46 protein-coding genes, 1 pseudogene and 1 riboswitch (1 of these 48 running past the window's edge) are annotated in these 57,671 nt (G+C 69.9%); of the genes and pseudogenes, 19 read left to right on the top strand and 28 right to left on the bottom strand.

What is annotated here, in order from left to right:
- A protein-coding gene (locus ACFVYE_RS31765) for an ABC transporter substrate-binding protein (RefSeq protein WP_383976651.1) crosses the window boundary here: on the bottom strand, positions 1 to 217 show its 5' end (the start). It extends 803 nt beyond the left edge of the window; the window shows 217 of its 1,020 coding nt (coding positions 1-217); it begins with the start codon at positions 215 to 217; its stop codon lies off the left edge, out of view.
- A 38-nt stretch (positions 218 to 255) separates the two neighbouring features.
- Positions 256 to 1,119, bottom strand: coding sequence for an ABC transporter permease (locus tag ACFVYE_RS31760; protein WP_383976649.1), 864 nt, complete (start codon positions 1,117 to 1,119; stop codon positions 256 to 258).
- A 246-nt stretch (positions 1,120 to 1,365) separates the two neighbouring features.
- Here ACFVYE_RS31760 and ACFVYE_RS31755 point away from each other — a divergent pair, with 246 nt between their 5' ends.
- Positions 1,366 to 2,388 (top strand): LacI family DNA-binding transcriptional regulator, encoded by a 1,023-nt coding sequence (locus ACFVYE_RS31755; protein WP_389607838.1) that lies wholly within the window; start codon positions 1,366 to 1,368, stop codon positions 2,386 to 2,388.
- Positions 2,389 to 2,452: 64 nt separating this feature from the next.
- Here the strand turns inward: ACFVYE_RS31755 and ACFVYE_RS31750 are convergent, their stop codons facing one another.
- The 5 genes from ACFVYE_RS31750 to ACFVYE_RS31730 all read right to left on the bottom strand — a co-directional run bounded on the left by ACFVYE_RS31750 (position 2,453) and on the right by ACFVYE_RS31730 (position 9,811).
- On the bottom strand, positions 2,453 to 4,669 hold the full coding sequence (locus ACFVYE_RS31750) for a right-handed parallel beta-helix repeat-containing protein (protein ID WP_389607822.1): 2,217 nt from the start codon (positions 4,667 to 4,669) through the stop codon (positions 2,453 to 2,455).
- Complete coding sequence (locus tag ACFVYE_RS31745; protein WP_389607821.1) at positions 4,666 to 6,132, bottom strand: M1 family metallopeptidase; 1,467 nt, start codon at positions 6,130 to 6,132, stop codon at positions 4,666 to 4,668. The genes ACFVYE_RS31750 and ACFVYE_RS31745 overlap by 4 nt, the downstream gene beginning before the upstream one ends.
- On the bottom strand, positions 6,129 to 7,802 hold the full coding sequence (locus tag ACFVYE_RS31740) for an extracellular solute-binding protein (RefSeq protein ID WP_383973702.1): 1,674 nt from the start codon (positions 7,800 to 7,802) through the stop codon (positions 6,129 to 6,131). The genes ACFVYE_RS31745 and ACFVYE_RS31740 overlap by 4 nt, the downstream gene beginning before the upstream one ends.
- Before the next feature lie 52 nt (positions 7,803 to 7,854).
- Positions 7,855 to 8,715 carry a carbohydrate ABC transporter permease gene (locus tag ACFVYE_RS31735; protein ID WP_383973711.1) on the bottom strand — a complete coding sequence of 287 codons (861 nt, stop codon included), beginning with the start codon at positions 8,713 to 8,715 and terminating at the stop codon, positions 7,855 to 7,857.
- 82 nt (positions 8,716 to 8,797) lie between these two features.
- Positions 8,798 to 9,811 carry an ABC transporter permease gene (locus tag ACFVYE_RS31730; protein ID WP_383973700.1) on the bottom strand — a complete coding sequence of 338 codons (1,014 nt, stop codon included), beginning with the start codon at positions 9,809 to 9,811 and terminating at the stop codon, positions 8,798 to 8,800.
- A 339-nt stretch (positions 9,812 to 10,150) separates the two neighbouring features.
- Between ACFVYE_RS31730 and ACFVYE_RS31725 the strand changes: the two genes are divergently transcribed.
- From ACFVYE_RS31725 to ACFVYE_RS31705, 5 genes are all read left to right on the top strand, one after another.
- On the top strand, positions 10,151 to 11,137 hold the full coding sequence (locus tag ACFVYE_RS31725; RefSeq protein ID WP_383973698.1) for a hydroxyacid dehydrogenase: 987 nt from the start codon (positions 10,151 to 10,153) through the stop codon (positions 11,135 to 11,137).
- Between the two features lie 62 nt (positions 11,138 to 11,199).
- Entirely contained in the window at positions 11,200 to 12,294 is a 1,095-nt protein-coding gene (locus ACFVYE_RS31720; protein ID WP_383973709.1) for a LacI family DNA-binding transcriptional regulator, read from the top strand.
- 163 nt (positions 12,295 to 12,457) lie between these two features.
- Positions 12,458 to 13,843: a M60 family metallopeptidase gene (locus ACFVYE_RS31715; protein WP_389607837.1), complete on the top strand. Its 1,386-nt coding sequence runs from the start codon at positions 12,458 to 12,460 to the stop codon at positions 13,841 to 13,843.
- 22 nt (positions 13,844 to 13,865) lie between these two features.
- Complete coding sequence (locus ACFVYE_RS31710) at positions 13,866 to 16,298, top strand: polysaccharide lyase 8 family protein (RefSeq protein WP_389607820.1); 2,433 nt, start codon at positions 13,866 to 13,868, stop codon at positions 16,296 to 16,298.
- 38 nt (positions 16,299 to 16,336) lie between these two features.
- Complete coding sequence (locus ACFVYE_RS31705) at positions 16,337 to 18,247, top strand: DUF2264 domain-containing protein (protein WP_389607819.1); 1,911 nt, start codon at positions 16,337 to 16,339, stop codon at positions 18,245 to 18,247.
- A gap of 81 nt (positions 18,248 to 18,328) precedes the next feature.
- Here ACFVYE_RS31705 and ACFVYE_RS31700 read toward each other — a convergent pair whose 3' ends face one another.
- The 8 genes from ACFVYE_RS31700 to ACFVYE_RS31665 all read right to left on the bottom strand — a co-directional run bounded on the left by ACFVYE_RS31700 (position 18,329) and on the right by ACFVYE_RS31665 (position 25,902).
- Positions 18,329 to 18,916: a GAF domain-containing protein gene (locus ACFVYE_RS31700; RefSeq protein WP_383973691.1), complete on the bottom strand. Its 588-nt coding sequence runs from the start codon at positions 18,914 to 18,916 to the stop codon at positions 18,329 to 18,331.
- Entirely contained in the window at positions 18,913 to 19,473 is a 561-nt protein-coding gene (locus tag ACFVYE_RS31695) for an ATP/GTP-binding protein (RefSeq protein WP_383973707.1), read from the bottom strand. The genes ACFVYE_RS31700 and ACFVYE_RS31695 overlap by 4 nt, the downstream gene beginning before the upstream one ends.
- A 229-nt stretch (positions 19,474 to 19,702) precedes the next feature.
- A complete protein-coding gene (locus tag ACFVYE_RS31690) occupies positions 19,703 to 20,074 on the bottom strand; it encodes a DUF742 domain-containing protein (protein ID WP_383072168.1) in 372 nt (123 codons plus the stop codon).
- Positions 20,075 to 20,076: 2 nt separating this feature from the next.
- The gene (locus tag ACFVYE_RS31685) at positions 20,077 to 20,511 is read right to left on the bottom strand and encodes a roadblock/LC7 domain-containing protein (protein ID WP_383973689.1); all 435 of its coding nucleotides are present in this window, start codon (positions 20,509 to 20,511) and stop codon (positions 20,077 to 20,079) included.
- Positions 20,512 to 20,518: 7 nt separating this feature from the next.
- Positions 20,519 to 22,495 carry an ATP-binding protein gene (locus ACFVYE_RS31680; RefSeq protein ID WP_383973687.1) on the bottom strand — a complete coding sequence of 659 codons (1,977 nt, stop codon included), beginning with the start codon at positions 22,493 to 22,495 and terminating at the stop codon, positions 20,519 to 20,521.
- Between the two features lie 501 nt (positions 22,496 to 22,996).
- Positions 22,997 to 23,584: a hypothetical protein gene (locus ACFVYE_RS31675; protein ID WP_389607818.1), complete on the bottom strand. Its 588-nt coding sequence runs from the start codon at positions 23,582 to 23,584 to the stop codon at positions 22,997 to 22,999.
- A 578-nt stretch (positions 23,585 to 24,162) separates the two neighbouring features.
- Entirely contained in the window at positions 24,163 to 25,362 is a 1,200-nt protein-coding gene (locus tag ACFVYE_RS31670; protein WP_383971718.1) for an MBL fold metallo-hydrolase, read from the bottom strand.
- Positions 25,363 to 25,461: 99 nt separating this feature from the next.
- Positions 25,462 to 25,902, bottom strand: a complete 441-nt coding sequence (locus ACFVYE_RS31665; RefSeq protein ID WP_383971721.1) for a PPOX class F420-dependent oxidoreductase — start codon at positions 25,900 to 25,902, stop codon at positions 25,462 to 25,464.
- 480 nt (positions 25,903 to 26,382) lie between these two features.
- On the opposite strand from ACFVYE_RS31665, the gene ACFVYE_RS31660 reads away from it, so the two are divergent.
- The 4 genes from ACFVYE_RS31660 (at position 26,383) to ACFVYE_RS31645 (ending at position 33,830) form a co-directional block, all read left to right on the top strand.
- Positions 26,383 to 28,005, top strand: coding sequence for a 5-guanidino-2-oxopentanoate decarboxylase (locus tag ACFVYE_RS31660; RefSeq protein WP_383971724.1), 1,623 nt, complete (start codon positions 26,383 to 26,385; stop codon positions 28,003 to 28,005).
- Positions 28,002 to 29,222 carry a Glu/Leu/Phe/Val dehydrogenase dimerization domain-containing protein gene (locus ACFVYE_RS31655; protein ID WP_389607817.1) on the top strand — a complete coding sequence of 407 codons (1,221 nt, stop codon included), beginning with the start codon at positions 28,002 to 28,004 and terminating at the stop codon, positions 29,220 to 29,222. Before ACFVYE_RS31660 ends, ACFVYE_RS31655 begins: the two co-directional genes overlap by 4 nt.
- A 165-nt stretch (positions 29,223 to 29,387) precedes the next feature.
- On the top strand, positions 29,388 to 33,116 hold the full coding sequence (locus ACFVYE_RS31650; protein ID WP_389607816.1) for a S8 family serine peptidase: 3,729 nt from the start codon (positions 29,388 to 29,390) through the stop codon (positions 33,114 to 33,116).
- A gap of 102 nt (positions 33,117 to 33,218) precedes the next feature.
- Positions 33,219 to 33,830 (top strand): TetR/AcrR family transcriptional regulator, encoded by a 612-nt coding sequence (locus tag ACFVYE_RS31645; protein WP_383971732.1) that lies wholly within the window; start codon positions 33,219 to 33,221, stop codon positions 33,828 to 33,830.
- Between the two features lie 20 nt (positions 33,831 to 33,850).
- On the opposite strand, the gene ACFVYE_RS31640 is transcribed toward ACFVYE_RS31645, so the two are convergent.
- From ACFVYE_RS31640 to ACFVYE_RS31630, 3 genes and pseudogenes are all read right to left on the bottom strand, one after another.
- Positions 33,851 to 35,224 carry an MFS transporter gene (locus ACFVYE_RS31640; RefSeq protein ID WP_383971735.1) on the bottom strand — a complete coding sequence of 458 codons (1,374 nt, stop codon included), beginning with the start codon at positions 35,222 to 35,224 and terminating at the stop codon, positions 33,851 to 33,853.
- A gap of 137 nt (positions 35,225 to 35,361) precedes the next feature.
- Positions 35,362 to 35,724 (bottom strand): annotated as a pseudogene (locus ACFVYE_RS31635) (acyl-CoA dehydrogenase family protein); the annotation flags it as partial.
- Positions 35,725 to 35,916: 192 nt separating this feature from the next.
- A complete protein-coding gene (locus ACFVYE_RS31630) occupies positions 35,917 to 37,473 on the bottom strand; it encodes a long-chain fatty acid--CoA ligase (protein ID WP_383971738.1) in 1,557 nt (518 codons plus the stop codon).
- Positions 37,474 to 37,584: 111 nt separating this feature from the next.
- Here ACFVYE_RS31630 and ACFVYE_RS31625 point away from each other — a divergent pair, with 111 nt between their 5' ends.
- Together ACFVYE_RS31625 and ACFVYE_RS31620 are read left to right on the top strand one after the other, a co-directional pair.
- A complete protein-coding gene (locus ACFVYE_RS31625) occupies positions 37,585 to 38,226 on the top strand; it encodes a TetR/AcrR family transcriptional regulator (protein WP_383971740.1) in 642 nt (213 codons plus the stop codon).
- An 85-nt stretch (positions 38,227 to 38,311) separates the two neighbouring features.
- Positions 38,312 to 39,502, top strand: a complete 1,191-nt coding sequence (locus ACFVYE_RS31620) for a serine hydrolase domain-containing protein (RefSeq protein WP_389607815.1) — start codon at positions 38,312 to 38,314, stop codon at positions 39,500 to 39,502.
- Between the two features lie 30 nt (positions 39,503 to 39,532).
- Here ACFVYE_RS31620 and ACFVYE_RS31615 read toward each other — a convergent pair whose 3' ends face one another.
- Both ACFVYE_RS31615 and ACFVYE_RS31610 read right to left on the bottom strand, forming a co-directional pair.
- Positions 39,533 to 40,534 carry a DUF6745 domain-containing protein gene (locus ACFVYE_RS31615; protein ID WP_389607814.1) on the bottom strand — a complete coding sequence of 334 codons (1,002 nt, stop codon included), beginning with the start codon at positions 40,532 to 40,534 and terminating at the stop codon, positions 39,533 to 39,535.
- A gap of 109 nt (positions 40,535 to 40,643) precedes the next feature.
- Entirely contained in the window at positions 40,644 to 40,970 is a 327-nt protein-coding gene (locus tag ACFVYE_RS31610; RefSeq protein ID WP_266355770.1) for a hypothetical protein, read from the bottom strand.
- A gap of 200 nt (positions 40,971 to 41,170) precedes the next feature.
- On the opposite strand from ACFVYE_RS31610, the gene ACFVYE_RS31605 reads away from it, so the two are divergent.
- Genes ACFVYE_RS31605 through ACFVYE_RS31580 form a run of 6 tightly spaced genes read left to right on the top strand, consistent with a single transcriptional unit; the run spans position 41,171 to position 47,350 of the window.
- Complete coding sequence (locus ACFVYE_RS31605; protein WP_383971749.1) at positions 41,171 to 42,127, top strand: STM4015 family protein; 957 nt, start codon at positions 41,171 to 41,173, stop codon at positions 42,125 to 42,127.
- A 6-nt stretch (positions 42,128 to 42,133) separates the two neighbouring features.
- A complete protein-coding gene (locus tag ACFVYE_RS31600; RefSeq protein ID WP_383971752.1) occupies positions 42,134 to 43,105 on the top strand; it encodes an STM4015 family protein in 972 nt (323 codons plus the stop codon).
- Complete coding sequence (locus ACFVYE_RS31595) at positions 43,086 to 44,240, top strand: STM4014 family protein (protein ID WP_389607813.1); 1,155 nt, start codon at positions 43,086 to 43,088, stop codon at positions 44,238 to 44,240. Before ACFVYE_RS31600 ends, ACFVYE_RS31595 begins: the two co-directional genes overlap by 20 nt.
- 37 nt (positions 44,241 to 44,277) lie before the next feature.
- Complete coding sequence (locus ACFVYE_RS31590; protein WP_389607812.1) at positions 44,278 to 45,093, top strand: STM4013/SEN3800 family hydrolase; 816 nt, start codon at positions 44,278 to 44,280, stop codon at positions 45,091 to 45,093.
- Positions 45,090 to 46,463 carry an STM4012 family radical SAM protein gene (locus ACFVYE_RS31585; protein WP_383971761.1) on the top strand — a complete coding sequence of 458 codons (1,374 nt, stop codon included), beginning with the start codon at positions 45,090 to 45,092 and terminating at the stop codon, positions 46,461 to 46,463. The genes ACFVYE_RS31590 and ACFVYE_RS31585 overlap by 4 nt, the downstream gene beginning before the upstream one ends.
- Positions 46,464 to 46,471: 8 nt before the next feature.
- Positions 46,472 to 47,350: an STM4011 family radical SAM protein gene (locus ACFVYE_RS31580; protein WP_383971763.1), complete on the top strand. Its 879-nt coding sequence runs from the start codon at positions 46,472 to 46,474 to the stop codon at positions 47,348 to 47,350.
- A 48-nt stretch (positions 47,351 to 47,398) separates the two neighbouring features.
- Here the strand turns inward: ACFVYE_RS31580 and ACFVYE_RS31575 are convergent, their stop codons facing one another.
- The 3 genes from ACFVYE_RS31575 to ACFVYE_RS31565 all read right to left on the bottom strand — a co-directional run bounded on the left by ACFVYE_RS31575 (position 47,399) and on the right by ACFVYE_RS31565 (position 51,943).
- Positions 47,399 to 48,244 carry an SGNH/GDSL hydrolase family protein gene (locus tag ACFVYE_RS31575; RefSeq protein ID WP_327271572.1) on the bottom strand — a complete coding sequence of 282 codons (846 nt, stop codon included), beginning with the start codon at positions 48,242 to 48,244 and terminating at the stop codon, positions 47,399 to 47,401.
- Between the two features lie 189 nt (positions 48,245 to 48,433).
- Positions 48,434 to 49,390: a peptidoglycan DD-metalloendopeptidase family protein gene (locus tag ACFVYE_RS31570; protein ID WP_383977329.1), complete on the bottom strand. Its 957-nt coding sequence runs from the start codon at positions 49,388 to 49,390 to the stop codon at positions 48,434 to 48,436.
- A gap of 5 nt (positions 49,391 to 49,395) precedes the next feature.
- A riboswitch (cyclic di-AMP (ydaO/yuaA leader) is annotated at positions 49,396 to 49,550 on the bottom strand.
- Positions 49,551 to 49,843: 293 nt separating this feature from the next.
- Positions 49,844 to 51,943 (bottom strand): alpha-galactosidase, encoded by a 2,100-nt coding sequence (locus ACFVYE_RS31565; RefSeq protein WP_383977332.1) that lies wholly within the window; start codon positions 51,941 to 51,943, stop codon positions 49,844 to 49,846.
- A gap of 225 nt (positions 51,944 to 52,168) precedes the next feature.
- Between ACFVYE_RS31565 and ACFVYE_RS31560 the strand changes: the two genes are divergently transcribed.
- Positions 52,169 to 52,981 (top strand): tyrosine-protein phosphatase, encoded by an 813-nt coding sequence (locus tag ACFVYE_RS31560; RefSeq protein WP_383977335.1) that lies wholly within the window; start codon positions 52,169 to 52,171, stop codon positions 52,979 to 52,981.
- A gap of 22 nt (positions 52,982 to 53,003) precedes the next feature.
- Here ACFVYE_RS31560 and ACFVYE_RS31555 read toward each other — a convergent pair whose 3' ends face one another.
- From ACFVYE_RS31555 to ACFVYE_RS31535, 5 genes are all read right to left on the bottom strand, one after another.
- The gene (locus ACFVYE_RS31555) at positions 53,004 to 53,171 is read right to left on the bottom strand and encodes a DUF6126 family protein (protein WP_383977338.1); all 168 of its coding nucleotides are present in this window, start codon (positions 53,169 to 53,171) and stop codon (positions 53,004 to 53,006) included.
- A 33-nt stretch (positions 53,172 to 53,204) separates the two neighbouring features.
- Positions 53,205 to 53,813 carry a helix-turn-helix domain-containing protein gene (locus tag ACFVYE_RS31550; RefSeq protein ID WP_383977341.1) on the bottom strand — a complete coding sequence of 203 codons (609 nt, stop codon included), beginning with the start codon at positions 53,811 to 53,813 and terminating at the stop codon, positions 53,205 to 53,207.
- 87 nt (positions 53,814 to 53,900) lie between these two features.
- Positions 53,901 to 55,298, bottom strand: coding sequence for an aspartate aminotransferase family protein (locus ACFVYE_RS31545; RefSeq protein WP_383977344.1), 1,398 nt, complete (start codon positions 55,296 to 55,298; stop codon positions 53,901 to 53,903).
- On the bottom strand, positions 55,295 to 57,196 hold the full coding sequence (dxs, locus tag ACFVYE_RS31540) for a 1-deoxy-D-xylulose-5-phosphate synthase (RefSeq protein ID WP_383977347.1): 1,902 nt from the start codon (positions 57,194 to 57,196) through the stop codon (positions 55,295 to 55,297). Before dxs ends, ACFVYE_RS31545 begins: the two co-directional genes overlap by 4 nt.
- A gap of 26 nt (positions 57,197 to 57,222) precedes the next feature.
- The coding region (locus tag ACFVYE_RS31535) for a flavodoxin-dependent (E)-4-hydroxy-3-methylbut-2-enyl-diphosphate synthase (protein ID WP_389607811.1) at positions 57,223 to 57,671 on the bottom strand (449 nt) is incomplete at its 5' end.

The raw sequence follows: 57,671 nt of genomic DNA, 5'->3' as shown, positions 1-57,671 counted from the left end.
GGATCTTCAGGTCGATGCCGTGCTTCTCGAAGATCTTCTGCTGCTTGCCGTAGTAGAACGGCGCGTGTTCGCCGTACGGATACCAGTTGAGCGTCAGCGTGACCTTGTCCAGCTTCTTGCCCGAGTCGCTCGTGGTGGACGACGCGTCGTTGCCACCGCAGGCCGTGGCCACCAGGACGAGGGGTACGACACCGATCAGGAGTCTGCGCGCATGCATGGGCTGGCCCTTCTCGCGACGAAGTCGGTACGACGGAGTCAGTACGTGGTGGTGGCGGAGGCGTCCCGGCGGCTGGCGTGCCACGGGAGCAGCAGCATTTCGGCGATCTCGACGGCGACGAAGAGCACGACACCGATGAGTGACATCACGAGCAGCCCGGCGAAGAGCATCGGGGTGTCGAGGTTGCCGTTGGCCTGGAGGATCACATAGCCCAGGCCCTCGTTGGCGCCGACGAACTCGCCGACGACCGCACCGGTGACCGCCAGGGTGACCGCGACCTTGAGCCCGGAGAAGAGGTGCGGGAGCGAGGCCGGAAAACGGATCTTGAGGAAGGTCTGCCAGGGCCTCGCGCCCATGGTCGCCGACAGCTGGAGCATCTCCGGGTCGACCGCCTTGAGGCCGGTGACCATGGAGATCACGACGGGGAAGAAGGCTATGAGCACGGCGATGAGAATCTTCGGCTCGATACCGAAGCCGAGCCAGACGACGAACAGCGGCGCGATCGCGATCTTCGGTACGACCTGGGCGAACAGCAGAATGGGATAGAGCGTGCGCTCGACGGTCGAGGAGTACACCATGACGACTGCCGCCAGTACACCGACGGCCACGGCGATCAGGAAGCCGAGCAGCGTTTCGTATGTGGTCACCCAGGTGTGCTGCCAGAGATAGCCGGCCTTGCCGGTGAGGACATCGAGGGTCGCCGCGGGCGACGGTACGAGATACGGCTTCACCAGCTCCGCCGCCGAGATCACCCACCAGACGGCGAAACAGGCCAGCAGCAGGGCGACGGGCCGCCAGCTCTGCTCGGCCGCCCGCGCGAAGCGCTCCCCCGCCGAGGGTCCGGCCCGCCGGACAACTCCCTCCGCTTCGGGGGGACTTTTGGTCAACGCGCTCTGGCTCACTGTGAACTCCCTGCGCTTCGGGTGCAGTTGTGGAGAGCTGTGCGATCCTGCGATGACGAGAAGGCGCTTTCAGAAAGCGCTTTCTGATAAGGTTTTCGCCACGCTAATGACTGCCTGTACGCACGGTCAATAGGTCGTCGACAAGTTTCGGGGCCTTCCACCACCGCGCCCTTGGGGGTCGAGTTGAGGGAACGGGGAACACCGCACCACCCGCAGCCGCGCGGCGGCCTTCCCGCAGCGGCGCATGTGACGCTCGACGCCGTGGCCCGGGAGGCCGGGGTATCCCCCGCCACCGCCTCGCGCGCCCTCAACGGCACGGTCCGGGTACGCGACGATCTGCGGGAGCGGGTACGGGCGGCGGCGGACCGGCTCGGTTACATCCCCAACGCCCATGCACAGGCACTCGCCAATTCGACCAACAACCGCACGGTGGGCGTCATCTGTCATGACGTCAGTGATCCGTACTTCGCCGCCGTGTCGAGTGGTGTGATGCGCGCCGCGGCCGAGCAGGATCTGCTGGTGATGCTGGCCTCCACCTTCCGGGAACCCGCCCGGGAGATCGCCTACGTCTCGATGCTGCGGGCTCAGCGCGCCCGGGCGATCCTGCTCATCGGCTCCGGCTTCCAGGACCGGGCGTGGGAGCGGTCCCTGCATGCCGAACTGGAGCCGTACGTACGGGGCGGGGGGCGAGTGGCCGTCGTCAGCAGGCACCGCAGCCTTCGGGTGGACACCGTACAGCCGGAGAACCGGGCGGGGGCGGCCGCGCTCGCCCGGACGCTGGTGGGGCTCGGGCACCGCACGTTCGCGGTGCTCACCGGCCCGCCCGCGCTGACCACTGTCTCCGACCGGCTCACGGGCTTCCGGGAAGGGCTCGCGGAGTCGGGAATCGGGCTCGCCCGGGTCGTGGAGGGCGCGTTCACTCGCGACGGCGGGTATGCGGCGGCCCAGCGGTTGCTGGCCTGCGGCCGGCCGCGGCCGACCTGTGTGTTCGCGGTCACCGATGTGATGGCGGTCGGTGCGCTCGCCGCGCTGCGGGAGGAGGGGCTGCGGGTACCCGAGGATGTCTCGCTCGCCGGGTTCGACGACATTCCGCTGGTACGGGAGTTGTCGCCGGCGCTCACCACGGTGGCGCTGCCGCTGACCTCGATGGGCGAGGACGTGATCGCACTGGCGCTGCGGGAGCGGTCCGCGGGGCGGCGGGCCCGGGTGGTGCGGGTGACGGGAGAGGTGGTGGTGCGGGCCAGCACGGGAACGCCGCCGGTCGGATGACCGGCGGCGTTCGGGTGCCGAGGTGTCCTCCATCGCGATTCGCCCGGCGACGGAAGGCTGACCACTACGGGTGGACGAGCACCTGGGAGAGTGCCACGCGTCCCGTGCCGGAGGTCACGATCTTCACCGTACGGGTCCGGCTGTCCAGGTTCAGGACCGTCGGGCGCAGCGCCTTCCCGCTGACGTGGACCGTCGCGTCGTCGGTGACGACATCGAAGTCGGCCGTCGTGGAGGAGGAGTTGTTCCAGATCTCGATCTGACGGATGCGCTGTTCGCTGCCCAGGTCGATCTGCCACCAGGCGCCCGCCTCGGACAGCGTGCGGGTGTCCGTGTTGGTGTCGGCGTCCACCGCGAGCGCCGCGGCCGCCGCGCCCTCGGTGGAGGACTGGGTCGCGGTGCCGGTACGGGCCAGGTCGGTCCGCAGCTGCTCGACCGGGCCGCCGTGGGCGCCTGCCCGGGCTGCGACGGCGAGGGCTTCGGCCGGCAGTCGGTCCAGACCGGTGAGGTTCTCCTTCATGACCGAGCCGTTGCCGGCGAGCGCCGGCGCCGCCGTGTCGGTCCAGTTGCCCCGTGCGGTGTTCTGGATGCCGTAATCCGCCCAGTTCGAGACCCACTTGTAGCCGATGCGGGTGATGACGTTCTTCTCGACGGCGATGTGCGAGGACTGTTCGTCGAGGTAGATGCCGTTGCCGTCGCGCTCGGTGTTGCCGAAGGCGGAGCGGTTGATGTAGTTGCCGGAGACGACCGTGCCCGGCTGCGCGCCCTGGGTGTAGATCGCGCCGCCGTCGTGCTGCGCCTGGGCGACTTCCATGACATTGGTGATGCGGTTGCCGGTCACCTTGTTGTCGCGCAGCACGGATTTCTGCGCCTCGGGCTGGTTCCAGCCCCAGCCGACCGAGATCCCGGAGTACGGGAGGTGGTCCAGACTGTTGTGGTCGACGGTCAGCTCGGCCTCGTAACCGGCCCAGATGCCCACCGAGTCGGTGTACTCGACGCCGGAGCGGGTGATGGTGTTGTACGCGATCGTGTTCCGCTCCCCCGCGAGCGCGGTCCCGGGCATCGGCTCGGTGTCGCCCACGTACACCGCGCCCGAGGACAGATCGGTGAAGGACGAGCGGGTCAGGGAGCTGTCCTTGGTGCCCGCTTCGAGGACGGCGCCCGCCCCGCCGAGCCGGCTGAACCGGGCGTTCTCGATGCTGATGTGCTGTCCGCCGCGGACGGTGACCGCGGCGGACGGCTTGGTGTAGAAGCGGCCCGCATGGTCGACGGGGCCGGTGGCTCCGGTCAGGGTGAGACCGGCCTGCATGCCCGCGTAGCCCTCCTCCGTGTCGGGCTGGCTGTAGGCCGCATACGCGAAGCCGATCCCGTCCACGGTGACGTCGTGGGCACCGTCGAGGACGAGCAACTGTTCGGTGTGCGGAGTGATGGCCTGCGCGCGGTGCATGTTCTCGCCCTTGCGCGGCAGGTACATCACTGTGCGGTTCTGCGAGTTCCATACGAACTCGCCCGGTTGGTCGAGGAGTTCGGGGGCGTTCTCGAAAAAGGCGACGCCGCTGTAGCGGGTGGAGTCGACCGCGGTGGAGTCCCAGGCGGGTCCGGTGCGGTCGGTGCCGCTCGCCGAGTTGGTCCAGCAGGGCTGGGCGAAGGTCATGACGTCGCCGCTGACGCCGGTGATCCGGCAGTGATAGTTGCGCCAGCGGACCCGGATGACGGCTTCGGCGTCGGTGGGGCGCTGCCACCGGTCGATCCCGGTGGCCGTGGCGCCGGTCAAGCCGGTCCTGGTGGCGTCGCAGGTGCTCGCCGCGCAGGCCGCACCTCGGGCGCGGGTCGCGCGTCTGCCGTCGATGAAGAGCTGGCGGGGGGTGACGCCGGCCGGTACGTCGGCGGTCCAGGTGCCGTCTGCGTTCTGCCGCCAGCCGGTGATGTCCTGTCCGCCGGAGAGGACGGGGTGGGCTCCGGGGGCGGCGGTCCAGGTGACCGTGTGGCCGTCCTTCCCGGAGTCGGCGGCGCCTAGCTCGATGGGTTCGTCGAGCTTGTACGTACCGTTCTTCAGGAGCACGCGCACGTCGCGGCCCCTCTCGGTGCGGGCCTGGTCGCGGGCGCCTTCCGGGGTACAGGGGCGGGCGGCCGTACAGGAGGTGCCGTGTCCGTCCGGGGCTGCGTACAGGGTGCGGGGACCGGGTGCGGCCTGGGCGGTCGGGGCGGCGAGGAGTGCGGCCAGGAAGGCGGCGGTGGCGGCAGCGGCGGATCCTCGTACGGCGTTCAGGGAGCGGCGGGTCACGCGGAGGCCTTCCAGTCGGGGTGGCCGGGCATGGGCGGGTTCACGGCTCCGAAGAGCCAGTCGCGCAGGAACGGGTCGAGGGACTTGTCGCCGGTGACGTCCACCGTGTGCCGGATGAAGGTCTCGCTGGTGTAGGTGGAGTCCTTGAAGCGCTTCACCCACTCACGCATGACCCGGTCGAACCGCCGCTGACCGATCTGAAGGCTGAGGGCGTACAGGACGAGAGCGCCACCGTCATAGATATTGGTGCCGCCGAGCGCCTTCGGAAGTCCGGGCGGGCCGTCGGCGGCGCGGATGGCGTCGAGCTTCGCGTACGTGGCCTTCATCTTGTCCTCGAAGACCGACCAGCCGCGCTCCTCGCCGTAAAGGCCGGCGTAGTACACGGCGGGGCCCTCGTTGAGCCAGGCCTGCTGCCAGTCGTTCGGGGTGACAGAGTCGCCGAACCACTGGTGGACGAGCTCGTGGACCATGGTGGTCTCGTAGCCGGGCTGCCCATTGGCGTTGAGCTTGAACCAGTTGGTGGAGAACAGGGAGAGAGTCTGGTTCTCCAGGGCGTCGGTGTAGCCGTCGTAGATGTGGACGCCGTAGACGGAGAACGGGTAGCGGCCGAACTTCGCCTCCAGCCAGGCCAGATGGTCCGCGGTACGGGCGACGACCGGACCGTACTTGTCCTCCTGCCCCTGCGGCACGATGTGCCGCAGGGGCAGTCCACGGTGACTGGTGCCGTACAGATAGGTGCCCTTGACGACGGCGATGCCGATGAGCTCGGTCGCCATGCGCTCGCGCAGGGCGAAGTGCCAGACGGTGGAACCGTCGGCGCGCGGGGTCTTGTGGAGCAGTTCGCCGTTGGCGGCGGCGACATAGCCCTGCGGGGCGCTGATGTGGAAGGTCCACGTCGCCTTGTCGGACGGGGTGTCGTTGCAGGGCAGGAAGGTGTCGGCACGGGAGGACTGGGCGGCGGAGGCGAAGCCGCCGTCGGTGCCGAACTTCCAGCCGGTCAGTCCGAGTCGGGGCGCCTTGCCGTTGCCCCGGTAGCGCACCTCGACGGTGAATGCCTGCCCTTTGTGGAGCGGGCGAGCAGGGGTGATGGTGAACTCCTGGCCGCTCTTGCCCGGCGAGAGCTCCCAGGTGGCGGGGCGGCCGGCGACGGTGACGGAGTCGACGGTGTGGCCGTCGGTGTCCAGGTTGAATGCGGACAGGTCCTGGGTGGCCTTGGCGTTGATCTTCACGACGGCGGTGAAGTCGTAGGTCACCGGGGTGAAGTCGAAGGTGAGGTCGTAGTGCACGACCTGGTAGCCGCCGTTGCCGAGGGTCGGGAAGAGCGGGTCGCCCACGCCGTCGGAGCCGGGCTTCGGGTCGAAGCCGTGCGGCTTTGCGACGGCGGTCGAGCCGAGGGCGGGTACGGCGACGGCCGCTGCCACCGCCGCGCCGCCGAGTCTGAGGGCCGAGCGTCGCGTCGTCACTTCTTCCCCTTCTGGAAGGCGTCCTCGAACTCGCCGCGGGCCTGCTCGCCGCCCTTGGCCAGGTAGTCCTTGACGAGCTGGTCATAGGCGGACATGGGCTTGCGGCCCGAGATGATGTCCTTGAGCGCGTCCTGCTTGAACGTGTAGAGGCTGCCGGAGCCCTTCGAGTCCCAGGTGGGCGAGGAGTACTGCAGGGTCGGGTCCTGCTCCATGATCGGAATCATCTTGGTGAAGGCGTCGTGGACGTGGCGGACGCCCTGTTCCGAGTCGGCGCTGAAGATGGCGGGGACGGCGGAGGCCATGAACTTCCACGGCACGGTGACGTCCTGGGTGCCCTGCTTGGTGAGGGCCGGGTTGCCCTTGGCGTCACGGGTGAAGTCCTTGCCTTCGACGCCGTAGTTGATCAGCGTGTACTCCTGGCTGCCGAACGGCGACGCGGCGAAGTCGGCGAGTGCCAGGATCTCCTTGACCCGGTCCCCGGACGCCTTCTTCACATGGGTGTTCTCCAGCTTGACGTTGTCCATCCAGGCGATGGCGTCCTTGCCGAACGGGACGAAGGGGCGCGGGTCGTACTTCTTGTCGATCGCCTGCATGGAGGCGATGTAGCCGACGCCGGGCGCCAGGTAGGTGGGCATGCCGTCGTAGACGTAGGCGCCCTTGCCGTTCTTGAACATGTCCGTGTACTGGGCCTTCTGCGCCCCGGACATCTGCAGGGTTCCCGGATAGAAACAGCCCGCCTTGTACAGCTCGCGCGCGGTCTCCACGGCCTTGCGGTACTCCGGGGTCTCCAGGTCGGTGGTGAACTTGCCGGTCTTGGCGTCGAGCCGCCAGTAGTAGGGCGCGCCCGCGGACATCGCAAGCATGGTGGTGGCACCCGCGATGATCGCGTACTGGTCCTTCTTGGGCCGGGTCAGCTCCTTGCAGACCTCGACGAACCTGTCGAGGTCCGAGATCTGGGCGAGGTCGGTGACGCCGACCTCCTCGAACAGGTCGTGGCGGTAGAAGCCGGCGCCGCCGGTGCCTGTGCGCGCGATCGGGATGCCGTACAGCTTCCCGCCGAAGATCGCGGCCTGCCAGGCGCCCTTCGGGACCGCGGCCAGGTTCGGGTAGTCCTTGATCTTGTCGCCGGCGAGGTACGGGGTCAGGTCGGCGCACTTGGCCTGGAGGAAGGCCGCCTTGTTGTCGACACCTCCGACCTCGGGGTACATGAAGAGATCGGGCAGGCTGTCGCTCGCGACCATCGTGGAGAACTTGGTGCCGTAGTCGTCGGCGGGGACGGCGGTGATGTTCACCTGACCGCCGAGGAGCTTCTCTATCTCCTGCCAGGCGGCGTTCTTGCCGCGGGCGGGCGGCGGCGGGGAGAAGGTCTCCATCGTCGCGCTGATCGGCTCGGCGCCCTTGAGCGGGGTGCCCTTCGTGGCCCGCAGCGGCTTGGCCGGGTAGCTGAAGTAGCCCTGCGGGACACCGGCCGCGGTACCCGCCAGGTCGGGCTTGAGGCCGATGTTGCGGACCGCGGTGTCGGGGAGCAGCGAGGCGCTCTTGGCCTCCGCCTTCGCGGTCGTGCCGCCGTCGCCGCAGGCGGCGAGCAGCGGGGCGGCGGCCAGTCCCAGACCGACGCCCGCACCCATGCGGAACAGTGCTCTGCGGTTGATGGGGGTGGAGCTCGACACCTGAATCTCCTTGGGAAGAGGGGAAGGAAGGAGTGGGGGGCGGTGGCTGCGCTCAGCCCTTGATGGCGCCTGTGAGCACGCCCTTGGTGAAGTAGCGCTGGAGGAACGGATAGACACAGAGGATCGGTACGACGGCGATCACCAGAACCGCCATCTGCACGGCCTGCTGCGGGGCGAGGACCTCGCCGGCCGACGCTGCGTTCAGGCTCTGGCCCTGCAGGACATAGGTGCGCAGCACCATCGGCAGGGGCCACTTGTCGGAGTCGTTGAGGTACAGGAGCGAGTTGAAGAAGGCGTTCCAGTACGTCACCGCGTAGAAGAGGCTGATCACGGCGAGGACGGCCTTGGACAGCGGCAGGACGATCCGCACCAGGATGCGGAAGTCTCCGGCGCCGTCGACCTTCGCGGCGTCGTACAGCTCCTCCGGCAGATTCATGAAGAAGGACCGCAGGACGACGAGATTGAAGGCGCTGACCAGGGTGGGCATGACGAGCGCCGCGTAGGTGTCGTACAGCCCGAGTCCCTTGACCAGCAGGAAGTTCGGGATGATGCCCGCGTTGAAGAGCATCGTGAACAGGGCCGTCATCAGGATGAAGCGGGAGCCCGTGACATCGCGGCGGGAGAGTCCGTACGCCATGCCGACGGTGACGAGCAGGCTGGCGAGGGTGCCGAATACGGTGATGCCGACGGAGACGATCAGGGCCCGGGTGACGACTCCGCCGGTGAAGACGGTGCGGTAGGCGTCCAGGGTGGGGTGGTCCGGCCACAGGACGAGGCCGGAGCTCTTGATGATGTCGGTCTGCGAGGCGAAACTCGTGCCGATGACGCCGACCAGCGGGTAGGCGACGGCGAGCACGACCACGACGACGGCGACCGCCTTGGCGATCTGCCCGATGCGGGTCGGCCGCTCCATCCACGGGGGCCGGCCGTCGGACTTCCGGGCGGTGGCGGTCCGGGGCGCCGGTGCGGTGGATTCCGATGTGGCGCGCTTCTTCTCAGCGGTCAGCACCGCGGTACACCCCTTCGTGGCCGAGTCGGTGGGCGAACTTGTTCGCGCCCAGGACGAGTGCGGTGCCGATGACCGCCTTGACGAGCCCGACGGCGGCGGCGACGCCCCAGTCGTTGTCCTTGATGCCGTGGTAGTAGACGTAGGTGTCGAGGACCTCGCCGGCGTCCGGGCCGACCGCGTCGCGCTGGAGCAGGATCTGCTCGAAGCCGACGGAGAGGATCTGCCCGAGGTTGAGGATGAGCAGCAGGATGAGTACGGGGGCGATGCCCGGCAGGGTCACGTGCCAGAGGCGGCGTCGCGGGCCCGCGCCGTCGATCGCGGCGGCCTCGTACTGCTGTCTGTCGATGTTCAGCAGCGCGGCGAGGATGATGATCGTGCCCCAGCCGGCGTCCTTCCAGGCCACCTGGAGGGTCAGCAGCCAGGGGAAGGCGTCGGGGTCGCTCATCATGTCGTAGCGCGGCAGCCCCAGACCGCCGAGTACGTCGGGCAGGAGCCCTGCGCCGCCCAGGATCTGCTGGAAGATCGAGACGATGATGACCCAGCCGATGAAGTGCGGCAGATAGACGACACTCTGCACGAAGCGCCTGATGCGGTCGCTGGCGATGCTGTTGAGCAGCAGGGCCAGGGCGACCGGGACCGGGAAGAAGAACACCAGCTGGACGAGGGCGATCTCCAGGGTGTTGAACGTCGCGGACCAGAAGGCCGGCTCACCGAACGCCGCGGAGAAGTTGGCGAACCCCACCCAGACGCTGTGCATGTAGCCGAGATACGGCTGGTAGTCCTGGAACGCCACGACATAGCCGAGCAGCGGTACGTAGTGGAAAACGACGAAGTACAGCAGGCCGGGCAGGGTGAGCAGCAGCATCACCCGGTCCCGCTTGATCCGCTGCCAGAGCGTCAGCCGGTGCTGTGCGACGAGGGCCTGGGCAGCGGGCGGGGAGGGTATTTCAGCCTTCTGCCGCCGCTTCTCCCGCGGCAACGGGGGTGCTGTTTCAGCCATGGTGCGTCCTGTTCGGCTGGGTGGCGCATGGTGAGCCTTCTGGGGCCGCAAGTTAGTAAGCGGTTAACCCAAGCGTCAAGAGATCCGGGCAAATGTCGTTGAGACGCGATGTTCTCACCATCGAATCCAGCTCAACGAATCAACAAAAATGCTTCTCAACTGGACAGTTGGGGCGGCTGTGAGCTTGACGGTCGGCCGTCGTGCTCCTTAGCGTTCCGGTCATTCCATAGAACGCGATTACTATCCGGAGGCAGGGTGCGAACCACCGAAGAGGCACCGGCTCATTCCGGTAGCGATGCTGCGGCACCGCCCCCGCGACGGCCGCGCACGGTCCTGGCCATGACCCCCGGACTGCTCGACGACGTCTTTCCGCCACCGGTGCGGGCCCGTCTCGAGGAGACCGCCGACCTCCTCAACCCGTTCGTGATCAGCGAGTTCGACTCCCCGGACGCCTCCGCGGCGCTGAATGCGGCCGAGGTCCTGCTCACCGGCTGGGGCTGCCCGCCCGTCGACGCCGCGCTGCTGGACCGGGCACCGGCGCTGCGTGCCGTGATCCATGCGGCCGGCACGGTGAAAACGTTTCTGTCCCCGGCCGCGTTCGACCGCGGGATCGTCGTGTCCTCGGCCGCCGCCGCCAATGCCGTACCGGTCGCCGAGTTCACCCTGGCGGCGATCATCATGGGCGCCAAACGAGTCTTTCCGCTGGCCGGGCTCTTCCGCACCCGGCGCACCCACCGCACCGGCGCCGACCTCGACCGCCAGCACTGGCTCGGCACGCACGGCCTGACCATCGGCATCGTCGGGGCGTCCCGGATCGGCCGCCGGGTCATCGAACTGCTCCGGGTCCTCGACGCCGAGGTACTGCTGTACGACCCGTATGTCGGTGCGGCCGAGGCGGAACTGCTCGGTGTCACCCCGACCGACCTGGACACCCTGGTGGCGACCAGCGACGTGGTGAGCGTCCATGCCCCCGACACGCCGGAGACCCGAGGGATCATCGACGCCAGGCGGATCGGCCTGATGCGGCCCGGCACCCTGCTCGTCAACACGGCTCGCGGCCCCCTGGTGGACACCGAGGCACTGACCGGGCACCTGGTCAGCGGGCGGCTGGACGCCGTCCTCGATGTGACATCGCCCGAGCCGCTGCCGGACGGCCACCCGCTGTGGGACCTGCCGAACGTCTTCCTCACCCCGCATCTCGCGGGCGCCCAGGGCAACGAGGTGGGACGGCTCGGGGCGCTCGCCGTCGACGAGCTGGCGCGGTACGCGCAGGGCACACCGTTCGACCACCCGGTGCACCGGGCCGACCTGGGGAGGATCGCATGAGCTCCGTCCAAGCACAGGCTCTAGGCTCGGCGTCACACAACAGCCACCAGGGGGTGAGCCGGATGCGCCGGCAGAGCACAGCCGCGGACGGACAACGGCGCGCGACGGTCACCGATGTCGCGCGGCGCGCGGGCGTCTCGACGGCCACGGTCTCCCGCGTACTGAACCGCAACTACCCTGTCGCCGAGGCGACCCGGGAGCGGGTCGAGTCCGCGATGCGCGAGCTCGGCTATGTCGTCAACGCCCATGCCCGCGCGCTGGCCGGAGTCTCCAACCGCACCGTCGGCATCATCGTCAACGAGGTCATCGACCCGTTCTACGCGTACATCGCGCGCGGCGTGGAGCGGGAAGCGGCACTCGGCGGTCGGCTCTGCCTGGTCTGCTGCACCCAGGGCGACCCGCAGCGCGAGCTGGCCTTCATCGATCTGATGCATGAGCGCAGGGCGGACGCCGTGGTCGTGGTCGGCGGCTCCATCGCGGACCGCGGCTACACCACCGAGCTGGCCCGCAGGGCGCGCGAGCTGGACGCGGGCGGATCGAAGCTGGTGCTGTGCGGCAGGTCGCCGCTGGGCGAGCAGGCCCCGACCGTCGCGGTCGAGTACGACAACGAGGGCGGCGCCTTCGCCATCACCGACCATCTGCTGATGCAGGGGCACGAGCGGATCCTCTACCTCGGCGGCCCGCCCAAGCTCTCCACCACCCGCGACCGGCTGGCCGGGCACCAGCGGGCCCTTGAGCTGCGCGGCATCGCCCCGGACCCCGAGCTGGTCCAGCCCGGCGCCTTCAGCCGTAACTTCGGGTACCGGAGGATGGCCGAACTACTGCGGGACGGACCGGACTTCACCGCGGTCTTCGCCGCCAACGACATGGTGGCGGCGGGCGCGGCGCAGGCCCTGGAAGAGGCCGGGGTCCGGGTACCGAAGGACGTGTCCCTGGTGGGGTACGACGACATTCCGGTGGCCCAGGAGCTGCGGCCGCGGCTGACCACCGTCCACATTCCGCTGGAGGAGATGGGGCGCCAGGCGGTACGACTGGCCGTCACCGGCGGGGACGAGGACGACTGGCGCGAGCCGACCACGGGTGCGCTGCGCCTCGGCACCCACATCGTGGTACGCGATTCCGTTGCGCCACGATCCGGCGGGCCCACCCGGATGTGACCGGTTACTTCCCCCCTGTCCACAGTTGGCCATAGAAAATCACAGTAACTTCCCGACTCCCCTTGCGACTCGATAGCAACCGCTTACATGCTGGCGCCGAGTAGCACCCGTTCCGCACGCTTCCGCCCCTCACTCGTTTCTGCAGGGAGAGTTCCGCATGCGTATGCCCACAGACTCCGCCGGCCCCTCCACCGCCCCTTTCTCCGCTTCCTCCCTCGTCGGCCGGCGTTCCGTTCTCGCCGCCGCGGCCGGATCCGGAGCGGCGATCGCCCTGGGCACCGGCACGGCCCGGGCCACGACGGCCGACGCCTCCGTTTCGCGGGGGGCCCGCCCGGTCCACCTGACCGTGACCGCCCGGCCCGCCGCCGAGGCCGAGCGGCTGCGGCTCGGACAGGCCCTGCGCGGCTCGGAGTTCCAGCCCACCGGCCTGTACGTCCCGCCCGGCACGCCCCTCTCTCTCACCGTCCAGCCGTACGACGATCTGCTGCCCGTCCTCTGGATCGGCGCCTGGGACTACTACGGCGAGATCACCGAGCCCCGCAGCTATCCGCTGACCGCCGGTGCGAACACCGTGACGGACCCGCACGGCGGCCCGGTCTATCTCACCTTGACGGGCCGTGGCGAGCGGGCCGGTGTGCTGGTCCGCTCCGGCGCCGTCCCCATGCCCGTCTTCGCCCTGGGCCGCACCTCGGAGGCCGACTACCGGCAGCAGCTGGACACACTCACCGCATCGCCGTACGTCGAACTCCACGCGCCTCACACCATCATGACGCTCACCCGCGAGGGCGCGCTGCTGTACCGCGACGAGGACCATGCCGCACTGCTCGGACTGGTCGAGACGATCATCGACTCGCACGCCCGGATCAGCGGCCTCGACGGTTCGAAGCCGGTACACCGGCGCAAGGCGGGGCCGTACCACTTCACCGAGGTCAGCAAGGTCCCGACCGGCGTCGGTGCCTACGCCACCCACGGCTACAACGGCTTCCCGCGGGCCTACCTCGACCGGGCCACGACCGTCGAGGGGCTGCGGACCCGCGGCTGGGGGCTCTACCACGAACTCGGCCACCTCCACCAGCAGATGGCGTACAAGCCGGGCGGTCTGACCGAGGTCACGGTCAACATCTATTCGCTGGCCGCGCAGCGCACCCTGAAGCAGCCGTCCAACCTGCTCACGGTCGACGCGACGACCGGGCTCACCTACTTCCAGTCCGCGCAGCGCAAGTTCGGCACGGCCGGGCTGACGTACGAAAAGTCCTTCGGCGCCTACGAGAAGCTCGTCCCGCTGCGCCAGTTGGAGCTCGCCTTCGGTGACGACTTCTGGCCCAGGCTGCACAAGCTGGTGCGCGAGGAGAACCCCCAGTCGGACTACACGGAGAACGACAAGCGCTACCGGGCCCTCGCCACCTTCTCCAGCCGCGTCGCCGGCTACGACCTCACCGACTTCTTCGTGAACACCTGGGCGTTCCCGGTCGACGCCACCGGCAAGGCCGAGCTGGCCGCGCTGAACCTGCCGAAGCCCCCCGTCGACCCGTCCACGCTGTCCGACTGACCACCGGCGACAAGGAGCCACTGTGAACCTCAGCAGAAGAACCCTCCTCGCGGCGAGCAGCGCCACGGCCGTCACAGCCGCGACGACGCTCATGACGTCGGCCGGCGCCGCGCACGCGCGGCCCGTCACGGCCGCATCCGCCGAAGCCGCGGCGCCCGCCGACTTCGACACCCTTCTCCGGCGGGCCGAAACCCTGCTCACCGGCGGCGAGTTCGACCCGGCCGACACCGACTTCACAGCGGCGCTCGCGACCCTGTCCACCACGGCCGAGGGGCTCTGGGACACCCTCGACCGCAGCGCCGGACGGACTGCGCTCTGGCCCGACCTCGCACCGCTCACGGACCCGGGCAACTTCGGTCAGAGCTACACCCGGCTGCGCACGATCGCGGTCGCCCGGGCGACCGGGGGCACCTCCCTCGCCGGGAGCACGGAGGTGGCGGACGCACTCGTCGCCGCGCTGCGCTTCACGTACGACACCGCGTACAACCCGGCCAAGCGCGAGACCGGCAACTGGTGGTTCTGGGAGATCGGCGCCCCGCGTGCCCTGATGGACTGCTCCGTCATCCTCCGCGACCGGCTTCCCGCAGCCGATCTGACGGACTATCTGTCGGTCGTCGACCGCTTCTGCCCGGACGCGGACCGTCGTACCAACTCCCCCTCGCTCGCGGAGACCGGCGCGAACCGCACCGACAAGGCCGTCATCGTGGCGCTGCGCGGACTGCTGGGGCAGGACGCCGGCAAGCTCGCCTCCGCCCGTGACGCGCTCTCCGACGTACGCGACCTGGGCCGCAACAGCCTTTTCCGTTACACGAGTTCGGGCGACGGCTTCTACGAGGACGGCTCGTTCGTCCAGCACGACGTGGTCGCCTACACCGGTTCGTACGGCATCGTGCTGCTGGGCGGCACCGCCTATCTGCTGGCGCTGCTGGCGGGCTCCGAGTGGGCGGTCGCCGACCCGAAGGTGTCGGTGATGTACGAGGCCGTCGAGCGGACCTTCGCCCCGGTGATCTTCGACGGGCTGATGATGGACTCGGTGCGCGGCCGGGCGATCTCCCGGGAACGCGCCGGGGACCACCGCGACGGTGCGACGGCCGTCGCCGCGATCCTGCTCCTGGCGACCGGCGCACCCGCCGAGTACGCGGGGCGCTGGCGGGCGCTGGTCAAGGGCTGGCTGACCCGTAATCGCACCACTCCCTTCACGGCTCTCGCGACACTTCCCCAGCTCGCCCTGGCGAAAGCCGTCCTGAACGACCGGACCGTGAAGGCCGAGGCTCGTACGACCGGCACCTTCGTCTTCGCCGACATGGACCGCGTCGTGCACCGCCGTCCCGGCTGGGCCTGCGCGCTGTCGCTTTCGTCGAAGCGGATCTCGGCGTACGAGGCGGGCAACGGCGAGAATCTGCACGGCTGGTACACCGGCGACGGCATGACGTATCTGTACGACGGCGACGACCTGGGGCAGTTCAACGACGGCTTCTGGCCCACCGTCGATCCGTACCGGCTCCCCGGCACCACGGTCGACACCCGGCAGCGCGCCGATCTCGGTACGGGCGCCGGTACGTCCACCTACCGCCCGGCGAACGCCGTCGCGGGCGGGGCCGTGCTGGACGGCCGGTACGGGGCCGCCGCGATGGAGGTGATCGGCGCCCAGGGCACCACCCTGCGGGCCAGGAAATCCTGGTTCCTGCTGGACAACGCGGTGATCGCGCTCGGCTCGGGCATCACCGCGAGCGACGGCCGGCCGGTGGAGACGATCGTCGAGAACCGCAACCTCGGCACGGACGGCAGCAACCGGCTGCTGGTCGACGGCATCCGTCAGCCCGCCGAGCAGGGCTGGGCCCAGGACTTCGGCCGAGCACGGTGGGCGCACGTCGACGGCGTCGGCGGCTATGTCTTCCCCGAAGGGACCGCCCTGCATGCCCTGCGTGAGCAGCGCGCCGGCACCTGGCGGGCCATCGACACCGGGGCGGACACGGGCGGCAGCACCGATCCGGTCACCCGCCGCTATCTCACGCTCCGGGTCGATCACGGCACCTCCCCCACCGACGCCCGGTACGCCTATGTGCTGCTGCCCGGCGCATCGGCGGCGGCAACCTCGGTCTGGTCGCACTCCCGGCCGGTCCGGATCGTCGCCAACGACGCCACCGCGCAGGCCGTGGAGGTGCGCCGGGCGGGACTGACCGCGGTGAACTTCTGGGGCGCCGGGACCGCGGCCGGGATCACGGCCTCCGGTCCGGCGTCGGTGCTCGTGCAGCGCCGGGGCGGACACATCTGCGTCGCGGTCGCCGACCCGGGCCGGACACTCACGACGCTCTCGGTCGAGCTGCCGTTCCACGTACGGTCGGTGGTGGACGCCGATGACACAGTGAGCCTCGTCCCGGGCCGCAGGCCCGTACTCACCGTCGCCGTGGGCGGCTCGCGCGGCCACACCCACCGAGCCGAACTCAGCCGGTAACCCACCCCTTCGTACCCCCTCCGAGGAGCAGCACCACCATGTCCGTCGCACCGCATCTGCAACTGCCGCCGCCCGACCGGATCCTGTCCTCCCGTACCGGCTGGACCCGGGCCCACTGGGAGGCGACAGCCGACCGGATGCTGGACGCGCTGGTGCCGTACGCGACACCCGGCTTCGCGCAGTACCGCCTGCCCGGCCGCAACAGCTGGTCGGGGGTCGTCTCGGACGGTCTCGAAGGATTTGCCCGGTCGTTCCTGCTCGCCGCCTGCCGGATCGCGGGCGCGGGCGGGGCGGTCGACCCCGCATTGACCGAGCGGTACACGGCGGGCCTGGCCGCGGGCACGGACCCCCGCAGCGGTGAGTCCTGGCCGCGGCTGACGGACTGTTCGCAGCAGATGGTGGAGGCGGCGTCGGTCGCGGTCGCACTGCACGAGACCCGGCCGTGGATCTGGGACCGGCTGGACGCCCGGGTCCAGGAGCGGGTCGTCGACTGGTTCTCCGGGTTCGTCGGCGGGCGTACCTGGGACAACAACTGGCGGCTCTTCCAGGTGGTGTCCGAGCAGTTCCTCGCCTCGGTCGGCGCCCCCTGCAGCCGGTCCGACATCGAGAGCAATCTGGACAGGATCGAGGACTGGTACGTCGGTGACGGCTGGTACACCGACGGCGACGGCCGGAACTTCGACTACTACATCGGCTGGGCCATGCATCTGTACCCGCTGCTGTGGTCGCGGATCGCGGGCGCCGACGACGGGGGCAGGACCGAGGTCTACCGGCAGCGGCTCAGCCGGTTCCTGGAGGACTACCCGCACTTCTTCGGCTCCGACGGTGCGCCGGTCCACCAGGGCCGCTCACTGACGTACCGGTTCGCCGCTCTCGCACCGGTGTGGATGGGGGCGCTGGCCGACTGCACCCCGCTCGCGCCGGGGCTCACTCGCCGGCTCGCCTCGGGCACGATGCGGCACTTCGCGGAGCGCGGTGTGCCGGACGAGCGGGGGCTGCTGACGCTCGGCTGGTACGACACGTTCCTGCCGAGCACCCAGCCGTACTCCGGTCCCGCCTCGCCGTACTGGGCGAGCAAGGGTTTCCTCGGGCTGCTGCTCCCGGCGGACCATCCGGTGTGGACGGCGCGCGAACTCCCGCTGCCCGTCGAGGAGTCCGATCAGTACACCGCGCTGCCCGCACCCGGCTGGCTGCTTCACGGCACCCGCGACGACGGCATCGTGCGGCTCATCAATCACGGCAGCGACCACAATCCGCCGTACGACGAGGCGGCCGACCCGTCCGAGGGGGCGGACGATCCGCACTACGCGAAGTTCGCCTACTCGACGGCGACGGCCCCCGAAGCCGCCCCGCACGCCCTGGCACGCTCCATCGACGGCCATCTGGCACTCGTCGCTGCGGACGGCACGCCGTCGCTGCGCCGCCGGATCCATCCGCTGCGCTGCGAGGACCGCGTCGCCGCCTCCTGGTACGCGGCCCGGCTGCCCGGTGACGACCATCCGTACCGGATCGAGACGACGAGTGTGCTGCACGGCCCGTGGGAGATCCGGGTGCACCGGGTCGAAGCGCCCAAGGGTGCGGTGGTGCGGGAGGGCGGTCACGCGGTCGCTCATACGGAGAGCCCGTTCGCCCTGTCGGGTCCCGACTGGGCGCTCGCCCGTACGGCCGACGGTCTGAGCAGCGCCCTGATCGCGCTGTACGGCTGGGACACTGGTGCCGAAGGGGCGGCTGTGGCGCGTGACGTCCAGTCCAATGCGTACGGACCGCGTTCCGCGATCCCGTATCTGCGCAGCCGACCGCACCCGGGCGGGCAGAGCATCCATGTATCGCTGGTCGCCCTCTCCCAGGACACCGTTCATCCGGAGGCGCTGCGCGACTCGGTGCGGGTACGAGCGGGTGCGGACTCGGTGGTGCTGACGTTCCTGGACGGTACGACGGTCGAGGTCTGAAGACGGTCGAGGTCACGTCGTGGTCAAGGTCTGATCGCGGCCCGAGTCTGTTCGCGGACCGGGCCGCCGGGGCCCGCCCGGTCAGATCCCGATGCTGTTGTCCTCCCACCGATGGAGGTGGCCGACGAGTTCCTGCGCCAGGGCCTTGATCGTGTCGAGCCCTGCCCTGCCCCATGGGCGGGGCACGGTGTCGACCGCGCAGACGGCGCCCAGGGCGATGCCCGTGCGATCGATGAGGGGCGCGCCGAGGTAGGAGCGGATGCCTATTTCGTCGACTACCGGATTCCCGGCGAACCGTGGGTAGTCGCACACGTCCTCCAGGACGAGCGCCTTGCGCCGTACGACGACATGCGGGCAATATCCGCGGTCGAGGGCCACATACCGGCTGCCGCGGCCGCTGCCCGCGGCCGTGGCGCCCAGGTCGAAGCCCTTGTGCGTGCCGGACGGTGTGTGCAGTCCGGCGTAGAACTGCCGATTGCCGTCGATGAAGTTGACCATCGAGAAGGGCACTTCGGTCACTTCGGCCACCCGGTCGGCGAAGGCGTCGAAGTTGTCGAACGAGGCATCGGCACGTTCCCCGAGGCCCAGGGTCCGCAGCCGCTGGGTACGGACGAGGGCGTCGCGGTCGACAGGCGTGAGCAGCATCCGGCCGCCGGCGTGCAGGGTCACGGGTGTGCTCCGAAGCCGGACAACGGGGCCGGGGCGGAGGTGGCGTTGATCAGGTGCTGGACCAGTGTGACCAGTGCCCCGGTGCCGGAGCTGGCGATCCGGGCGTCGCAGAGCACGACCGGCACGTCCGGCCCCAGGTCGAGCGCGGCCCGTACTTCCTCGGGCGCGTAGCGGTAGGCGTCGTCGAACTCGTTCACCGCGACGATGAATCCGATACCGCGCCGTTCGAAGAAGTCGACGGCGGCAAAGCACTCCGCGAGCCTGCGGGTGTCCGCGATCACGACCGCCCCCAGCGCCCCCTGGGAGAGTTCGTCCCACATGAACCAGAAGCGTTCCTGGCCGGGGGTGCCGAACAGATAGAGCACGTGCTGCTCGTCGAGCGTGATGCGGCCGAAGTCCATCGCCACGGTGGTGGAGGTCTTGGACTCGATGCCGTCGAGGCTGTCGGTGGCGGCGCTGACCTGGGTCAGCAGCTCTTCCGTGCTCAGCGGTGCGATTTCGCTGACCGCGCCGACGAAGGTCGTCTTGCCGACGCCGAACCCGCCTGCAACCAGCACTTTGAGCGCGACGGGAAAGCCTTCGGAGTCACCGGAGTCATGGACTCCACCGGTGCCGGCGGCCCCACCGGCGTCATGGCTGCCACCGTAGCCATGGCTGTCGCCGGAGTCATAGGCGCCGCGGGGGTCACCGTAGCCTTGCGGATGGCCATGCCCTGCGTGGCTTGCGTGGCTTCCGAAGCCTTCGGAGCTTGCGCTGTTCTCGTACGCGGCGGAGCTGCCGAAGCCGTCAGAGCTGTCGTCGTAAGCCATCGAGCACTGCCTCCAGCAGAGATCGGTCGGTGGGCATGTCATGGAAGGCGGGCGGGTGCGCGGTGACTGCCCCGCAGTCCACGAGGTCGGAGACGAGCACCTTGGCGACGACTGCGGGCAGCCGCAGATGGGCGGCGATCTCGGCCACCGAGGTGGGGCCGCCGCACAGCCCCAGCGCGACGGAGTGCTCGGGACCGAGATGGATCTGCGGCTCGGTCCCGGTGGCCATCACCAGGGAGAGCAGGTCGAGCACGGTCGTCGGACGGGTACGGCCGTTGCTCACGGTGTACGGGCGGATGAGCCGGCCTGCCGCATCGTCGAGCAACGGCCCGTCCTGCGGAACCGACACCCTCACAACCCCGTGGCGCTCGGTGTCCCGGCCGCTTGTCTCGCCGGAGTCATCAGATAGGGCCGGACACTCTTGACCAGCATGGTCATCTCGTAGCCGAGCACCGCCGCGTCCGCCTCGCGGCCGGCGAGAACGGCGAGGCAGGTGCCCGACCCGGCGGTGGAGACGAACAGCAGCGTCGAGTCGAGCTCGACCACCACTTGTCTTACGTCGCCGCTGTCGCCGAAGCGCGCGCCGGCACTGCGGCCGAGCGAGTACAGGCCGGCGGCCAGCGCCGCCATGTGGTCGGCGCTGTCGGCGTCCATGCCGTGGAGGGATTTCACCAGCCCGTCGGCGGAGAGGAGGACTGCGCTGCGTGTGTACGGCACGCGCTGGACCAGTCCGCTCAGCAGCCAGTCGAGGTCCGAGACCTGACCGGACGACATATCGGTCGCCATGGTGCATCTACTCCTTGGAGGTATTCGCTTCGAAGGGATCGGTGGCTGGGGCCGCGTCCTGATCCAGGGAGGGATCCGGGGCCGGGGACGGGTGGTGCGGTGCGACGGTCGTGATGAGTCCGCGGACCGGCAGCGGTCTGGGCGGGTTCTGGGTCTGCCGGGTCTGCGGGGCCGTCGTTTCGAGGCTCGTGTCCGGGCCCTGTTCGGTGTCCGCCTCGGATTCGCCACGGGCTTCGGCGAGTTCGATGCCCCGCCGGAAGGCCGCCATGAGTCCCGGGTCGTGCAGGGCTTGTTCGTCCTCGGTGCGCGGGGCCGGTGCCTCCCTGAGCTGCGGAACCAGGTGCTCCTGGTGGGCGCGCCTGGGGAGTTGGGGCCTGCCCATGGTGCCGCGTACGACTCCGGGCTCCGAGTGGAGCGCCGTAGAGGTTTCGTCCGTGTGCCGGATTCCGGGGCGGGCCTCGGCCGGGGTGGGGCGGTCGAGGCGCTCGGCGCGCAGTGGGAGCGGTGGGGCTTCGCCCTCGCGTCTCGCCTGCTGGGGTGGTTGATGCAGGCGGAGCGATTGAGTGGGCACGTACGGCTTCCGGTCGGCGCTCGCCTGCGGGGCCGGTGACGGGGCCGGACCGGCGCCCGGTCCCGGATTCAGGCTCGGGTTCGGCTTGCGGTGGCTTCCGGTGTCGTCCTCGGCCGGCGGACGATGTACGGGCCCCGGGGGCGGGACCGGAGCCGCGTGGGCCTCGACCGGAGCGTCCCCGTCCACGCCCAGCAGGGACTGCGGGAGAACGAGTACGGCCTGCGTGCCTCCGTAGATGTTGCTCTGCAGCCTGACCGCGATGCCGTGCCGTCGGGCGAGTGACGCGACGACGAACAGTCCGATCCGGCCGTCCTGCAGGAGATGGGACACATTGACCCGGTCGGGGTCGGCGAGCAGGGCGTTCATCCGCTTCTGCTCGTTGCCCGGCATGCCCAGGCCTCGGTCCTCGACCTCCAGCGCCAGGCCGGCGGTGACCTGCTGGGCACGGAGCAGCACTTGGGTGTGCGGGGCGGAGAACACGGTGGCGTTCTCCACGAGTTCGGCCAGCAGATGGATCACATCGGCCACGGCGTGTCCGCGCAGCGTGCCGTCGATCGGCGGTACCAGTTTGACCCGCGGGTACTGCTCCACCTCGGCGATCGCCGAGCGCAGCACCTCCGTCATGGTGACCGGGTTGCTCCACTGGCGCCGGGAGACGGCGCCACCGAGGACGGCGAGGTTCTCGGCATGCCTGCGGATGCGGGTGGCGAGATGGTCGACGTGGAAGAGGCCCTTGAGCAGATCCGGGTCCTCGACCTCGTGCTCCAGCTCGTCGAGCAGCTGGATCTCGCGGTGTACGAGCGACTGCAGCCGACGGGCGAGATTGACGAACACCTCGACCTTCTGGTCCTCGCCGGTGTGGTCGGAGAGCCGGGACACCTGCATGACCGCGGCCATGGCGACTTCCTGCTGGCGGCCGAGTTCCTGCGCGAGCAGCTCGAAGGCGTCGCTGCCGGGTGCGGCGGGCTGCGCGGGCCTGCGGGCCGGCACTGGTTCGCCGTTGCGGAGCTGTTCCACCACACGCTGAAGTTCGGCCTGGCCCTGTGCGCTGGCACGGCGGAGCGCCAGGCAGCGGCCGAAGACGGTGGTGGCGACTCGGTTGGCGGCCAGGTACGCGGCCAGCACGGCGGCGACGGCCAGTGCACCGGCCCCGCCCAGTGCGGTCCACAGTTCGGTGGACGGCCGGGCTCCGGTGGAGCGGACGGTGAAGATGACCGCTGCGGCTCCGCTCAGCACCGCGGCGACGGTCGGCAGCACCGCGGTGCGCAGGAGTTGGGGGCGTATACGCGCCTCGGGGGATGGCTGGGCGGCACGCGGCCTGGCCGTGGCCGAGTGGGAACGGACACCCGGTCGGCCGTGCCGTCCGCCCTCTCGGCGTTCCGGTCGCGCTTCGGGTGCGCGAAGTTGTGACATCAGCGTCCTCGGTACGTGGGGCACCAGGAATCGGCGTTCATGCGGTGGCACCTACGGTGGTCGGTCAGGCTCGGTTCATCGGTCGGGCAGGCTCGAAAGACATGAGCCCACCGTTGATCACCGGACACACACGGTAGTCGCCCATCACTCAGGTGCGACGGGCAGTTGTCGAACTTGCCCGCCATCCGTCCCGCTCTGGTATGACCTCTCGCACGAAAGACCGATTACTCCGCATTGACACTTGGTCGACGGACACGCGAACGGCGCACCGGAGCGAACCCCTGAACACACGGAACGGCTCGGCCCGTCCGGTCATGCCGGACGGGCCGAGCCGTCTCACGCTCCGCGGTCGATCGGGCCTGCCCGAAACGGGGTCGAGCCCCGCCACGACGAGACGGATTACGAAGACTCCTCGGGGCCGGCGGTGACCGAGGCGATCGATCTGCCCGTTGCCACCACTCACCCCGCCTGCCGCAGAGCCATACCTACGCTCAACTCAACCTATGCGCAGGCCCTGTCGAAGGCTCGTTCCGCTGCCTGCACCCACGCTTCCCAGTAGGCGTCGGTGTGATTCTGGCTCCGGTCCGGCGCTGGCCGTTCGCTGCAGCTCACCTCGGCCGCGTCGCGGCCGGCCACGCCTCCTGCTGTGCGGCCCTGTACTCGCTCGCTCCTGTCGCCCCTCCCCATGGTGGAACCGGACTGGGCCGTCCCGGTGTCGGACTGGGCCGTCCCGGTGTCGGACTGGAGCTTCCCGGTGTCGGGCTGGACCACCTTGCAGTTCACGAAGATGTTGCTCTGGTCCTCGTTGACGGCGAGAACGGTGTAGTCGACGTTCTTCTGGAAGCGCTTCAGCAAGAAGTTTCCGTTCGCGTCCACGTTCAAGAGCTCGGTGGACTCACCGTCGTTGAGGTTCCGCGGGGCCGTGAAGCCCTCACCGGAGATGGTGACGAACGTCCCGTTCGCCGCGGGCGTGACCGTGCAGCTCGCAGCAGGCACTGCGCCGGCGGTCGGTGCGAAGACGATCGCGCCGGACAGTGCGAGTGAGGACGCGAGCAAAGAAACCACGGCGCGTCGAGGGTGCAGATGCATGATGGTGCTCCCATCAGAGAGGTGTGCGACAGCCGGCCGCAGTGGCGTCGATGCTCATCGCCGCGAGCACAGCGCGACGGTCTGCGGGGCAGGCGGGCACGCACCATCCTGAATTCGGCCGCCGCGTCACACCGGCGGCAATCCGGAGGCCGGAAGGTGCCCGCTCTCCCATGCTCCCCCGCCCTCCCTGGGGTGTCGACCGGGGGGCGGGCCGCTCATGCCGAGCGGCCCTCAGTGCCTGCGGCGCCACAACTCCCGTCGTATCTCGGTAGGCCTGACGCAGCCCGGGCATCCGTCCACCTGTATGACGTGCACGACGCGGGTCCGGACACAAGGGAGCCCCACCCCCGGCGTTGAGCCGAAGGAGTGAGGCCTCGGTGTCAGGACGTCACGATCCGGGGCTCGACACGGATGCCGGACGCCCTTCGCGAAGTCGGCAGCGGGATGTACTGCCGTGCCCCCCTAGCCCTCCCCGTCGAGGCGAACCATCAAGGGCCTGGAGCGCCGGCTCCGGTTCGACCTCCGCCGGCCTGGTGGACACCCTCATCACCGCGCCCAGGCTCTTGTCTCCGCCCGCGTCACCGTTCACCCGCAAGATCAAGATCAAGATCGAGATTGTCCTGAGCGACGTCCGTTCCCTCGGTACGGCGCCAGGGGTGTGCGATCGGGGCAGCCGCGGCCCGCCACCAGGGATCGACGGGAAGCGTTCCCGCAGGCTCGAACGGCTCGCCCGGTCGCGGAAACGCGGCCGCTTGCCCGGCTTCCTCAGCAGCGTCCCTGGTCCACTCGCCGGGCTCCGCCCACGCGTGCGGGGCGAGATTGAAGGTGGCCCAGTGGATCGGGAGCATCGCGCCGAGCGGCTTGCCGCCCTGGAGATCCAGATGGGCCCGCATGCCCTCGGCCGGTGTCATATGAATGTCGGGCCAGTACTCGGAGTACGCGCCGATCTGGATCATCGTCGCGTCGAACGGGCCGTGTCCGGCGCCGATGTCCTTGAAGCCGGGGAAATAGCCGGTGTCACCGCTGTGGTAGATCCGGTGCTCGGGCCCCGCGACGGCCCAGGACGCCCAGAGCGTGTGCTGCTGGTTGCGCAGACCGCGGCCGCAGAAGTGCCGGGCCGGGGTGGCAGTCAGGCTGATCCCGGCGATCTTCGTGGTTTCGTTCCAGTCCAGTTCGCGCGTCCGGTCGGCGGACACGCCCCACCGCTCCAGATGGGCGCCCACACCGAGCGGGACGGCGAAGACCGTGTCCGTGCCGGCGAGGGCGCGGATCGTCGGCAGATCGAGGTGGTCGTAATGGTCGTGGGAGATCACCACCGCGTCTACGGGTCCGAGCGCGGCGAGCGGCAGCGGCACGGGGTGCAGCCGCTTGGGCCCGGCAAAGGCGAAGGGCGAACAGCGCTCGCCCCACACCGGGTCGAAGAGCACCCGCCGGCCGTCGATCTCGGCGAGCACACTGGAATGGCCCATCCAGGTGAGCCGCAGCCCGGTGGCGGGCGGCTCGGCGAGGTCGGCGTAGGTGGTGGCGTGGACGGGCATGGTGCCGACCGGCGCCCTGCGCGCCCGCTCCTCCTTGCGGAAGTAGACCTTCGCGAACTCCAGGGCGGATCCGGACGGCCGGGTCCTTGCCCCCACCGGGTTCTGGAAGACGCCGTCGGCGAAGTTGGGCGAGCGGCGGATGCGCTCCATGCGGGCACCGCCCGGATCGGCGCCGAATGCGGCGGGGCGCAGCGAACGCAGCCGGGTGCGGAGCGGAGGCAAGGGGTCAGCGCCGGTCACAGCATCTCCTGAGGGAGTCGGTGTCGTCTCATTATGGGCGGGGGGTACGACAGTGCGAGAGCGGAAGGGCCGACGGACTCATCGCCGGACCGGGCTCCATCAGCCACGCGGCTGCCCGTACGCGTGCTCGATGCGCAGCCGCAGCACGACGCGGCGGTCCCGGACCATCGCATTGCGGTAGTCGTCCCAGTCGGGGTGTTCGCCCTGGACGTCGCGGTAGAGCGTGATCAGCTCCTCCACCGTCGCATCGTGCGGATCGGCGGCGACGGGGGTCAGCTCGGCCGTGCCGTCCACGACCGTCCACGACCAGCGGTCCGCGCTGGTGACGTGGTAGCTCGCCCGCGGGTCACGGCGAAGATTCTTCGTCTTCGCCCGGTCCTCGGTGATCGAGACACGGACGATGCGCTCGTCGGGGTAGTAGAAGTGATTGACATTGGACAGCTGGGGCCTGCCGTCCCGCTTGAGCGTCACGAGTACGCCGCCGCTCTCCTCGCCGAGCAGCCCGAGCAGCGCTTCCTGCTGTGCATCGAATCCCGTCATGCCGGATCCAACGTCCGTGCCCGCCACAGGATTCCGCATTCGGCCATGGTCCCGTGTCACATCCGGGGGATCCCGGTCCCTCATCGACCGGCCTGCGCGAGAGCGAGGCGTACACCCCGCTGGAGCGTGACGTCATGGCGTACGCGGAGGTGATGAGCCTCACCCGCACCCGAGGCCGGGGACGAGCTGGTGGAGCGGCTGCGGACCACGGCTCGGCGAGGCGCCGCTCGTCGAGCTCACGACCATGGTCGCGGTGGAGAACATGCACTCCCGCACCGATTCCGCCCTCGGTCCGACCAGCCAGGGCTTCAAGGACCGGTGCGCGGACAGCGCACCGCAGGCCGCTGACCGATGTGGTCCGGAAACTGAACGACGATTCAGCAGCAGCCACATTGACAGGGGTGCCACCGTCTCCCGATACTGACCGGCGATTCAGTAAATCGATCTGTTGGTATCGGCCTGTCAATGGAGGGAGCCGGCGTGCTCGAACAGCCGGGAAACGCGTCGCCGACCGGCGGTGAAGCCGTGGTCCGCGCCCTGGCGGCACATGGGGTCACCAGGGCGTTCGGGATTCCGGGAACGCACAACCTGGAGATCTACCGGCATCTGGCCCCGTACGGCATCGCACATGTCACGCCCCGGCACGAACAGGGCGCGGGATACGCGGCGGATGCGTACGCACGGGTCACCGAGCGGCCCGGGGTGGCGATCACCACCACCGGGCCGGCCCTGCTCAACATCACGGCAGCGGTGGGTCAGGCGTATTCGGACAGCGTGCCGCTGCTGGTCGTGTCGCCCGGGATGCCGTTGTGCCACCCCCGGCAGCCGACCGGTCTGTTGCACGAGATGCGCAGCCAGACCGAGGCACTGCGCGCGGTCGCGGCGTTCAGCCACCGGGTGTCGACGGTCGAGGAGATCGGCTCGGCGGTGGCGCGTGCGTTCACCCTGTTCCGTACCCGGCGGCCGCGCCCGGTCCATATCGAGGTACCGCTGGATCTGCTGGAGACGGCGCAGCCCGCGGGACCGGTGCGGCTCACGCCACCGCTGTCCGCCCCCGGCCCGGCCGGGCCCGCGCTCCGGGACGCGGCCCGGGTGCTGCGCTCTGCCCGGCGGCCCGCCGTGATCCTCGGCGGAGGGGCTCGGTCCGCGTCCGTCGGGTGCCGGGCGCTCGCCGAGGCCCTGGCCGCCCCGGTCGTCACCACCGCCAACGGCAAGGGGATCGTCGACGAGACGCATCCGCTGTCGCTCGGGGTGTCGCTGCACAGCCCGTCCGTACAGAAGTGGCTGGCCGACTGCGATGCGGTGCTCGCGGTCGGCACCGAGCTGGCCGAGTCCGATCTGTGGTCCGCACCGCCGCCGCTGGACGGCACGCTGATCCGGGTCGACATCGACCCCGCCCAGATGTACGCGGGACTGCCCGCCGATCTGGCGCTGGTCGGCGCGGCGCGCCCCACGCTGGAGGCACTGCGGGGGGCGCTGGAGGAGGCAACCGGGGAATCGGGCGCGCGGGACGGTGCCGCCGCGGTGCGGGCGCTGCGCGCCGCGCGGGACGCCGAGACCGCGGAGCGCGACGCCCGCTGGGTGCCGTATCTGCGGGCTGCACGGGCCGTGCTGGACGCCGACGCGATCTGGACCTCGGACAGTGCGCAGTGCTGCTACTACGGCGCCCTGCCCCACCTGCCCGTCGGCCCGCGCGGGCGCTATCTGCACCCGACCGGCTTCGGCACCCTGGGCTACGCGCTGCCCGCGGCGATCGGCGCGAAGACCGCGTACCCGCACCGGCAGGTCGTGGCGCTCAGCGGGGACGGTGGGCTGCAGTTCTCCGTGCAGGAGCTCGCCACGGCCGCCCAGCTGCGGCTGCCGCTGCCCGTCGTGGTGTTCGACAACGGGGGCTACGGGGAGATCCGTGACGAGATGACCGCGCGCGGCGACACCCCCACGGGCGTCGATCTGCCGTCCGTCGACCTGTCCGCGCTGGCGAGGGCGTACGGCGGCCACGGCACCCGCGCCGACACCCCTGAGGCGCTCGCCCGCGCCCTGTCCCTGGCCCTGACCACCCCCGGGCCCACCGTGATCACTGTGACCGAGGAGACCTCCCGATGACGACACCTTCGGTGTCCCGCCCCACCACCCCGTCCGCCCCCCTGATCTCGCTCACCTGGACCGACCACATCACCGGCCGCCAGGGGCACCTGGTCGTCGACCGGCTGGTGCGCGGCGTGTCCAGCGGCGGGCTGCGGATGCGGGCGGGCTGCACGCTCGACGAGGTCGCTGGGCTGGCCCGCGGCATGACGATGAAGGAGGCCCTTCACTTCGACGCCGATGACACAAGGGCCCACTACATACCGCTCGGCGGCGCGAAGGGCGGCATCGACTGCGACCCACGCGACCCGGAGGCCTACGGCGTTCTGGTCCGCTATCTACGGGCCGTGCGCCCGTACATCGAGAACGTGTGGACGACGGGCGAGGACCTGGGGCTCACCCAGGACATCGTGGACCGGGCGGCGGCCGAGGCCGGGCTCGTCTCCTCGATCCAGGCCGTCTATCCCCTGCTCGACGACGAGACGGCGGCCCGGCAGCGTCTCACCGACGCGTTCGCCGTCGAGGTGGACGGCATCGGGCTCGACGAGCTGGTCGGCGGCTGCGGTGTCGCCGAGTCGGCGCTCGCGGCGCTGGACCGGGCGGGCGTCCCGTACCGGGAGGCCAGGGTCTCCGTACAGGGGCTCGGCACCATGGGCGGGGCGACGGCGCGGTTCCTGGCGCGGGCCGGGCTGACGGTGGTCGCCGTGGCCGACGTCAAGGGCACGATCGCCAATCCGGCCGGCCTGGATGTCGAGGCGCTGCTGGCCGCCAGGGACGGGTACGGAACGGTGGACCGCGGCGCGCTCCGGGACGGGGACCGGGAGCTGTCCGCGGACGCATGGCTGGAGCAGGAGGCCGAGATACTGGTACCGGCAGCCGTTTCGTACGCGATCGATACCGCCAACCAGGCGCGTATACAGGCCCGTTGGGTCGTCGAGGCGGCGAACATGCCGGTGCTCGCGGAAGCGGAGGCACTGCTCGCGGCGCGCGGGATCACGGTATTGCCGGATGTGGTCGTCAACTCCGGTACGAACGCCTGGTGGTGGTGGACACTGTTCGGTGACATCGGTGCTGACGCCGACGAGGCGTTCGGACACACCCGCCGCTCCATGCGGGCCCTGATCGACCTGATGCTGGCCCGCGCCGAGGCCGACGGCTGCACCCCGCGGGCCGCCGCCCATGCCATCGTCGCCGATCGGCTGCCGGTGATGGCGCAGCGGTTCGGCTGGTACCGCTGAGCCCAACTGCACTGCCGGTCAAGGCTGTTGTGGCCGACCGTCCACATGTACGGCGTATAGCTGCCATGGCAGCTTCCCGCCAGCCCCGACCCGGCTCCAATCCGCCATGCTCCTGACACTCTCACCTCACCACCCCCTGAAAACACACGAGTTCACGAGGTGAGAATGAGACGGACCAGATGGGCGGCGGTCTGCGCCACCGCGCTTACCGCCGCCCTTGCCGGTGGAGCACTGCCCGCCGCCGCCGACAACACACCCGCCTTCGCCGCCCCGTCCACATCCCCGGAAACGGCCGGCGGGAGCAGCACCGTCACCCTGCTGACCGGCGATGTGGTGACGTACTCCGGCCGTGGGGACGGCGTACAGATCAGCTCGATCGTGCCGGGAACCGGCCGCGAGGGCATGGGCTTCACCCGATTCCGGGCCGGGGGCCACGAGTACGCGGTACCGATCGACGCCATGGGCCAGATCTCCCGGGGCCGTGTGGACCGGCGGCTGTTCGATGTGACCGAGCTGGTCGCCTCGGGGTACGCGGACGCCGATACGGACTCGCTGCGCATCCTTGTCGGCGGTGCCGCATCGTCGTCCGGGAGCCCCGGCGCCCCGAAGGGCGCACGGGTCGCCGCGGCCTTCCCGACCACACAGACCACCGCGCTGAACGTGCCGAAGAAGTCGGCCGACACCGTCTGGAAGCAGCTCGGCACGGAGTCGCGGGCCCGCACCGAGGGCATCGGCAAGGTCTGGCTCGACGGCAGGGTGCGGGCCACACTCGACAGGTCCGTACCGCAGATCGGCGCCGACCGGGCGCATCGTGCCGGGATCACCGGGAAGGGCACCAGAATTGCCGTTCTCGACACCGGATACGACCGGGACCACCCCGATCTGAAGAGCGCCGTCGTGGCCTCGCAGGACTTCACCGGAGACGGCGACGTGCAGGACATGCAGGGCCACGGCACCCATGTGTCCTCGATCATCGCCGGTTCCGGGGCCGCCTCCGCGGGCCGGTACGCGGGGGTCGCACCGGGTGCGGAGCTCGTCGAGGGCAAGGTGCTCGGCAACGACGGCTACGGCTACGACTCCTGGATCCTGGCGGGCATGCAGTGGGCCGTCGACCAGGACGTCAAGGTCGTCAACATGAGCCTCGGCTCGACCGTGGCGTCCGACGGCACCGACCCGCTGTCCGCCGCCGTCGACAAACTCTCCGCCGAGCACGGCACGCTCTTCGTCATCGCCGCGGGCAACAGCGGCGACCGGACGATCAGCGGGCCCGGTGCCGCCGACGCCGCTCTGACGGTCGGCTCGGTCACCAAGTCCGGTGAGATGTCGGCGTTCTCCTCACGCGGCCCGCGTCAGGGCCGGCCCGCCGTCAAGCCGGAGATCTCCGCGCCCGGCAGTGACATCGTTGCCGCGCGGGCCGCCGGTACCCTGGACGACGCCGCCGTCACCGAGCGGTACGCCTCCCTCTCCGGTACGTCGATGGCGAGCCCGCATGTGGCGGGCGCCGCGGCTCTGCTGGCCCAGCGGCACCCCGACTGGTCCGGCGCCCGGCTGAAGGCGGCACTGATCGGCAGCGCCGCGCCGGTGGACGGTGCGACAGTCTCCGACACCGGATCGGGCCTCACCGACGTACCGGCCGCACTGGCCACCGCGGTGCTCGCCGAACCCGCCACGCTGGCCGCCCACACCACGTACCCGAACGCCTCCGCCGAGCCCCGGAGCCGCGAGCTGACCTGGACGAACACCACTGACAAGCCCGTGAGGCTGAGGCTTTCCGCCGGGCAGGGCGGTGCGGTGCGCCTGGCCGCGCGGACGCTGACCGTGCCGGCGCGTTCCTCCGCCGTCTCGACGGTCACGCTCGAACCGTCGCGGGTCGAGGCGGGCACGACGTACGGCGGTGCCGTGACGGCGACCTGGCCGGGAGGCGGACGGGCGACCGTGCCCGTCTCGATTCAGGCCGATCCGGAGACGTACACCCTCACCCTGACCGGACCCGCGCCGCGTGAGGGCAGCGAGGCCACCTCGACGGGTGTGGTTCTGCAGAACGAGAAGACCGGCGCGTCCCAGCTGATCGGGCTGACAGGCACCACCCCGAAGAAGGTGACGCTGCCGCGCGGCAGTTACCGGGCCCTCGGGCACACCTGGGAGTACGACAAGGTGGCCAACACCGTCGTCGGCACCACGGCGATCCACTTCGCCCGACGGGTGGCGGTGGATCAGGACACCTCGGTCGCATTGGACACCGAGGACGCGAAGCCGGTACGGATCGGTGTGGACGACGGGTCCGCCCGGGTGGCCCTCCAGTCGGCCACCGGCATCGCCTCACGGATCAACACCGGTTCCGGCGCCGTGGACAGCGGTCTGATCGCACCGAGTTCCGCCGGTCAGTACCGCGTCGAGGCCGTGCCCACCACCGGGGCGGCACTGGACGGGCTGACCTTCTTCGGCGGGCTGAGCTGGCAGCAGCGCGAGGTCGACGCGCACGAGCCCGGCTCCTCGGCGAACGCGCTGAAGCTGCTGCTGTCGCAGTACAGCATCTACAGCTGGCTGGGCACAGCGACCGGCGAGGTCGTCGACATCGGCACCGGGGCGGAGACCGACCCGGCGGCGATGGACCTCAAGGGCAGGATCGTGCTGTGGACACCGGCGACCAGCCAGACCTCGTTCAACAACGCGCTCTACCAGAAACTGACCGACGCGGGCACGGCCGCCATCCTGTACGTCGGCTACGGGCTCTCCGTCTACCGGCCGACGCCGGTGCTCCGGCTGGACGAGGCCAGCGTGCCCGCGCTGCGGGACCGGCTGGCCGAGGGGCCGCTGACCCTGACGCTCGACGGCGTCAGCACCGGGGCGGACGCCTACTATCTGCACCACTCGGTCGACGGCCGGGTCCCGGCCGGGGCCGAGTGGTTCGACCGGCGGTCCGAGCTGGCCGAGGTGCGGACGACACAGCGCACCCATGGCTACCCGTCCGACCCCAAGGGCATGTACGCCTGGACCACCTGGCACGGACTGACGCTCTACCAGCAGGTCACCCGCTACCGTCCGCCGTCGGAGCAGACGCTGTACTTCTCCCCGGACGTGGCATGGACGACGGCGACCTTCCACTACCAGTACGACGTCGCCGACCGCGTCTACCCGCTGGGGACGCTGAGCGGTCCACCCACCGTGTACCGCAAGGACGGTGACTACCGGGACGACTGGATGTCCGCCCCCTTCAACCCGGCGCTCGGCAAACAGGCCGGTGCCGCCCAGATCGTCAGGGAGGGCGACAAGCTGAAGGTGGCGCTCCCGGTGTTCTCCGACGCGGCCGGACACCGGGCCGAGACGGCACCGGGTGCGGACAGCGGGAGCACGGTCCTGGCGGACGACCGCGGAGAGGTGCTGGCCCGCAATGCCGCACCGGGACGCGCCACATTCGACCTGCCGCGCAAGGAGAGCTGGTACCGGCTGACCGTCGATGCCACGCGTACGTCGCCGGATCCGGTGACCTGGATGCTCGGGACGCGGGTCACCAGCGAGTGGCGTCTGCGTTCCGGGCACGAGAAGTCGGCCGCACCGGCCCGGCTGCTGGACCTCGACTACCGGCTGCCGCTCACCGGCGAGAACGCGGCCGACCCCGCGAAACCGCTCGACTACACGGTCGGCCTGTCCGCGCAGGGCAGCCGGAAGGCGCTTCCCATCGCTTCGCTGAAGGTCTGGTACGCAACGGACGGCACCGACTGGAAGCAGGCCCCGGCGGCTCGCGGGGCGGACGGCCGCTGGAAGGTCACCGTGCCGGCCCTCGGGACCGCCAAGGTCGATCTGAAGTCCACCGTCACGGACAGCTCCGGTGCTTCGCTGACGGAGACCCTGATCGACGCGTACAACTCCGGCTGCGCCGACATCTGGTGCTGACGGTGCAGGCCGGCGCCCCGGCGTCGGATGAACAGGGGGCGGGGCCGTACGCGGCTCCGCCCCCGGCCTGCCCGGGCCCCGCGCATTCGTTAGGGTGACGCCGTGGCAAGAGTGCGGTTGAGCGTGGCGGAACGGCGTGAGGAGCTTTTGCGCGCTGCCGTCGAACAGATCGAGGTGCGGGGGGTCGCGGCGGTACGGATCGCCGACGTGGCCGCTGTGCTCGGTGTGAGCAATGCGCTCGTGCTCTACCACTTCTCGACCAAGGAGAAGCTGGTCGCGGCCGCCTTCGCGCATGCCGCCGAGGCCGACCTCGCCCATCTGCGCAAGCTGCTGACCCGCCGCACCAGTGCGGTACGGCGGCTGCGCGCCGCCGTCCGCTGGTACGCCCCGACGGGCCAGGCCAAGGGCTGGCGGCTGTGGATCGAGGGCTGGGCGGCCTCGCTGCGCGATCCGGCGCTGCGCAATGTGGCGGGCGATCTCGACCAGCAGTGGAAGGCGGAACTGGCCGAGGTCATCGAAGAGGGCGCCGCCGCGGGCGAGTTCCACTGCGACGACCCGATGTCCGTGGCCTGGCGGCTGACCGCCCTGCTGGACGGCCTGGCCGTGCAGATGACGTCGTACGCGGGTCCGCTCTCCCGGGCCACGATGCTGGCCTGGACCGATGAGGCCCTCGCCCAGGAACTCGGCATCGACCGTGCGGCGCTGACGGCCTGAAGCGCGTCTCCGCCGGTGGATCACCCCGGCGTGTCGGCTTCCCGGCGGTCCGGGTGGGGGATGCCGAGCCGTACGGCGTCGCGTTCGGGCCGGACGGCGGCGATGGCGAAGCCCCCGGCGGCGAGCATGACCGCGGCGGCGATGAGGAAGGACACGAGGTAACCGGCCGATTCCGAGCCTGCGGTGTCGATGATGCGGCCCGTGAGGAAGGGGGCGACGAGGCCGGGCAGCGTGCCGGTGGCCGCGACGATGCCGAACAGTGCTCCTCGTTGGCGCGGGGGCACGACTTCCGCGGTGGTCATGTAGTGCAGGGGGATGGCGATGGCGTGTCCGCCGAAGGCCACCCCGATCAGCACGAGGCGCGGACCGGACGCATCGACGAAGGGGAAGACGGCCATCGCGGTACCTGCGACGACCACGGCGCCGCCCTGCAGGGCACCGCTGGACCAGCGGCTGGACACCCCGCGCGATTTCAGGGCGTCGACGAGCGGGGAGAGGGTCAGCAGGAGGACGAGGCTGAAGGCGGAGATGGCACTGATGGTGGTGGCCGCGCGGGCGGGCGTCATCTCCAGCTGTGTTCTCAGATAGGTCGGGAGCCATGCCTGACTGAGGGAGAGGGCCCAGGCCGCGCCGAAAGCACTGGCTATGGAGCCGAGTACGGTCCCGTTCAGCAGGAGTCTGCGGTAGGGCAGGAGACGGCCCGACGGCGGGATTGCGGCAGCCGCGGATTCGTGGGCGTGTCCGAAGGAGCCGTCCTGCCCGAAGGGGCCGTCGTGACCGAGCCTGAGCCAGGTCAGGCTCCAGACGACACAGGTCACCGCGAGTACCGCGTACGCCGAGCGCCAGCCGAAGTCGCTGATGAGCCAGGTGAGCAGGGGCGCCGATATGAGTGTGCCGAGAGCTGCTCCACCAATCTGGAGCGCGGAGGGCAGTCCGCGTCTGGTGGTGGGGAACCACTTGTACAGGGCGTGCATGGACATCGGGGCCGCGGGCCCTTCGGCGGCTCCCAACAGCACGCGGCCGGCGATGAGCGTGGGAACAGCGGCCACGAAAAGGACCGGGAGCTGGGCGACGGCCCACAGGATGGTCAGGGTGAACAGGAGTATCCGGCTCGATATGCGGGACGCGGTGAAGCCGACGAGCAGCCCGGAGAGGCTGAACAGGAGAGAGAAGGAACTGGAGATCAGACCGTAGGTGCCGTTGCTGATGTCGAGTTCGTCCATGATCGGGACGGCGGCCAGGCCCAGGACGGACTTGTCGGCGTAGTTGATGACCATGAAGGCCACGATCAGGGCAGTGATCAGCCAGGCGCGGCGGGGATCGTAGCGGGGTTCGGGCACGCTCGGGTGCGGGGCTGCGCGGCCGGTGACGGGCTCGGTGGGGCGGGTGACCATGGGTGACTCCTGCGCGGGTGCGGGGGTGCAGATGGGCCCAGCTGGTGTGTCGAGGGTCCGCACGAGCCTGTGCCGTGCTCGTGGGCGTGTGGTGAGCCGGTGGGCGGGCCGGGCCCGGGAGCTCCCCGCCCGCCGGGTCACACGAGCGATTCGGCGATGGCGTTCTTGTGGATCTCGGTGGTGCCGGTGACGATGCGGAACATGCGCAGCGTGCGGAAGATCTGCTCGACCTCGTGACCGTGGGTCGGTCCGGCCTTGCCATGGATCTGTACGGCCTGGTCGGCGGCGCGGAAGCAGGACTCGGAGGTGAACAGCTCGCACATGTTCGCCTCGACACCGATGGCGGCGCCCCCGTCGGATCTCCAACGGCATCCAGCGCGCCGGCCCCTGGCCGCGGTGGCCATCACCATGGAACGGGCGGCGTAGATGTCGGTGGCCATCTCGGCGAGCTTGTGCTGGATGGCCTGGAGGGCGAGCAGCGGGCGGCCGAGGACGAACCGATTTCACGGCTTCGCTTCCACACCTGTTCCAGGACGGGCCGGTCGGCCTCGGTCTCGGGAGTGATGCCCCGTTCCTGTTCGAAGGGGATCAACTCGTCGCGAAGGTAGGTGCGGAGCCTTTCGACGAGCTCCTGCAGACGGGGGTTGTCGTCGTACGACGGTTCGAGGGTGAAGGTCATGAGTGGTGTCCGTTCAGTGCACGCGGCGTTCGGCACCGGTCCAGTAGCGTTCGCGGATGGCACGGCGGTCGATCTTGCCGTTGGGGTTGTGGGGAAGGGCGTCGGTGAAGTCGATGGAGCGGGGCTTCTTCATGCGGGCAAGCCGCAACGCGCAGAAGTCGATGAGCTCGCTCTCCTGAAGCTCCGCGCCGTCGCGCAGGACAACGACGGCCTTGACGGCTTCGCCCCATTCGGAGTCCGGGATCCCGACGACAGCCGCCTCGAACACGTCGGGGTGCTGGTGCAGGGCGGATTCGACCTCGACGGCGTAGATGTTGAAACCGCCGGAGATGATCATGTCCTTCTTGCGGTCGACGATGAAGATGTAGCCGTCGCCACGGCGCCGCGCGAGGTCGCCGGTATGGAACCAGCCGTCATGGAAGGTCTCGGCGGTCAGGCCGGGTTCGTTGAAGTAACCGGGTACGACGTCGGGGCCCCGGACGGCGATCTCACCGATCTCGCCGTCGGCGACCTGGACACCGGAGTCGTCGACGATCCTGATCTCGGCCTCGGCGAGGGGACGGCCGCAGGACAGCAGCAGCTCCTCGTCCTGGCCCTCGATCGCGCGCCGGTGGTCGTCGGTCGACAGGAACAGCACGCCGGAGGTGGTCTCCCCGCAGCCGTATCCCTGAGAGAGCACGGGGCCGAACAACTGCCACGCCTCGCGGATCCGCGCCGGTGACATCGGCGCGGCACCATACATGAGCTGGCGCAGGCCGGAGACGTCGTAGGCGCCCCGGTCAGGCAGTGCGAGCACTGTATTGATCATGGTCGGTACCACGAACGCATGCGTCGCGCGCTCCCGTTCGACGGTGGCGAGAAAGGCTTCGGCATCCCAGCGCTCCATGACGACGGCGCATCCGCCGGCGAAGAAGATGCCCATCAGCGGCATGCCGGAGGCATGGGTGACGGGGCCGGCCAGGATCTGCTTGTCCCCGGGGCCGACCCGGGTGTGCGCGGTCATCACGGACTTGCGCATCAGGGCGAGACGGTTGCCGTACGTCTGTGTCGCCGCTTTGAGCTTGCCGGTGGAGCCCGAGGTGAAGTGCAGCACGGCTGTGTCGTCCTCGTCGCAGTCGACATCGACCGGCTCGCGGCGGGCTGCGGCAAGGACCTCGGCATAGCCGGGACCGAGCTCGCCCGGTCCGTCGAAACCGATCACGCTCTTCACCTCGCTGCCCGGCACGGCCTGCCTGGCCGTCTCCAGATGGGCGGCGTCCACGAGAAGCACCCGGGCCTGTGACTCGCGCAGCAGATGGGCCACTTCCTGTACGCCGAGGCGTGCGTTGACGGGGGCGCGCACAAGTCCGGCCTTGTACAGGGCCACTTCGGTGACGACGAGTTCGGCGCGGTTGGCCGCCAGTGTCGCGACGCAGTCTCCGGCGGTCAGACCGAGGGCGCGCAGCGCGGCGGCGAGCCGGTCGCTGTGCTCGTCGAGGGCGGCATAGGTGAGCCGCGTGCTGCCGCAGACGACGGCTTCGGCTTCGGGATGGTGGCTGCTGGTCCTGCGTACATATCGCCCGAGGTTCATGACGACTCCGTAACTGAACAATCTGTCTGTAAACGATCTCGATGACGGGAAACGTAACGCGCGACAGCCTGCCGGTCAACGGTTCGAAAGGAAGACGCAATAATCCAGGGCATGAAGACTGCAGGTGACCGCCGTGTCCGCCGCACCCACCGCGCCCTGCGCGCGGCCCTCGTCGACCTCGTCCTGGAGAAGGGATTCCATGCGCTCAGCGTCGAAGAGATCACCGAGCGCGCCGATGTCGCACGCGCGACCTTTTACGCGCACTACCGGGACAAGGAGGACCTGCTCCTCGGCATCGTCCGGGATCTGACAGAGGACCGCGAGCGCCTTCTGCCCGCGGTCGAACAGGCGCAGACACAAGGCTTCACCGGCCTCCCGGTGCTCTACATCTTCCGGCACGCGGAGCAGGAGAGGCGGGTCTACCAGGTCATTCTCCGAGGAGAGGGCGACGGGCGTGCCCTGCGCGAGTTCTCCGGGATCATCTGCGAGCGGGTCGAGACCGTTTTCCGCGAGCGCGCGGCGCAGCTCGGCGTCGCACCGCGCATCCCGTTCGACGTCATCGCCCGGGCCTGGACCGGCGAGCTCATCGGCGTGCTGACCTGGTGGGTCGAGAACGACACCGGTTACGGCGCCGCCGAGATCACCGGACACCTCCGGGATCTGTCCGTGTACGGCCGCGTCTGGGCCTCCGGACTCGCCCCCTCGGACGCTCCGGGCGCCTTCGACCCCCCAGTGGACGAGGCGGGCTCATAGGCCCGCCGGCCCGACCGGACCTGGCCACGTTTCTGGACACGCTGTACGGTACTGATCAGTTGGCAGCACCGACAGGAGTGGGCGCATGACCGAAACACCTTCGCTGACCGAGCTGACCTGGGCGCGCGGATTCACGGACCCGGCCTGGGTACGCCGGCACACCACGTCCGGCCGCGAGACCGTGCCCAGCCGGCGCGTATGGCGCGGCAGGACGCAGCCGCTCGACGTTCCCTGCGCACCGCAGGATCTCGAAGCGCTGGAGTTCACCACGTCCGGCGGCCGGTCGCTGACCCTGCCGACGTTCTTCGCCGCCGCCCAGACGGACGCCTTCCTCGTCATGCACCGCGGCACCGTGGTCTACGAGCGCTACCTGCACGGATACGAATCCCATGTGCCGCACTTCAACGCTTCGGCGGCGAAGTCGTACATCGGCCTCCTCGCAGCGATCCTCGCGGACCAGGGGCTGCTCGACCGCGACGCGCTCGTCACCCGATACGTCCCCGAACTCACGGGAACAGCGTTCGGAGAGGCACGGGTCGACGATCTGCTGCACATGGGCACCCTGATGAGCTACGCCGACCGGCCTTTCGACAAGGCGATCGAGGCCCAGCGGTACTTCGCCATCCTCGCCCCGCAATTGCGCCCCTACGGCTACAACGGCCCCACCAGCATCCGCGAACATCTCGCCACCGCCCGGGCCACCGGCAAGCCCGGCACGGAATTCCGCTACGAGAACGGCAATGTCGAGGCCCTCGCGGAAGTCCTCCGCCGTGTCACCGGCATCAGTACGTCCGCGCTGCTCAGCGAGGTGATCTGGTCCCGGCTGGGGATGGAGGAGGACGCCTACTACATCCTCGACTCCGAAGGAACCGAAGCGGCGTGCGGCGGCTTCAGCGCGACCTTGCGTGACGTGGCCCGGCTCGGCGAGATGATCCGATGCGGCGGCGCCGTAGGTGACCGTCAGATCGTGCCCGAAAGCATCGCCACGACGATCGCCACCGGCACCCCTGACGGCTATCCCCGGCGGGTCCGCTTCCCGGCGGCACCCCCGGACTCGCCCGCCACGCTGTCGTACCACGACCTCTGGTGGATCCTGAACGACCCCTACGAGTCCTTCATGGCCAGCGGCATCCACGGACAGCGCCTGTTCATCTCCCCCAAACTGGACCTGGTCATCGCGCACTTCGCCTCCCAGGTCATGTCGCCCTCGGTCCCCCCGGCGCCGCTGGTCCAGGCCTTCATCCGGATCGGCACCCACCTCGACGCCGGGATCTGAAAGGCGCTCCGCCTACCCGGCCGACGAGGATCAGGTCTGGCGCAGGGGTGCGTACGCATCCCCCTGGAGTCCGAAGGTCCAGGCCACACCCTCCTTCGCGGTCCTCGTGCCGGGCGGCACCCGGAGCCAGTAGATGCGGTGGGTTCCGTCCGGCTCCGGGGTGGAGTTGACGACCTCGACCATCACCACGTCCTCGTCGCCGTCCAGCGCGATCCGCCAGAGGACGCCTGTCTCGTCCCGATGGACCGGCTCGGCGCCGGACTCGGTGAGGTAGCGGTCGTAACCGTAGAACTCCAGCATCACGCGGCGCAGTTCCGCGTTCTCCTCCTCACGTATCCGTTCGGGGGTCAGGGAGTTCAGTTCCGCGAGGAATTCGGCGGGCACGGGCATGCCCCGCCAGGCGTGGAGCGCGAAGCCGTCGCGGTAGGCGAGCGCCGGGCCGTCCCCGCGGTCGAGCCGGCCCGCCTCGTCCCGGTGGAGCGCTTCGGGGCGCTCGCTGATCACCACGACACGCTCGTACGGCCACCACCAGCCCGCGTGCCTCGCAACCTCGGCCAGACCGTCAAGCCGCTCGCCCCGGCCGTCGAACGCGGCGAGCCAGGCCGCATCGTGCTGGCCCAGGACCGCGTCGAGCAGCACCAGCCGGACATCGGACTCGTCCTCGGGGCGCTCCGTGAGGTCCGCGACGACACCGGCCCTGATCCGCTCGGCGAGCGCCGCCGTGGTCTCCCAGAGCTGCGCCCCCGTGGCCGACCACAGGGCGGACCAGCCCGCCGGGCCCAGCTCGTCGTACATCCGGCGCCGCTCCTGCGCCCAGGGCCGGGTCCGTACCTCGTCACGCACCGAGCGTCCGGCGTCGACGAGCTTCTCGACGGCCTCCACGCCGGCCCTGGGCGAGTCGACCCAGACGATCCGCTCCGGCTCGGCAAGTCCTGCGCTGCGGTAGGCGAGCCGGAGCCCGTCCTCGGCCGCGGCCCGGTCCGCCGCGCCGGTCGCCGCTGCCACGGCCCGCCATGAGTCCACATACTGCATCGGTCTTCCCCGTCCCCTGATTCCATGTCGTTCGGTGTTCTGTGTCTGCGTGCTCCGGATCTCTGATCCGGCACGGTGATCCGCTGCTGCCCGGGTGGGCCCGGCGGCGTCAGTCCGCGACGATGCGGACCGCGCCCGGGGCGTACTCCCGCTGGCGCACCACTCGGTACCAGCCCTTCGACAGCGGTATCGCCGCGTGCTCCTCGTGAACCACCCGCCCGCCTTCGGGGAGATGGAGCAGCATCGGTCCGAAGGCACCCGCCTCGCGCATCAGCCGGCCCGGCCCCTGAACGGCGTGGGCATGGCCGGTGACCTCGCCCAGCGCGAGGACCATCCGCCCCCGGCCGTCCCTCGGTTCGCCCGGCGCGTCCACCAGATGCGCGGGCACCGCCGACTCCTCCAACGACACGATCAGTACATCGCCCTGCCGGTACACAGACGTCTCCCCTCGATGGCCGCACCCGCTGTGCCGGCCACGAGGAAAACGCTAAGGGGAGGGTCTGACAACCGAGCGGCGACCGGCTCTCACGGGCGTCGGTGGACATGTCACGGACGGTCCCCGGTCGCGCCGTTGTCAGTGCGGCTTGATAAACCTTGCGGACATCAGCCGTCCCCCAGTACCAGGAGCCCAGGGTCATGTCCGGTGTGGACCATCTGCACGAGTTGCTCGGCCTTCCCGCCGTCGACTTCCAGCACGCGACGAAGGAAACACCGGTGCAGGCCGCCGGTGCGGCGGCCTGGCGCATCACGGTCGATCCGTACGACGACGAGTGCGAGATGACCTGGGAGGAGGCGTTCCAGGCGTTTCTGACGGCGGTCGACCCGGCCGGTGTGCGGGCGCTCATCATCGGTCAGTGGGGCGAGTCGTACGAGGAGACCTCGTCCTACCCGATCGATCTGGTCATCGCCGCGGCCGACCGGCTGACCTCGCTGGAGGCCGTCTTCGTCGGCGACATCATCCCGGAGCAGAATGAGATCTCCTGGATCGAGCAGTCCGATGTCACCGCACTGCTGACCGCGTTCCCCGGCCTGCTGGAGCTGGGCGTGCGCGGCGGCACGGATCTGGTTTTCTCCCCCACGAAGCACGAGCGGCTGAGTTCGCTGACCATCGAGACCGGCGGCCTGCCGGTCGGAGTGATCCGCGGCATTCTGGACAGCGAACTGCCCGCGTTGGAGCGGCTCGACCTCTGGCTCGGCGTCTCCGCGTACGGGGGCGACGCCGATGTGGCGGACCTGGCCCCCCTGCTCTCCGGCTCCCGCTTCCCCCGCCTCCACCACCTCGGTCTGCGCAACAGCGAGGTGCAGAACGAGATCGCGGCGGCCGTCGCGGGTGCCCCGGTCGTCGCCCAGCTCCATACCCTCGATCTGTCGCACGGCACGCTGGGTGACGAGGGCGCGGCGGCGCTGCTGGACGGTCAGCCGCTCACCCATCTCGAACGGCTGGATCTGCACCACCACTTCATGACCGAGCCGATGGAGCGCCGGATCACTCAGGCGCTGGAACCCCATGGGGTGCGGGTCGATGTGTCGGAGCGTGAGGAGCCCTGGGGCGGTCGCGGTGCCGAAGGCCGCTACACCGCGATTTCGGAGTGATGCGCGATGACCGACATCGAACACCCGGAGACCTTTCACGGCCTGCCCGTCCTTACCCTGCCGGGGCCGGACCAGTCGCGCACCAGCCCTCTCCCGGCCGCCGGTTCGGTCGCGTGGCGGCTGGAGAGCGCCTGGCAGGCCGATCTGACGTTCGCCACGCTGTGGCAGCACTTTCTCGACACGGTCGACACTTCGCGGGTGCGGGCGCTGCTGATCGGCCCTTGGTGGCAGGAGGAGTACGAATCCTTCGCGCCCGTCGTCGAGCTGCTGGCCGGCCATGCGGATCGCTTTCCGGCCCTGAAGGCGCTCTTCCTCGCCGATGTCGTCAGCGAGCAGTGCGAACTGTCGTGGCTGGAGATGGCCGACATCACCCCGGTGATCGAGGCGTTCGGACAGTTGGAGGAGTTGACGGTACGCGGGTGCGGCGAGCCGGTCGACAACAAGGAGACACTCGGCCTGCGGCCGGTGCGGCACAAGGCGCTCAAGTCGCTGCGGTTCGAGTCGGGCGGGCTGCCGTCCGGCATGGTGCGGGCGATCGGAGCGTCGGAGCTGCCTGCGCTGGAGCACCTCGAACTCTGGCTCGGCGTCACCGAGTACGGCGGGGACGCGACGGTCGAGGACCTCGCGCCGCTGCTGTCGGGTGCGGCGTTCCCCGCGCTGCGCCATCTCGGGCTGCAGAACAGCGAGATCCAGGACGGGATCGCGGCCGCGGTTGCCTCCGCTCCGGTCGTCGCCCAGCTGGAGTCGCTTTCCCTGGCGATGGGAACCCTGGGCGACGAAGGCGCCCAGGCGCTGCTCTCGGGCCAGCCGCTCACCCACTTGACCTCGCTGGATCTGCACCATCACTACATCAGTGACGCGTTGGTGGACCGCCTCAGGAACCTGCTCGGTTCCGACCGGGTCAACGGCGAGATCCATGAGGTCGAGTACTGGGATCCGGAAGAGGACGACGACCGCTATGTCGCCGTCTCCGAGTAGTACGGGCGGCCCGGCGCCGCGCTTCGTCGTCGTGGGTGTGCCCGACAACCGCCGGGTCGCGCTCTTCCAGGACGCCGTGCGCGCCGCCGGGCTGCCAGCCGCGCGGGTCGTGCCCTGGCTGGACGTCCTGCGCGGCGGGGCCGCCTTCCGGCCGGGCGAGACCGTACGGATGGACTCGCCGGGTGAGGACGCCGAGGTGGAGCGGCTGCTCCGGGCGGTCGCCGATCCGGCCAGGGTCGAGGGGACCGCCCTGTGGTACGCCCGGTTCACCTCGGCTGTACGGGCAGTGGCGCGGGCGGCGGCCGCTTCCGGTGCCGTTCTGCTCGACGACCCCGGCGATGTCGCGGTGCTGTTCGACAAGCGGCTCTGCCATGCCGTGCTGGACGGCGCCGGAGTGCCCGTACCCGCGTCGCCGACCTCGGGAGCCGCCGCCCCCGTGGTGCGCGACTGGGCGGACGTACGCGAGCGGATGACGGCCCATGGCATGCCCCGGGCCTTTGTGAAGCCGGCGCACGGTTCGTCCGCCTCGGGGGTGCTGGCCGTGGAGACGGCCGGACCCGGCCGGGTCCGGGCGACCACATCGGTGGAGCGCGACACGGCCGGCCGGCTCTTCAACTCGTTGCGGGTGCGCCGCTGCACGACGGAGCGGGAGGTCGCGGCGATCGTCGACGCACTCGCACCGGACGGGCTGCACATCGAGCGCTGGCTGCCCAAGGCCACCCAGCGCGGCCGGGCCGTGGATCTGCGGGTCGTGGTGGTGGCCGGCCGCGCCACCCATGCCGTCGTGCGCACCAGCCACTCCCCCATGACCAATCTTCACCTAGGCGGCGAGCGCGGAAGTCTCGACGACGTCCGTGCGGCCATCGAGGCCGCGGGCGGCAGCTGGGCCGAGGCCCTGGCCGTGTGCGAGCGGGCAGCGTCCTGTTTCCCGGACACGCTGTGTGTGGGCGTCGATCTGCTGCCCGCGACCGGCTGGCGGCGCTTCGCCGTCGGCGAGGTCAACGCCTTCGGCGATCTGCTGCCCCGGCTGACCGGCCTTCCCGGCAGCGGCGCCGAGGGCCTGGACACCTATGCGGCGCAGGTCGCCGCCGTACTGAACAGAGCAAGGAACCACCGTGCAACCGCCACTTGCTGACACCGGGCCCGCCCTAGCGGACGCCCGGAACCCCGACATGAGCGAGATCGTGGGCAGCCACGACCTGCTGCTCATCACCCTGGACACACTGCGCTACGACGTGGCGGCGGAGCTCGCCGCCGCCGGACGCGTCCCGCATCTGGCGCGCCATCTGCCGGACGGCGTCTGGGAGAAGCGGCATGCGCCCGGCAGCTTCACCTACGCCTCCCACCAGGCGATCTTCGCGGGATTCCTGCCGACACCGGCCGGCCGGGGGCCGCACCCCCGGCTGTTCGCCGCGCGTTTCGCGGGCAGTGAGTCCACCGCTTCGGGCACCTTTGTCTTCGACACCCCCGATCTGCTGTCCGGCCTCGCCGGTGTGGGCTACCGCACGGTGTGCATCGGCGGCGTCGGCTTCTTCAACCGGCAGGGGTCGCTCGGCTCCGTACTGCCAGGCATGTTCCAGGAGAGCCACTGGGAACCGGAGTTCGGCGTCGCGTCGCCCACTTCCTTCGAGGCGCAGGTGGCCCGTGCCGAGCAGGTCGTCGCCGAACTCCCCGCCGAGCAGCGGTTGTTCCTCTTCGTCAATGTGGCCGCCATGCACCAGCCCAACTGGTTCCACCAGCCGGGGGCCACGCGCGAGGCGGGCGATTCCCGCGCCACCCATGCCGCCGCCCTGGAGTACGTCGACGCCCACATCGGCCGACTCTTCGCCGCCGCGAGCAGCCGCCGCCGCTGTTTCGCCATCGTCTGCTCCGACCACGGAACGGCGTACGGGGATGACGGCTACACCGGTCACCGGCTCGGTCACGAGTCCGTCTGGACCGTTCCCTACGCGCACTTCTTCCTGGAACCGGGGGCCACCGCACCATGAGCCGCACCACGACCGTCTCGCAGACCACCCGCCCGTACCAGAGCTATGTCTACGCCTATCCGCACAAGACCGCCTATCGCCCTCTGGCCGACCGGCCGGCGTTGCGCGAGCTGTGGGCGGCCGAGCGCAAGGATGCGCTCTCGCTCTATCTCCACATACCGTTCTGCGAGGTCCGCTGCGGCTTCTGCAATCTCTTCACCCGGATCGGCGCTCCCGATGAGCTGACGACCCGGTATCTCGATGCTCTGGACCGGCAGGCGACTGCCGTCCGCGACGCGCTGGGAGACGCCGAGCCGGTACGTTTCGCCGCGGCGGCGTTCGGCGGGGGCACTCCCACGTTCCTGACCGCGGCGGAGCTGGAGCGGCTCTGCGACATCGCGGAGAAGCGGATGGGCGCCGATCTGCGGTCCGTTCCGCTGTCGGTCGAGACATCGCCGTCGACCGCGACGGCCGACCGGCTGGCCGTGCTCGCCGACCGCGGGACGACCAGGATCAGCATCGGCGTGCAGAGCTTCGTCGAAGCCGAGGCGCGTGCCGCTGTGCGACCGCAGCGCCGCGCGGAGGTGGAGGCGGCGCTGGACCGGATACGTGATGCCCGCATCCCGGTCCTGAACATCGACCTCATCTACGGCATCGACGGGCAGACCGAGGACAGCTGGCGCACCTCGCTGGACGCGGCGCTCGGCTGGCAGCCGGAGGAGCTGTATCTCTATCCGCTGTATGTCCGCCCGCTGACCGGTCTCGGGCGGCTCGGCGCCGACGGCGAGGCAGCCGCGGACGCCGCCTGGGACGAACAGCGGCTGCGGCTGTACCGCACGGGCCGGGACCATCTCCTCGCCCACGGCTACGAGCAGGTGTCCATGCGGATGTTCCGCCGCGCCGACGCCCCGCGGACGGACGGCCCCGACGACTACGCCTGCCAGACCGACGGCATGATCGGCCTGGGGTGCGGCGCCCGTTCGTACACCTCGAAGCTGCACTACTCCTTCGACTACGCGGTGGAGATGCGTGAGGTGCGGGCGATCATCGACGGATACACCGCGACCGAGGACTTCTCGCGCGCCGAGGTCGGACGGTACGTCGACGGCGACGAGGCCCGCCGCCGCCACCTCCTGCAGTCCGTCCTCCAGGCCGAGGGGCTGCAACCGGCCGACTACCGGGAGAGGTTCGGCACCTCCCCGGCCGACGACTTCCCCGCCGAACTGGCCCGGTTCGAGGCGCGCGGCTGGCTCGACGCGACGGCCGGGGCGTCCGGGGCGTCCGGCCCGCTGCGGCTCTCCCCCGAGGGCCTGGCCCACTCCGACGCGCTGGGCCCCGAACTCTTCTCCCCCGGCGTACGGGCCGCGATGGCCGCGTACGAACTGAAGTGAGCGCGCCCATGGACCTGACCATTCTCTATCGCGGTCCGCTCGCGTCCTGCGATTACGACTGCCCGTACTGCCCGTTCGCCAAGCGGCGCGACAGCCGGGAGCAGCTGCGCGCCGACCGCGCCGCGCTGGAGCGGTTCACGGCGTGGGCCGCGGCGCAGACCGGCGACCGGATCTCGGTCCTGTTCACCCCGTGGGGCGAGGGTCTGGTCCGCTCCTGGTACCGGCGTGCGCTGGTCGAGCTGGCGCAGCTGCAGCACATCGGCCGGGTCGCGATCCAGACCAATCTCAGCACCCGTACGGGGTGGCTGGCCGAGGCGGGGGACGCCGGCCGCGAGAAGATCGCGCTCTGGTGCACATACCACCCGGGGCAGACTCCGTACGAGCGGTTCGTCGCCAAGTGCCGGGAGCTGACCGCGCTCGGCATCCGCCACAGCGTCGGTGTCGTCGGGCTCGACGGCCATCTCGACGAGGCGCGGCGGTTGCGGGCCGGCCTGCCGGACGAGGTCTATCTCTGGGTGAACGCCGCGGAGGGGCACACCTATACGGATGAGGAAGCAGATCGGTGGACGGCCCTCGACCCGCTCTTCCCGTACAGCCGGCATCCGCACCGGTCGGCCGGGCTGCCCTGCCGGACGGGCGAATCGGTCATCTCGGTGGATGGTGACGGCACGGTGCGGCGCTGCCATTTCGTCCCGGCGGAGCTCGGCAACCTCTACGACGGGAGCTACCGGCGCTCTCTCGGCCCGCGGGCCTGCCCGCTGGCTGTCTGCGACTGCCATATCGGCTATGTGCATCTGGAGACGCTGCCGCTGTACGACGTCTTCGCGGGCGGTGTGCTGGAACGGATACCGGCTTCCCCGTTGTCGCCCCTCGCCGGACGGGCCTGAACCTCCAGGCCGTCCGGCGAGCGAGGGCACCACGGTGGCGGACGCCGCCTAGAGCGGCAGGAGGTCCGGCCGCTTCGCCTCGACATGGTCGCCGGAGGACTCGCCGCGCAGTCTCCGGCCGATCCACGGGACCAGGTACTCGCGCGCCCAGTGGATGTCGTCGCGCCGTACTTCGAGCGTTCCGCGCTGTGCCTGCGGGGGCCATTCCTGGTCTGGGTCGGCCGGCACATCGATGCCGAGGACCTGGGCGGCGCGCAGCGCGACCCTGGTGTGTCCCTCGGGCGACAGATGGAGCCGGTCGTCGTCCCAGGCGCGCCTGTCCTGGACGGACCGCAGCGACCACAGGTCGAGGACCGGGCAGTCGTAGCGGTCGGCGATGGACCGCACATGGGCGGTGTAGGTGGCGATCTTGCCGCGCAGATGGCGCAGCACGGGAACGCCTCGGGTGTCGAAGCCGGTGGTGACCAGGACGGTGCCGACCGATTCGGTCAGCTCGGCGACCGCCCGCTCGAAGCGCTCGGCCACGTCGTCGGGGTCGGTGCCGGGCCTGATGATGTCGTTGCCGCCCGCGCAGAAGCTCACCAGATCGGGTGCGAGCTCCTTGGCGCGCGGCACCTGCTCCTCGACGATCTGGTCGAGGAGGCGTCCGCGTACGGCGAGATTGGCGTACCTGAAATTCCCGTGAGTGGAGCCTTCGGTACTCGTCCCCGCATCGGGGTCCGGGAGCTGGTCCGCGAGAAGTACCGCGAAACGGTCTGCCCAGCCGACGAAGGTTCCGTCCGGGCCGGGGTCGCCGACTCCCTCGGTGAAGCTGTCGCCAATCGCTGCGTACGACCCGATGACGCCATGTCGGTTGATGACGCCACGTTGATTTTTTCTCGAATCGTCTGCCACAAACGCTTATCCTGCACCGCCGAATGTGACCTACGCGACCGCAATAAGGGGTTGACGGGTGGTGAGATAGACCACCCGGTCAGTTTTTGGTAAAGGGGGAATAAGCAGAAGGGGCGGTGCGCCGCCGCGCACCGCCCCTTCTGTGTTGCTCAGTTCATGCTTTGTTGCTCAACTGCCCGCTCGTCCGGCTCAGACGTAGATGCCGTGCGAAGCCAGGAAGGCGATCGGGTCGATGTCCGAGCCGTACGCCGGGCCCGTGCGGACCTCGAAGTGCAGGTGCGGGCCGGTGGCGTTGCCGGTGGCGCCGGAGAGGCCGATCTGCTGACCGGTGCTCACGGCCTGGCCCGCGGAGACGGAGATCGAGGACAGGTGACCGTACTGCGAGTAGTGGCCGTCGGCGTGCTTGATGACAACCTGGTTGCCGTACGCGCCGCCCCAGCCGGCGGTGACGACGGTGCCGGAGGTGATGGCCTTCACACTGGTGCCGGTGAAGACGGGGAAGTCGATGCCGGTGTGGCTGCCGCTGGACCAGTTGGAGCCGGAGGCGCGGTATCCGGTGGTGTGGTTGCCGGGAACCGGGTGGCTGTAGCCGGAGCTGTTGCTCTGGCCGGCCGGGGCGGAGGTCTTGGACTCCGTGACCGTCGAGACCTTGGCCGGGGCGGACTTGGCCGGGGCGGACTTCTCCACGACCGACGAGGGCACCGAGAGGGCCTTCGACGGGAGGGCCGCACCCGTGCCGGCACCGGTGGACGCGGCGTCACCCGACGCCTTGCCGCCGAGCGTCAGCTTCATGCCCGGGAGGATCAGGCCGGGGTCTTCACCGACGACCTTGCGGTTGTCCTGGTACAGCTTCTGCCAGCCGCCCTTGACCTTGTGCTCGGTGGCGATCTTCGACAGGTAGTCGCCGGAGACCACGGAGTACGTCGTGGTGGCGGCCTGCTTCTGCGCGACCGGCTTGGCCGGGGCGGAGTGCGTGGCGGCGGAGGCCGACTGCGGCACGGCGGTCGGGGCCGACTGCGACGCGGCGTGAGCACCGGTGGCGCCGAGCAGCGGCAGTGCGATGACAGCACCACCGGCGCCTGCGGCGGCGACGCCACGGGCGATGATGCCGGACTTCGTACGACGGTGCTTACCCGATATGGGCATGACGTGCTTCCTCTCCGGCGCCTGCGAGGTGAGCTGTCGGGTTCGGGCTGGAGATGCCCGGCCGCGCTGAGCGCGACTTCACCCCTAGCCGGCCGGATTTCTCCGATCGGCGGCCTACCTGGTTCCCCCGCTCCTGCCACGCGATGAGTGGGTGCGAATTCCGGTCGGCGGCAGGACTAGGCGGTCCGTCCGGATTGACGGTGACCGTAAGCGAGTCGGGACGGCGATAACAAGTGACTGGTTCCGTACCGGAATCCGCGCTCGGAAATCGGCACGGAATTCCGGTCACACTCCGTGGATTAAGGATCTTGGCTTTCCGCACCGCGCACGGAATGCCCGACCGCCCCGCCGGCACACACCGTCACGGATATGATTCCGCTCACGAGGGGGCGACCATCTCCCGTACAAGCGGGGCACATTCAGCCAAATACACCCATTGCGGACATATCGCGCTCATCGTTCGCGTCGGAGCCTCAGCACCCGCGCATCGAGATCCCCCCGAAGCCCGGTGTGCAGCCCCTGATGCAGCAGTACCGAACCGTGGTGAACCGCCCCGGTGTCCAGGCAGGTGTATGTCGCTGCGGGGTCGATCCCGCGCAACCGCAGGGCCGGGGGCCGCTCCCCGTACCTCTGTGCCTCCAGCCACATCAGGACCACGGTCTCGTCCCCGTGGACGTACTGGACCGCGCTGAGTCCGCCACGCGGGGCGCGCAGCCGGTACAGCGCGCCGTGCTGCACCACCGGCCGGATCTCCTTGTAGAGGTCCACCCAGGTCCGCGCCTCGGCCAGCTCGTCCTCGCTCCAGTCGGTGAGGTCCCCACCGACCCCGAGCACACCGGCCATCGCGCTCACGAAACGGAACCGCAGTGAGCTGACCCTGTCGTTGAGCTGGATATTCGGGCTGTCGGTGACCCAGGCTGCCATCACCCGGGCCGGATGGATCTGACCGAAGCCCTCCTGGATGGTGAGGCGGTCGAGCGGGTCGGTGTTGTCCGAGGTCCACACCTGGTCCGTGCGGGACAGAATCCCCAGGTCGATCCGGCCGCCGCCGCCCGAGCACGACTCGAAGGCAACGGTGGGGTGCGCGGCCCGGAGCCGGTCGATCAGCGCGTACAGGGCGTCCACGTGCTCGATCCAGAGCTTCTGCTGATACTCCTCACCCGGCCAGCCCGCGTCGGTGAAGCAGCGGTTGAAGTCCCATTTCACATAGTCGACGGGCGCACTGGAGAGCAGTGTGTCCAGTTGCTCCCACAGATAGTCCTGCACATCGGTGCGGGCCAGATTGAGCACGAGTTGATTGCGGAACTCGGTCCGCGCCCGTCCCGGGAAATGCTGCACCCAGTCGGGGTGTGCGCGATAGAGATCGCTGTCGGCATTGACCATTTCCGGCTCGACCCAGATACCGAACTGCATGCCGAGTCCGTGCACTTCGTCGGCGAGCGGCTTCAGTCCGCCGGGAAAGCGGTCCGGATTCGGCGTCCAGTCGCCGAGCCCGGCGCGGTCGCTGGTGCGCTGCCCGAACCACGCGTCGTCCACGACGAACAGCTCGACGCCCATCGCGGCGGCGCGCTCGGCGAGGGCGCGCTGCTGCTCCTGCGAGATGTCGAAGCCGGTCGCCTCCCAGGAGTTGTAGAGCACCGGCCGCAGGCTGTGTGCGTCCGGGATCACATGGGCCAGCTGCCAGGCGTGCCAGGCCCGGCTCGCCCCGCCGAACCCCTCCGCACTCCACAGACCGGCGAAGACGGGGGTGGTGTACGACTCCCCCGGCGCGAGCAGCAGCAGCCCCGAGTCGTCGTAGCCGGCGCCGCCGGTGATCTGCACGAGCCCATCGGGGAGCTGCTGTACGGAAATCCGCCACGACCCGGACCAGCCGAGCGCACAGCCGTACACCTCGCCGCCCTCCTCGGTCGCCGCACCGTCGGCGTCGAGTGCGACCCACGGCAGGTACTGGTGCCCGGTGTGGCCGCGCCTGCTGGAGATGACGTTCTCGCCGTACGTCAGTTCCGTCCGTGCGAGCTGCGACTCCGCCGCCCAGCGTCCGTGCAGCCGGCTCAGCCGCCAGCCGTCGCGGGCGGGCAGAGCCCAGGCTGCCGCGTCGGCGCGCAGCAGTTCCAGCGGCGGACCGTCCGGCCCGGCATGGGCGACGGTGGCCCAGCGCTCGATCACATCGGAGTCGTCCCGCATCCGGTAGTGCAGGGTGAGGGCGAGCCGGTGCACGGAGTCGGTGAATCCGATACGGAGTTCGTCTCCGTCCACCGTGGCGTCGGCAAAGGCCCACTCCGTGCCGCGGACCTCAGGGGTGCGTACCGAGAGGGCCGGGCGGACGAACCGGGGGCCGCCCTCCACCGGGTACTCCTCGCGGCCGTCGAGCTGGGACTCGAAGCCCCTGAAGGGTGGCTCCGGTGCTGCGGCCAGGGCCTCGGCCGCGGCAAGGGGGATCCTCGGTCCCCAGTGCAGATGGACCAGCTCGTCCCGTTCGGTGAGTCGCAGTGCGTAGCTGCTGCTCGCCCCGGTGAGCAGCCAGGTCCGGCCCTTGTCGCCAGTCTCGATCATCGCATCCCCACATTCCAACAGTTCCGCACATCATCGACCATTTCCGATGGGTGGGCAACGGCCTTGCAAGGAATTCACCGGGCGGATTCGCCGCAGGAGTACGGGGGTTCGCAGAAGTATCGACAAGCAAAGAGCTCGATGATTGCCTGGGGAATCAATGTCGTATCGTCGCGGGAGTGGCCTTGTCGGCGACTCGCGCCGGCGCCAGACACTCCAGGAGTCACTGTGACGCAGCAGCTGCCGCAGATCCCGTCGACGGAACCCGAGCTGGCGGGTGTCCGCAACTTCCGCGATGTGGGTGGACTGCCCACCGCGGACGGCCGGCGGGTGCGGTACGGACGGCTCTTCCGCAGTGGTCACCTCGCGCACGCCACCGCCGAGGACGCCGCCTTCCTGAGCGGGCTCGGTCTGCACACGGTCTTCGACTTCCGCAATGCGGCCGACCACCGGCTCGACGGCCTGGATGTGGAGCTGCCGGGCGTACGCAATGTGAGCATCCCGCTCTCCGACCCCGCCGACGGCGCCGAGTTCTGGCGGATGGTCCGTGACGGCGACCTCGACCAGTTGCGCTCGATCCTGGCCGACGGCAAGGGAACCAACCGGATGATCGCCTCGTACCGCGCGACCATCCGGGACCGTACCGCCGAGCACAGCCGGGTTCTGCACGCCCTGGCCGAGGACAGCGTTCCCGCGCTGATGCACTGCGCGGCGGGCAAGGACCGGGCCGGTCTGTCGATCGCGGTGTCACTGCTCGCGGTCGGTGTCGAGCGCGACGCCATCGAGGCCGACTATCTGAAGTCGAACGACGCCCACCGCCGCTACAAGGTGCGCCGCAGCGACACCTCGGCGGACGGCATGTCGGCCGAGGTGATGGAACTGCTCAATCCGCTCTTCGGCGCCCATGCCGACTACCTCGCGGCGGCCTTCACCACCATCGAGGAGACCTGGGGCAGCACGGACCGCTACTTCTCCGAGGGCCTGAAGCTCGCGCCCGAGACCCGTGAGCAACTGCGCGGCCGTCTCCTCGACGAGGCGTAGCCCCACCCGCTCTTCGCGGTGGTCAGCCCTTGCCGGCCACCGCGAAGAGCAGGTAGAGGAAGGCCGCGAAGATGTGTCCGGCGACGAGGTAGGCAAACAGCCGGATCACCACGCCGCGTGGAAACTTCCGCTCCTGGGCTTCGTAGTTCTTCCTGGACCCGAGCGGGTCGAAGTTCTCTGAATCGGACATGACAGTCCTCTCTGGCGACCGGACGGACCGGTCTCAGCGACGGTGGATGCCGCTGCCGAGGCACAGCTCGGCGGCGGGGCTCTGCAGCAGGGTGTGGACGAAGAGCAGCTCGGCACCGTCGCGGTCCACGGCCGCGATCCGGTGCGGGGTGAGCGAGTCGAAGTGCGCGCTGTCACCGGGGGCGAGATCGTGCACGGTGTCCCCGAGCGTGACCCGGAGGTGTCCGGCGAGCACGTACAGCCACTCCTCGCCGGGATGGACGCGCACGAGATCACCCTGGGCGCCGTACGGAACCCGGACGCGGAGCGCCTGCATCGCCCGGCCGGAGCCGCCGGCCTGCTGATACATCCAGCCGTCGGCCTCGGCCCCCTCGAACTTCCCGCCGCGGATGATCGCCTCCCGTTCCGGGGGCGTCTCGCCGAGCAGCTCGGAGACCGTCGTACCGTAGATCCTGGCAAGACCGAGGAGCATCGGCAGCGAGGGCTGCCGACGGCCCGTTTCGAGCCGGGAGAGATGGGCGGGTGAGAGCCCTGCCCGCTGAGCGGCGGTCTCCAGGGTGAGACCACGGCTGCGGCGCAGATCGCGCAGGCGTGGCGCGACCCCGGGCAGCTCGTCGGCCACCCCTCCGTCTGGAGTGTTCATGTACCCATTGGGCCAGGAGCTTTCCTCTGAGGCAAATTTATTGCCTCAGAGGCAAACGAGGTAAACCTTTCAGAGCCGCCCGCGGGGTCAGCGGTTGGCGACGGCCTGTTTCACCAGGGTCCTGCCGAAGTCCCACATCAGCCCGCCGCCGCTGTGCGCGTCGTCCATCACGGCGGTGAACGCCGTGACGAACCGGTCGACGTCCGGCTCCCCGATCACCAATGGCGGAATCAGCTTGATCACTTCCAGATGATCCCCCGAGACCTGAGTGAGGATGCGGTGCTTCTGCAGCAGGGGCACCACCACCATCTGCGCGAAGAGACCCTTGCGTGCCGCCTGCAGCATGGTCCAGCGGCTGCGCAGCTTCAGTGACGACGGCCGGCCGAACTCGATGCCGATCATCAGCCCGCGCCCGCGCACCTCGTGCAGCAGCTCATAGCGGCCGACCAGTGCGGCCAGCCGCTCGCGCAGCAGATCACCGGTGCGGCGCGCACCCGCGACGGTCTCCTCGTCCTCCATCACCGCGAGGACCGCGAGTCCGGCCGCCATCGCCTGGGCGTTGGAGCCGAAGCTCGCGGAGTGGACCAGGACCCGGTCCATCGACGAGTAGACGCGTCTGAAGATCCAGTCCTTGCCGAGGGTCGCCCCGACCGGCACATAGCCACCCGAGAGAGCCTTGGCGACACAGACCAGATCGGGTTCGACACCCTCCTCGTGCTGGTACGCGTAGAAGTCGCCGGTCCTGCCGAGGCCGGTCTGCACCTCGTCGGCGATGAGCAGTGCCTTGTGCTTGTGCAGCAGTTCCTGCGCGTCCCGCAGGAAGCCGGGCGGCGCGGCGTGGACGCCCTTGCCCTGGATCGGCTCGACGACCAGTGCCGCCACATCACCGCGCTTCAGTTCACGGCGCAGTGCGTCGAGATCACCGAGTCCGATGGCGGTGTCCGGCAGCAGCGGTGCGAAGCCGTCCCGGAAGCCGCTCTCCCCGTTGACCGAGAGCGAGCCGGTCGTCAGCCCGTGGAATGCGTGGGTGCAGTAGAGAATCCTGGGCCTGCCGGTGGCGTACCGGGCGAACTTCAGGGCGGTCTCGACAGCCTCCGTACCGCTGTTGCCGAAGAAGACCCGGTCCAGGTGCGGGCTGTGCGTGAGCAGCTTCTCGGCCAGCAGCCCGGGCAGCGGTTGGCAGTCGAAGCGGGTGAGATCGGCCAGCGAGGCGTCCAGGACGTCGTGCAGGGCCTTGCGCACGACGGGGTGGTGCCGGCCGAGGCCCATCACGCCGAACCCGGCGAGCATGTCGAGGTAGTCGTTGCCGTCCGCGTCCCAGAAGTGCGCGCCCTCGGCTCGTTCGTAGACCTTGTCGAAGCCGATGGTGTGCAGCATGCGGGGCAGCTGGTGGTTGAGGTATTTCGTGTGCAGCTCGTACCGCTCGCCGCCGCGCTCCGCGAGGAGCTGTGCCAGGTCGAAGCCCTTGGGCCCGTCGTCCTTCATGCCCCGCGCTCCTCGGTCCTTGTCGCTGCCTCCTTGGCGGCCAGTGCGGCGCTGATGCGCCCCGCGACCTCGACAGGAGTGAGCCCGATGTCGGCCAGCACCTCGGCGCGCCTGCCGTGGGCGAGGAACTGGTCGGGGATGCCGAACGTCCGCAGCGGTACGTCGACCCCGGCATCCCGCAACGCCTGCCCGACGGCCGAACCGACGCCCCCTGCACGGCTGTTGTCCTCGACGACGGCTACCAGCCGGTGCCGTTCGGCGAGCGGGGCCAGCTGTTCGTCGACCGGCTTGACCCAGCGCGGGTCGACGACGGTGCAGCGGATGCCGCCGCCCGCCAGCAGGTCTGCGGCCTTCAGACAGACCGGGGCGAGCACGCCGACGGCCACGAGCAGCACATCGGGTTCGTCCGACCGGTGCAGTACGTCCATCCCGCCGATCCGGTCGATGGCCGGGATCGGCTCCCCCACCGACTCCTTGGGAAACCGGATCACGGTGGGTACGTCGTCGATGTCGACGGCCTCGCGGAGCTCGGCGCGCAATTCGTCGGCGTCGCGCGGGGCGGCGATCCGCAGCCCGGGGACGACCTGCAGCATGGACATGTCCCACATGCCGTTGTGCGAGGGCCCGTCGGAACCGGTGACTCCGGCCCGGTCGAGGACGAAGGTCACCCCGCACTTGTGCAGCGCGACATCCATCAGCAGTTGATCGAAGGCCCGGTTGAGGAAGGTGGCGTAGACGGCGACGACCGGATGCAGTCCGGCGGTGGCGAGCCCCGCTGCGCAGACCGCCGCGTGCTGCTCGGCGATCCCGACGTCCCAGACCCGCTCGGGGAACGCCTCGGCGAACTTCGTCAGTCCGACGGGGTGCAGCATCGCCGCGGTGATGGCCACGACATCCGGCCGCTCCGCGCCGATCGCGGCGATCTCGTCCCCGAACACCGAGGTCCAGGAGGGCGCTCCGGACGGGGCGAGCGGTGCGCAGGTCAGCGGGTCCATCGCGCCCACGGTGTGGAAGCGGTCGGCCTCGTCCCGGAGTGCGGGCGGATAGCCGCGGCCCTTCTCGGTGAGGCAGTGCACCAGCACCGGGCCGTGGAAGCGTTTCGCCCGGTGCAGTGCGGATTCGACGGCCGCGATGTCATGACCGTCGATCGGCCCGACGTACTTGAGCCCGAGGTCCTCGAACATGCCCTGCGGGGCGAAGGCGTCCTTGAACCCTTTCTTCGCGCCGTGCAGCGACTCGTACAACGGCTGTCCGATGACGGGCGTCTGCTGGAGCACGCCCTTGCCCCAGGAGAGGAAGCGTTCGTATCCGTCGGTGATACGGAGGGTGGCGAGGTGGTTGGCGAGACCGCCGATCGTGGGGCCGTAGGAGCGTGCGTTGTCGTTGACCACGATGACCAGCGGCCGGTCCCTCGCGGCCGCGATGTTGTTGAGCGCCTCCCAGGCCATCCCGCCGGTGAGGGCCCCGTCACCGATGACGGCCACGACATGGTCGCTCCGCCCCAGCACCTGATGGGCCTTGGCGATGCCGTCGGCCCAGCCGAGGACGGTCGAGGCATGCGAGTTCTCGATGACGTCGTGCTCGGACTCCTCGCGGGAGGGGTAGCCGGAAAGGCCCCCCTTGCCGCGCAGCTTGGAGAAGTCCTGCCGCCCGGTGAGCAGTTTGTGCACATAGCTCTGGTGCCCGGTGTCCCACAGGATGCGGTCCACGGGCGAGTCGAAGGCCCGGTGCAGGGCGATGGAGAGCTCCACCACCCCCAGGTTGGGCCCCAGATGACCGCCGGTCCTCGCCACCGCCCGGACGAGGAACTCTCTGATGTCCTCGGCGAGTTCGTCGAGTTGTGCTTCGCTCAGCGCCTTGAGATCGTGCGGCCCCCGGATGCTTTCCAGAATCGTCACGCTCGGGCCCCCTCTCTGGTTCCGTTTCAGCTCACGGTGACGGCGGGAACCCCCGATGGTGTCCCTGCGTCGTCCATGCCCTCGGCGATCTTCAGGGCTTCTTCGATCAACGTCTCGACGATCTTCGACTCGGGCACGGTCTTGATGACCTCGCCCTTCACGAAGATCTGCCCCTTGCCGTTCCCGGAAGCGACACCCAGGTCCGCCTCACGGGCCTCACCCGGACCGTTGACGACACAGCCCATCACGGCCACCCGCAACGGCACCTCCATGCCCTCAAGACCCGCACTGACCTCATCCGCCAGCTTGTACACATCCACCTGCGCCCGACCGCACGACGGACACGACACGATCTCCAGCCGCCGCTGCTTCAGATTCAACGACTCCAGAATCTGCAGCCCGACCTTGACCTCCTCGGCCGGCGGCGCCGACAGCGACACCCGGATCGTGTCCCCGATCCCCTCGCTCAGCAGCG

Origin of the sequence: Streptomyces sp. NPDC058239 (genome assembly GCF_042882185.1) — a bacterium.
Lineage (GTDB): Bacteria > Actinomycetota > Actinomycetes > Streptomycetales > Streptomycetaceae > Streptomyces.
Note: the sequence above shows the minus strand (reverse complement) of the source record. Positions and strands in the feature narration are given on the sequence as shown.

Coding starts and splice junctions, on each gene's coding strand:
- ACFVYE_RS31735 (WP_383973711.1), bottom strand. CDS start 8,715: ATGGAGCGGCCGACCCGCATCGGGCAGATCGCCAAGGCGGTCGCCGTC.
- ACFVYE_RS31730 (WP_383973700.1), bottom strand. CDS start 9,811: ATGGCTGAAACAGCACCCCCGTTGCCGCGGGAGAAGCGGCGGCAGAAG.
- ACFVYE_RS31725 (WP_383973698.1), top strand. CDS start 10,151: ATGACCCCCGGACTGCTCGACGACGTCTTTCCGCCACCGGTGCGGGCC.
- ACFVYE_RS31720 (WP_383973709.1), top strand. CDS start 11,200: ATGCGCCGGCAGAGCACAGCCGCGGACGGACAACGGCGCGCGACGGTC.
- ACFVYE_RS31715 (WP_389607837.1), top strand. CDS start 12,458: ATGCCCACAGACTCCGCCGGCCCCTCCACCGCCCCTTTCTCCGCTTCC.
- ACFVYE_RS31705 (WP_389607819.1), top strand. CDS start 16,337: ATGTCCGTCGCACCGCATCTGCAACTGCCGCCGCCCGACCGGATCCTG.
- ACFVYE_RS31685 (WP_383973689.1), bottom strand. CDS start 20,511: ATGGCGACCGATATGTCGTCCGGTCAGGTCTCGGACCTCGACTGGCTG.
- ACFVYE_RS31680 (WP_383973687.1), bottom strand. CDS start 22,495: ATGTCACAACTTCGCGCACCCGAAGCGCGACCGGAACGCCGAGAGGGC.
- ACFVYE_RS31675 (WP_389607818.1), bottom strand. CDS start 23,584: ATGCATCTGCACCCTCGACGCGCCGTGGTTTCTTTGCTCGCGTCCTCA.
- ACFVYE_RS31665 (WP_383971721.1), bottom strand. CDS start 25,902: ATGACGGGATTCGATGCACAGCAGGAAGCGCTGCTCGGGCTGCTCGGC.
- ACFVYE_RS31655 (WP_389607817.1), top strand. CDS start 28,002: ATGACGACACCTTCGGTGTCCCGCCCCACCACCCCGTCCGCCCCCCTG.
- ACFVYE_RS31650 (WP_389607816.1), top strand. CDS start 29,388: ATGAGACGGACCAGATGGGCGGCGGTCTGCGCCACCGCGCTTACCGCC.
- ACFVYE_RS31640 (WP_383971735.1), bottom strand. CDS start 35,224: ATGGTCACCCGCCCCACCGAGCCCGTCACCGGCCGCGCAGCCCCGCAC.
- ACFVYE_RS31630 (WP_383971738.1), bottom strand. CDS start 37,473: ATGAACCTCGGGCGATATGTACGCAGGACCAGCAGCCACCATCCCGAA.
- ACFVYE_RS31625 (WP_383971740.1), top strand. CDS start 37,585: ATGAAGACTGCAGGTGACCGCCGTGTCCGCCGCACCCACCGCGCCCTG.
- ACFVYE_RS31620 (WP_389607815.1), top strand. CDS start 38,312: ATGACCGAAACACCTTCGCTGACCGAGCTGACCTGGGCGCGCGGATTC.
- ACFVYE_RS31615 (WP_389607814.1), bottom strand. CDS start 40,534: ATGCAGTATGTGGACTCATGGCGGGCCGTGGCAGCGGCGACCGGCGCG.
- ACFVYE_RS31605 (WP_383971749.1), top strand. CDS start 41,171: ATGTCCGGTGTGGACCATCTGCACGAGTTGCTCGGCCTTCCCGCCGTC.
- ACFVYE_RS31600 (WP_383971752.1), top strand. CDS start 42,134: ATGACCGACATCGAACACCCGGAGACCTTTCACGGCCTGCCCGTCCTT.
- ACFVYE_RS31595 (WP_389607813.1), top strand. CDS start 43,086: ATGTCGCCGTCTCCGAGTAGTACGGGCGGCCCGGCGCCGCGCTTCGTC.
- ACFVYE_RS31590 (WP_389607812.1), top strand. CDS start 44,278: ATGAGCGAGATCGTGGGCAGCCACGACCTGCTGCTCATCACCCTGGAC.
- ACFVYE_RS31585 (WP_383971761.1), top strand. CDS start 45,090: ATGAGCCGCACCACGACCGTCTCGCAGACCACCCGCCCGTACCAGAGC.
- ACFVYE_RS31580 (WP_383971763.1), top strand. CDS start 46,472: ATGGACCTGACCATTCTCTATCGCGGTCCGCTCGCGTCCTGCGATTAC.
- ACFVYE_RS31570 (WP_383977329.1), bottom strand. CDS start 49,390: ATGCCCATATCGGGTAAGCACCGTCGTACGAAGTCCGGCATCATCGCC.
- ACFVYE_RS31565 (WP_383977332.1), bottom strand. CDS start 51,943: ATGATCGAGACTGGCGACAAGGGCCGGACCTGGCTGCTCACCGGGGCG.
- ACFVYE_RS31555 (WP_383977338.1), bottom strand. CDS start 53,171: ATGTCCGATTCAGAGAACTTCGACCCGCTCGGGTCCAGGAAGAACTAC.
- ACFVYE_RS31550 (WP_383977341.1), bottom strand. CDS start 53,813: ATGAACACTCCAGACGGAGGGGTGGCCGACGAGCTGCCCGGGGTCGCG.
- ACFVYE_RS31545 (WP_383977344.1), bottom strand. CDS start 55,298: ATGAAGGACGACGGGCCCAAGGGCTTCGACCTGGCACAGCTCCTCGCG.